This is a genomic window from Brevibacterium sp. FME17, from assembly GCF_014897515.1.
Lineage (GTDB): Bacteria > Actinomycetota > Actinomycetes > Actinomycetales > Brevibacteriaceae > Brevibacterium.
Window position 1 is genome coordinate 1 of record NZ_JABUYD010000013.1, and the last position, 56156, is coordinate 56156.

A 56156-nucleotide genomic window follows, 5' to 3' on the forward strand; every position below is an offset into this window, starting at 1 on the left:
ATACCGGTGGTCCCCTGAGGCAATATCGAGTGGCCTTCAAACCTCAAAATACTCAGTTACCTAATGGGAACTGGAAGGAGCTGGTAAGGCCTTCCGATTACCCGGACCTGGAGTCCTCAGTAAAAGACCGGTCTATGGCTCCCTCCGCGCTTGGTGTCAAGATCCGGGTTTCGTAGTGGCTGTTTTTGGTATTCTGTGCGGCCACTGTCTCGGTGTCACCCTGCCTGATCCATACAGATCGAACCTCTATCAACCGACGATAATTAAAAGCTGAACCCAGCAGTTCCTAGATGTACCAAGCCACTCACTTCGAGTTCTCAGTCATCACTTCAATCAGCTCCGACCACCCCTTCCGAGAGATCAGCTGAGCCTTATAAACCGAATTCAGAGCATATGCTGATGTTGGCTTATGCCGAACTCCCGGGCGCTGTCTCCTGTCACAGCGTCACGGATAATTCAAAGGTCGGCATAACCAAAGACTGACATGCTTTTTCCCGATCTTAGGAGAAAGGCTCTAGCCATGAACCGACAAGCAGACACAGGTCCCACCGACGACTGGTAGACGAGGCTGCGGTTACGTCCTCGCCGCGGTGGTGGCCCATTGAACCCACTGCTGAGAAAACTCATCGACTTGCTTTCCAAATAGGGGTACGCACTTACGACGTCGCATAACATTGTGCGCGCCGCACTCCGCCTCGGCGAGTGGATAAGTCGCGACGACATCGCGATCGCGGACCTTCAATTACAAATAATCACAGCATTGATCCAGGCCGACAAAGCTGCCCATCAAAGCCACAGGGTCGCGAACGAATCAACCGCGGCTATCGAACGGTTCCTTCGCACCACGCAGCCCCTCTCACCAGTCCCCGCGGACGACGGCATCGCCAAACTTGTGGATAAGGTTGTGGCTTGATGTCTGTCGTTCCCGAGCTGTATCCAAACGAGCCAGTTTAGATGTCACCAAACCCTGTATCAGTCCCGACCGATTCGGCCCCGATTTGGACCAGTTTCAGACGCGTTGGATGTTCATAGATCACAACGGTTCAGAAAGAAATGTGGGCAAGTGACCATTTCAACGGTTAAACTTTGACTCAGTAAGACTCTGACCAGGCAACTTATCGAATGTTAAACTGTGGGCCCAGAGGGACTTGAACCCCCGACCCTCTCGGTGTAAGCGAGATGCTCTAGCCAACTGAGCTATAGGCCCCACAGCAGGTCAGGAGCAATAGCTCCCGAACGTGCTTGACCAGTATGCCATAAGGCCATGCGGGCAGACGAATTCCGTGTTCAGTCGCTCTCTGTCTTCAGCAGGCGCGCCACGATATTGGCGAAATTCTCACCTGCATCCGCATCTTCAATACCGAAGAGTCTGCGATTCTGTTCGATCGCCACGGCACCGAGGGCATGTGCCATCACTCCATGGGAGACGGTCGTGCCTAAGGCTTCAGCACTCAATGCGCTTGGAGTCACTGCGGCGGGGGCGATCGAGAATCCGAGGAGCATAATCTCAGCACCGTCACGATAGGTCAGGAGGATGTCCCGCAGCGCCATCGCAGTCACAAGCGGGTCAGAAGTCGATGGGCATCGCGCATCGACCTCAGCATTCATCCGTGTGGCGATGAGGACGAAGAGCTCCTGCTTGTCTTTGACGTGCCAATACAGTGCGGAAGGCTGGACCTCGAGCTCACGAGCGAGCCTGCGCATCGACAGATCACCCAGTCCGTAGCGCGAAAGGATGTCGAGGGCGGTTGTCGTGATGCTCCCGGCAGTCAGTGCCAACGAGGTGTTCCTTCCATTTGCGGATGGTCGACCGTGCCGATTTTTCAGAACGGGTCACCATCGCTATAGTAGTTCCTGGTCACGGGATATAGCGCAGCTTGGTAGCGCGCCTCGTTCGGGACGAGGAGGTCGTGGGTTCGAATCCCGCTATCCCGACCATGTAATGTGTCGCGACATCGTTCACTCGATGTCGCGGCACATTTTTCTTGTCTCCCGTGCCGCCAGGCTGGGTCACCCCAGGTCAGGCCCAGAGCAAAACATCACTGCTGGACGCCTGAGCGCTCAGCTCACATCGGTTCGAATGGTCAGCAGGAAGGCGGAATCCTCGTGCGCCTGCACGGAGTGCCTCTCCGGAGGTATCGTCATGAGATCACCGGCGCTGAGCTCCCACGACTCCTCGGCTGAGGACAATGCCACACGTCCCTGCAGCACCTGCAGCGTCGCCTCCGGCGGAGAATCGTGTTCGGCCATCTTGGTCCCTGCCGTCAAGGTCAGCAGCGCTTGTTTGAGATAACGCCCGCTGTAGACACCGTGGGCAGCCCGCCCGCTGTTTGTACCACGCGCCTTTTCCAGAAGTTCGCTCGTCAGCTCACCAAGGTTTTGAGTCTGGGAATTGTCCGTCATCGTATCTCCTGTCCTAATGTCGAGTTCACGAGGGCGTGAAACCATATTTCATTCCCGCCGTCACCCTGATGCTAACTTGAAGTTGATCAGTTTCAGACCAACAGTGGAGGTTCCCATGACAGATGAGACCGCGCCCGAAATCATCGACGTGCGCACGGTACCAAAACCTGAACGGCACCCGTTCGTCATGGCCGCCTATCAGAAACTCGATGTCGGTTCCGGACTGATCCTCATCAACGATCATGAACCCAAGAACCTCAAAATCGAGATGGAGGCCGAGTACGCTGAGGCGCTGGCCTGGGAACCGCAGGCATCGGATGACCAGGAATTTCGGGTTCTCATCAGCAAGCGAGCAGGAACACCACTCCCCCGCGTCCTCGCTGATGTAGGTGAACTCGGCGGGGCGGCTGAGACCTCCGGGTCAGTGTGGCAGCTTCAGCCTCAGCAACGTGATCTCGATGCAAACATCATCGCCCTGTCTCCAGGCGGTGAGATCAAGGAACACGTCGGGCCGGGACTCGACGTCCTCATCCATATCCTCGACGGCGCCGGAACCTTGGAGACGGAACTGACCACAATTCCGCTGACCCCCGGCCAGATCGTCTGGCTGCCACGCCGTTCTCGTCGCCGATTCCTCGCCGACGACGCTCTGGGCCTGCGTTACTTCTCAGTCCACCAGCGCAAACAGGGACTGACGATCACCAGTCGACACTGATCCCATCGGAGAAGAGGCCAGACGGTTCGGTCAGATCTGCAATGAAGACTGCAGTCAGGCTACGGGTTCGGGATCGTCTGGGCGGTCAAACGCAATGGTGATGAGCCTGCGCAGGACCGCCTCGTCAATGTCTTCTAACTTACGGACATACACACACCCGGCGCCCTCTGTGTATGTGCCGAGGCCCGGCAGCAAGGCAGCCTCAGCCGACGTGTCCTTGAGCCCGTACAACGACAGCTGAGCCTTACGTGGTGAGAACCCGGTCTTGGGCCACACACCACGATTGCGCGGATTCGACGGTGAGACGTATTGGTACTGTCCATAACCCACGATCGATGGACCCCACATCACCGGCTGGGTGCCGGTGACCTCACTGAAGAGCTCTTCGAGCCTGATCCCGTCCTCACGTCTCTTGTTCGGAACTGCGGCCTGCAGGAATTCCCCGACGTCGGCATCGGTGGGCTGTGTCTTCTGTGTCGTCATGGCTTAAGTATGGACTCTCAGCAGTGTTCCGGCACCGCAGCGATGTTCAGGCACCGTCTGGGATCCATGCAGTGCCGTCTTGAACCTTGTAGATGAGGTTGGTTCGGGTATGGGCGACGGCCGGGTAGCGGGTGAGATAGTCGAGGACGAAGGATTGGACCGCCTCGGTGTCTGTGGCGACGATGTGGAGCAGATAATCATCGGCTCCTGCCATGTGATACATCCTTACAACCCCCGGGAACTGAGGTGCTGCGGCTGTGAAGGCGTCGATCTCCGCACGGTCATGCTTGGCCAGACGGATTGAGATCAAAGCTTGGAGTGGAACACCTATGGCTGCGGCATCAATGTCGACGCGAAAGCCTCGGATCACGCCCAAGGTCTTGAGGCGCTTGAGGCGAAGGGACACCGTCGACTCCGAGATGCCCACAGCCGCAGCCAAAGCGGTGCCGGATGCTCTGGCATCATCACTGAGAGCTTTGAGCAGCTGGCGGTCAACATCATCGAGTTCCACTTTCTGCGACATGACTCACATTCTGGCATAGCAGATTCAAGAAACTTTCATTGTGTAACCAAAAATCACAGATCCTGGACCGAGGATTGCAGTTCATAGCAGAAGTGACTTGAATGCTGTCATGACCTCACTGCACCCAGAAACGCTCATGGTCCACGGCGGAATGGACGGCCTCACCGAGGCAGGAGTCCACGTTCCGGCCATCGACCTCTCGACCACCAACCCCGTCAACGATGTCGCCACCGGCGGTGACTCCTACGAATGGTTGGCCACCGGTCATCGGCTCAAGGACGGCGACTCGGCCGTCTACCAGCGCCTGTGGCAGCCCGGCGTCGCACGCTTCGAGACCGCCCTGGCCGAACTCGAACGCGCCGACGAAGCGGTCGCATTCGCCACCGGCATGGCCGCAATGACCGCGGCCCTCCTGGCAGCAGTCAGCGCAGGAACACCCCACATCGTTGCAGTGCGTCCCCTTTACGGCGGAAGTGACCATCTCCTCGAATCGGGACTGCTGGGCACGACCGTCACGTGGGCAAAGGAAGCCGACATCGCCTCGGCGATCCAAGACGACACAGGACTCGTCATCGTCGAGACCCCAGCCAACCCCAGCCTCGATCTCGTTGATCTTGATGGTGTCGTCGCAGCCGCCGGTAACGTCCCGGTGCTGGTGGACAACACCTTCTGCACTCCCGTGCTCCAGCAGCCCATCTCCCACGGTGCGGTCCTGGTTCTGCACAGTGCCACCAAATACCTGGGCGGTCATGGCGATGCCATGGGCGGAATCATCGCCACCAACTCCGACTGGGCGATGCGCCTGCGACAGGTCCGCGCGATCACTGGGGCACTCCTCCACCCCATGGGTGCCTACCTTCTCCACAGGGGACTGCGCACCCTGGCCGTGCGCATGCGAGCGGCACAGACGACCGCCGGTGACCTCGCGCAGCGTCTGGCCGGCCACCCTGCCATCGCGGCAGTCCACTACCCGGGCCTGGAAGGCCAGGATCCGCGTGGGCTGCTTGGACGTCAGATGTCCGGTGGTGGAGCCATGATCGCAATGGAACTCGCCGGCGGCTTCGATGCCGCACGCAGCTTCGTCGAACACTGCAGCCTCGTCGTCCACGCGGTGTCACTGGGCGGTGCCGACACACTCATCCAGCATCCGGCGTCGCTGACCCACCGGCCGGTCGCGGCCACGGCCAAGCCCGGCGACGGTCTGATCCGGCTCTCTGTCGGACTCGAACACGTCGATGACCTGGCAGATGATCTCCTCGCCGCCCTCGACGCGAGCTGAGCCGCAGCCTGATTCCACTGCTGCGTTGACATTGACGCGACGTCAACTTCTAAGCTGATCGTCATGGACTGGTCCATACAGGAAACAGCACGGATGACGGGGACAACGAGCCGAACGCTGCGTCACTATGACGCAATCGGCTTACTGCCACCGACGTACACTGCCCACAACGGATATCGCTACTACGACGAGACAGGGTTGGTGCGCCTGCAGCGCATCCTCCTGCTCAAGGAGCTGGGGATGCCATTGAATCGGATCGCGGAGGCGCTCGAAGCCACCGCCGACCCGATAGCGGCATTGGGCGACCATGTGCACAGCCTCGGACGCGAGCGTGCACGGATCGAGAGGCAGATCGCCGCCGTCACCGCGACCATCGCACGATTGGAAGCAGGTGAACCTCTCATGGCAGAGGAAATGTTTGACGGATTCGACCATCGCAGACACAAAGAAGAAGTGACGCAGCGCTGGGGCAGAGAGGCGTATGAGACATCAGCGCTATGGTGGGAATCCCTTCCCAGCATGGATAAGCAGTCGTGGAAAGCCATGGTCGAGGAACTCAACCAAGACTGGACCAACGCCGCCGAGGCAGGGGCCGACCCGGGAACAGATCGTTGCCAGGACCTGGCTCGACGTCATGTCGAGTGGCTCAGAGCCGTACCCGGGACTCCTGCCGAAGATCCGTCGGGGAACCTCGACGGATATGTCCGCGGCCTGGCCGATATGTATGTCAGCGATCCTCGTTTCGCAGCCAACTACGGCGGGGTCGAAGGCGCCGAGTTGGTCCGAGACTCACTCGAGAACTACCTCAACATGAACGCAGGTCAACCGCAGTGATCAGCTGCGGATATCGAAACCGCTGATATCGAAGCGACTGATCAGGACTGCCGCTCCAGGGCTCGCCGAATCTTCTCGGCGGGCCCTGCCAGCTGCTCAGGGGTCTGCATAGGCGCACGATCGGAGATATCGAAATCGTCCATGGAGTTCGTCGGCAGGACGTGGATGTGCAGATGTGGGACCTCATATCCGACGACGAGCAGGCCGATGCGCTCACAGTCGAGGGCCTCCTTCTGGGCACGTCCGATCTGCCTCGCCACCGCCATCAGGTGATCGAGCAGGTCCTGGTCTGCGTCGATCCAGTGTGAGATCTCTTCCCGGGGGACGACCATGGTGTGGCCCTCGGTCATCGGTGCGACGTCGAGGAAAGCCACGCACACATCGTCTTGGTAGACGAAAGTGCCCGGAATCTCCCCGTTGATGATCTTGGTGAAGATGGTGGCCATAGTTCATTCCTCCTTGATGATCCGATGATCGCATCGACTCAACGGCTGAGTGCTCGTGCTTGAGCAACGTCAGCTGTGAAGTCACGCGTTTCGGTTCGTGCAACCTGACGACTGCTCACGATCGTACCCGTTTGGGAGATGACGAAGACGCCGCGTTCGGCGACACCATGATCAGCGTCGAAGACTCCATAGGACCGAGCCACCTCGCCGTGGGGCCAGAAGTCCGAACCGAGATCAATGCCGATCTCACGAGCCTGTGACCACGCGGCGAGCGTGTACTTGGAGTCGACGGACATGGCGATGATCTCGACCGGTGCAGACTCGGTCGCCAGCGACTGCCTCACGTCTTCAAGGGCTCTGACCTCATCACCGCAGACGGGTGAGAAAGCGAACGGAAAGAAGACGAGGATGACAGCCGACTGACGGAGCGCCTCGGCGAGGTGGAGCGTGGACCCGAACTGATCGGGTACGCAGAAATCAGGGGCCCGAGCTCCGGGCCGAAGGATCATGAGAAGTTCTTTTTGCCTACCAAACGGAAGCCTGCCCAGTATTCGGCAGCGCTGACTGTGGAGGTCACGTGCATGCCAGCTGTGGGAGCTGCCTCAGAGATGTCGGCCGGGCTGATGTGGCCGGGGCGACTTGCCTTGGGTGACAGTAGCCAGACGGCTCCGCCTTCCTTCAATGTGGCCTGCGCGTCGACGAGGCCATCAATGAGGTCGTCGTCGTCGGAGCGCCACCACATCAGAATGACGTCGAAGACACCGTCTTCGTCGCCGTCTGCGATCTTGTCACCGATGATGTTTTCGATCGCCTGGCACAGGTCCAAGTCGACGTCATCGTCGTAGCCGATTTCTTGCACATAGTCTCCCGCAGCCAAACCAAGGTTCTGGCCCAGCTCGTTCGGGAGGGTCGACGTGGAAGATGTCCTTTCAGAAGAGGAGTTACTCATGCCCTCATTGTTCCGTCAACTGGGCTCAAGGCGCAAATGGCGGCGCGCCAAGGCGACGCAATCCACGTCAAAGCGCATCGAAGACCATGAACTCGTCACCGAGATCACAACATTTCTCTCCAGCGAAGTTCGCGCCGGAGGACTAGGCTGATGGGAGTATCTGGTGGACCCTGGGCTCAATCATGATTTGATTCTCCATTCCACTCGATCACCCAGATCTCGACACCAACGAAGATCGTGGAGCGGAAGAGAGGACCACACCGTGGACAATCGGAAACAGGGCGGACCGATACTCAACGGGCTGCCCAGCCAGGTGCCCGACATCGATCCCGAAGAGACTGAGGAGTGGCTGGCATCGCTGGACGGCCTCATCGACGAGGGCGGACGATCACGTGCACGTTACGTCATGCTGCGGATGCTCCAGCGTTCGCGAGAGAAGCAGATCGGCGTGCCCAGCCTGACAGCCACCGACTATGTGAATACCATCGGACCCGAGAACGAACCGTGGTTCCCCGGCGACGAAGAAGTTGAGCGCCGCTACAGGCGCTGGAACCGTTGGAACGCAGCGATGCTCGTCCACCGCGCTCAGCGGCCCGGAGTAGAGGTCGGCGGACACATCTCGACCTACGCGTCGTCGGCCACACTCTACGAAGTCGGACTCAACCACTTCTTCCGCGGCAAGGACCATCCCGGCGGCGGCGACCACATCTTCTACCAGGGACATGCCTCGCCCGGAATGTACGCTCGTGCCTACCTCGAAGGTCGGATGAGCGAACAGGATCTCGACGGGTTCCGTCAGCAGCAGTCCCACCAGGTCGACGGCAAGCCCAGCGGGCTGCCTTCCTACCCGCACCCTCACCAGCTGCCTGACTTCTGGGAGCACCCGACGGTGTCGATGGGTCTGGGACCGATGAACGCGATCGCCCAGGCGCAGTTCGACAAGTACATGCACAACCGCGGTATCAAGGACACCTCGCAGCAGCAGACCTGGGCGTTCCTCGGTGACGGTGAGCTCGATGAGCCGGAGAGCCGTGGGATGCTTCATGTCGCCGCCTTCGAAGAGCTCGATAACCTCAACTTCGTCATCAACTGCAACCTGCAGCGTCTCGACGGACCGGTCCGCGGCAACGGCAAGATCATCCAGGAGCTCGAAGCCTACTTCCGCGGTGCCGGATGGAACGTCATCAAGGTCGTCTGGGGCCGCGAATGGGACACCCTCCTGGGTAAGGACCGTGACGGTGCGCTGGTCAACCTCATGAACGCCACCCCTGATGGTGACTACCAGACGTACAAGGGCGAGTCCGGCGGTTTCGTCCGCGACAACTTCTTCGGGCGTGATCCTCGCACCAAGGCCATGGTCGAGGACTACAGCGATGAGCGGATCTGGAACCTCAAGCGCGGCGGCCATGACTACCGCAAGGTCTTCGCCGCATACAAGGCCGCAGCCGAACACACCGGTCAGCCGACCGTCATCCTCGTCAAGACCGTCAAGGGCTACTCGCTGGGACCTCATTTCGAAGCTCGCAACGCCACACACCAGATGAAGAAGCTCACGGTCGACGATCTCAAGCTCGCTCGCGATCACTTCCAGATCCCGATTTCGGACAAGGATCTCGAGGAGAACCCGAAGCTGCCTCCGTACTACCACCCCGGGCAGGACGCTCCGGAGCTCAAGTACATGCAGGAGCGTCGTGCGGCCCTGGGTGGCTACTCCCCCGAACGGCGCAGCACCCATATCGATCTCAAACTGCCTTCCGACAAGGCCTTCGATGCCGGCAAGCGCGGTTCGGGCAAGCAGACGATCGCGACCACAATGGGCTTCGTCCGTGTACTCAAGGACCTTATGCGGGAGAAGGAGTTCGGCAAGCGCATTGTCCCGATCATCCCCGATGAGGCCCGTACCTTCGGTATGGACTCGTTCTTCCCGACGGCGAAGATCTACAACCCGCACGGACAGAACTACATCTCGGTCGACCGTGACCTGTTCCTTGCGTATAAGGAAGCCACCGACGGCCAGCTGCTCCATGTGGGCATCAACGAGGCTGGCGCGACTGCCGCACTCACTGCGGCCGGCACCGCGTATGCCACGCACGGCGAGCCGATGATTCCGTTCTACATCTTCTATTCGATGTTCGGATTCCAGCGCACCGGAGACTTCTTCTGGGCCGCTGGGGACCAGATGGCGCGTGGTTTCGTTCTCGGCGCCACGGCAGGTCGGACCACGCTGGTGGCCGAGGGGCTGCAGCACGGTGACGGTCATTCGCACCTTCTGGCCTCGACCTACCCGTCGATAGTGTCCTACGATCCCGCCTACTCCTACGAGATCGCCCGGATCGTGCGTGATGGCATCCATCGCATGTACGACCCTGAAGATGAGCGTGACCCCAACGTTCTGTACTACCTGACGTTGTACAACGAGCCGATGGTCCAGCCTCCTGAACCCGAGGATCTCGACGTCGATGGAGTGCTCAAGGGCATGTACCTGCTGTCGAAGGGTCCCGATAACGGTGGCCCGAAGGTCCAGCTCATGGGCTCAGGCGTCAGCGTCCCCTGGGTCCTCGAGGCCCAGGAGCTGTTGGCTGAGGACTGGGGCGTTTCGGCAGACGTATGGTCAGTGACGTCGTGGACAGAGCTGCGTCGCGATGGTCTCAACGCCGAAGACGACCGACTGCTCAACCCCGACGTCGAGGCACGTGTGCCGTATGTGACACAGAAGATGGCTGAGACCGAGGGCCCTGTTGTGGCGACTTCGGACTACATGCGCGCGGTTCCGGATCAGATCCGTCAATACGTGCCCGGCCACTTCACGTCCCTGGGTACCGACGGCTACGCGATCTCGGACACCCGTCCAGCGGCGCGCCGTTACTACCACGTCGACGGGCCTTCGGTCGTGACACAGGCCCTGATCTCTTTGGCCGACACCGGCGCGATCTCGATCGACAAGGCCGCCGAGGCGGCGCAGAAGTACCAGCTCGACGACGTCTCCGCTGGCACCTCGGGTTCAACCGAGGGAGCCGGCGCCTGATCTCATCGAGCCAGGTGCAGGTGGTGCATTGACACCGCACTGAGTATGGCCGGAGTCGCCAAGACTCCGGCCATACTTGTCTCAACCGACAAACGCTTGTGTGTCGCACACAAGCGTATTGTGACAAAGCGTTTAAAGTGGTGCCTATGACAACTGACGCCGAGACGCTCCGGCGCCGTGCAGAGACGGCCCGTCGTCTGCGCGCAGGAGTGGGAGTCCTCTCCACAGTGACCCTGCAGCGACTCGAAGCTCGGCTCCCTTGGTATCGCAGCATGTCCCCATCGGATCGCTCCTGGGTCGGACTGTTGGCCCAGTCGGGCATCACGTCGTTCATCGACTGGTATCGCAAGCCCGACACCGATCTGCGCGTCGTCAGCGAGATCTTCAAGTCCGCTCCGCGCGACCTCATCCGCGCAATCAGCCTCCAGCAGACCCTCCAGCTGCTCAAGATCGTTGTCGAAGTCGTTGAGGAGAGGGTGCCCGACATTGCCCGCCCGGTCGAACAGCCGGCGCTGAGGGAAGCCGTTCTCGTCTACTCCCGTGAGATCGCCTTCGCCGCCGCCGATGTCTATGCCCGCGCGGCCGAGGCCAGAGGCAGCTGGGATGCTCGCTTAGAGGCGATGGTCGTCGACGCCTTGGTCCGCGGTGACTCCGTGGATGAGTTGGCCAGCCGCACCGCTGCCTTCGGCTGGCAGTCCGAGGGCCCCGTCAGCGTCCTCGTGGGACGAGCCCCGCAGAGGTCGGCCAAGCGCGGCCTCGACGTCATTCGCCGCAAGGCTCGCAAATGGGCCGATGACGCACTCGTCGGCATTCACGACAACCGTCTGCTCATCGTCCTCGGCGGTGCCACGGACCTCGATACCGCCGTGGAAGATCTCTCCGAGTGCTTCGGACCTTCCGAGGTCATCGTCGGACCCAGCGTTCCGTCCCTGGCGGAGGCCGCCACCTCGGCGAAGGCTGCGATCATGGCGCTCAAGGCCGCGACGGCTCGTCCCGACTCACCCCGCCCGGTTCGGGCAGAAGAGCTCCTGCCCGAACGGGCCCTGGCCGGAGACAGCGTCGCGCTGGGCGAACTCATCAGCAGGTACTACGAACCACTGACCTCCGGCACGGGACAGCTGCTCAAAACCGTCAGCGCCTACGTCGAATTCGGATCATCCCTAGAGGCCACAGCCAAGGCGCTGTCCGTCCATCCGAATACCGTGAGATACCGGCTCCGAAAGATCACCTCGGCAATCGCACTGGACCCCACGGTCTCCCGCGACGCCTTCGTCATCCACATCGCATTGGTCTACGGGCGACTGTCAGATGCCGGGCTATTGTCGAACAGCGACAAAACACACTGATCCAAAAGATCCATCCACTAGATTGAACAGCGAAGTCGAGCGAAAAGAGAACTGAGTGCTAGCTATCACGTGCCCGGGCCAAGGTGCCCAGAAGTCGGGCTTTCTGAGTTCCTTCCTGGAACTTGAGACCTTCGCCGCACAGATCGATGAACTGTCCGCCGCATCCGGGATCAACCTGCGCCTGCACGGAACAGAATCCGGTGACGAGACCATCAAAGACACCGCACTGGCACAGCCGCTGCTGGTCGCCTCGGCGATCGCGTGCGCCTCGGAACTCGGCGCCACAGCCGAATATGTCGCCGGTCACTCGGTCGGCGAAATCGCCGCCGCACAGATCGCCGGGATCTTCACAGCGTCTGACGCCATGCGATTCGTCGCCGTCCGCGGTGCCGGGATGGCATCTGCCGCCGCCCACACACCAACGGGAATGTCAGCCGTTGTCGGCGGCGACCCCGAGGACGTTTTGGCTGCGATCGAAGCTGCCGGGGCCAGCCCGGCCAATGTCAACGGCGGTGGGCAGACCGTGGCAGCAGGGTCGAAGGAGAACCTCGACAAGCTGGCCGAGAACCCTCCGGAGAAGGCCCGCGTCATCGCCTTGCCTGTTGCCGGTGCCTTCCACACCGAGTTCATGGCTCCCGCGACCGCTGAACTGGCCTCCACCGCCTCGGCGCTGGAGATCGCGGATCCTTCCACTTCCATCCTCAGCAACTCTGACGGCACCGTCGTCGAGGACGGACAGGACTACGTCGGCCGTCTCGTCAAGCAGGTCACGAACCCGGTCCGCTGGGACCTGTGCCAGGAGACCCTGCTGAACGCCGGAGTCACCGGGATGATCGAACTCGTCCCCGGCGGCACCCTCACCGGCATCGCTCGACGCGCCATGAAGGGCGTGGAGACGTTCGCCATCAAGTCCGCTGCAGACCTCGACGGCGCACGCGAGTTCGCCGCGGCCCACGCCTGATCACCAAAGGAAGACCATCATGCCAACATTGAAGACCGCAGAACCCGGAACCTTCTCCAAGATCACAGGCATCGGCGCCTACCGTGCCGAGAACCTCGTCAGCAACGACGACATCGCCGGCCCCATCAACTCCTCCGATGAGTGGATCCGCCAGCGCACCGGCATCATCACCCGCCGTCGCGCCAGCAAGGACGTCGGCGTCCTTGACATGTGCGAGGAGGCCGCGCTTGAGGCGATCGCGTCCTCCGGCCTCAAACCCGAGGACATCGGCGGCATCATCATCGCCACGGTCACCTTCGAATACTTCACTCCCTCGGCGGCCGCGGCACTGACCGACCGTCTGGGCACCGGTCACATCCCAGCCTGGGACATCAGCGCAGCCTGTGCTGGCTACTGCTACGGTATCGGACAGGCCGACGCACTGGTGCGTTCAGGAGCGATGGACAACATTCTGGTCATCGGTGCTGAGAAGCTCTCCGAGGTCATCGACCCCGAAGACCGTTCGATCTCCTTCATCCTCGGTGACGGAGCCGGCGCTGTCGTCGTCTCCGCCTCCGACGAACCGGGCATCTCGAAGACCGTCTGGGGTTCGAAGGGCGAGAACTGGTCGACGATCCGCATGACCGAGTCCCTTTACGACGTCCGCGACGACCGCGACACCCCGTTCCCCACCCTGCGACAGGATGGCCCGACCGTCTTCCGCTGGGCTGTCTGGGACGGCGCCGAGGTGGCCAAGGAGGCACTTGCCGAGTCTGGCATCGAAGCCTCCGACCTGGCTGCGTTCATCCCCCACCAGGCGAACATGCGCATCATCGACGAACTCGCCAAACAGCTCAAGCTTCCTGAGCACGTCGTGATCGCTCGCGATATCGCCGACAACGGCAACACTTCGTCGGCGTCCATCCCCTTGGCTACCGAACGTCTGCTGCGTGAACAGCCCGAACTCAGTGGTGGATTGGCTCTGCAGATCGGCTTCGGAGCCGGTTTGGTCTTCGGCGCACAAGTGATCCGCCTCCCTTAAACAGGTTCATTCACGGAAAACTCTCCGTGAATGTCCTAAGATATTCGGCGGGACACTCGTCGAAAAGTTCCTCAACCGGTCGAACAACCCTCGACTGATACTAGAAAGTAGGAAAGTAATGGCATTCACCGAAGCTGAAGTCCTCGCAGGACTGGCAGAGATCGTCAACGAAGAGACCGGTTTGGCTGTGGAAGCAGTCGAGGCCAACAAGTCCTTCACCGATGACCTCGACATCGACTCCATCTCGATGATGACCATCGTCGTCAACGCGGAGAAGAAGTTCGGCGTGAAGATTCCGGATGACGACGTCAAGGACCTCGTCACCGTCCAGGACGCTGTTGACTACATCAACAAGGCTCAAGAGGCCTGAGAAACTCAGCCGAACACGGCCCGTCCACCGACGGGCCGTGTCCACTCTATCGACGAGGTTTGTACCATGACACCTAAAGTTGTCGTCACCGGGATTGGTGCGGTAACCCCATTGGGCGCGACGGCCGATGCCACGTGGCAAGCCATACTGGCCGGTAAGTCCGGCGTCCACACAATGGACAATGATTGGTCTGAGAAGTACGGCCTCGCCGTGGACTTCGCAGCACAGGTCGACCCACAGGTCGTGCCCGAGAATCTCAAACGAGTCCAGGCCAAGCGCCTCGACCCCTCCTCCCAGTTCGCTCTGATCTCAGCCCGTGAGGCCATGGCCGATGCCGGACTCGAGGAAACCGATCCTGATCGCACCGCAGTCTCCTGGGCCACCGGAATCGGCGGCGTGTGGACTCTGCTCGATGCATGGGACACTCTCCAGGAAGAGGGTCCGCGCCGGGTCATGCCCCTCACGGTACCGATGCTCATGCCCAACGGGCCTGCAGCTGCCATTGGCATGGAGTTCAAGGCCCGTGCAGGTGTTCAGACCATGGTCTCGGCTTGTGCGTCGTCAACCGAGAGCCTGGGCCACGCCTATGACGTTGTGGCCTCCGGTCACGCCGATGTCGTCATCGCCGGCGGCTCAGAAGCTGCGATCCACCCCATCACGATCGCTTCGTTCAACTCGATGCAGGCTCTCTCACGCCGCACCGACTCCCCAGAGACCGCATCACGTCCCTACGACGTCGGTCGTGACGGGTTCGTCATGGGCGAGGGTGCTGGCACGCTCATCCTCGAGACTGAGGAACATGCCAAAGCCCGGGGTGCGACGATCTACGCCGAGGTGAGCAGCTGGGGCATCTCCAACGATGCCTACCACATCACCGGTGGAGAGCCCGGCGGACAGTACGCCCTGCGTGCGATGCAGAGCGCGCTGGACAATGCGGAGCTCAGCCCCGCAGATATCAAGCACGTCAATGCACATGCGACCTCGACACCGGTCGGCGACATCCCGGAATCCCTGGCAATCAGCCAGCTGCTGGGATCTCATGTCGGAGATGCTCTGGTCAGTGCCACCAAGTCGATGACCGGCCACCTGCTGGGTGGAACCGGTGCTGTTGAGTCGATCCTCACCGTCAAGGCGTTGGAGACCCGCACGGCTCCCCCGACGATCAATATCGAAGAAGTCGACCCAGAGGTCGTGGGCATCAACATTGTCCGCGATACACCAGCCGAGCTTCCTGCTGGAGACATCGCAGCGATCTCGAACTCGTTCGGCTTCGGCGGCCACAATGCGGTCGTCGCCTTCAAATCGGTGTGATGAACTAGTTTCTCACGCAGTACTGGTACAGCTGCACCGTCCCAGCCTCACTCAGTACGAGGACCAGATCGGGCCCCAGCATTGGATTGCTGGGGCCCGATCTGTGTTGGGCCGCATCTGCGCCGAGGCTGCCTATGTTGCTATCGAGTTGATGCGTTTGGTCACGACTATGGGCACACCCGAGGTAGGAAGGTGTGCCCTTAGTCGTGTGTCCACGACTTCGGTGACGTCCTTGGACCGACGCCACAGGTAGTCCGTGTGAGCTTCAGCCGACCTTGGTCAGCCAGCGCACTGGAGCGCCCTCGCCTGCATGGCGGAAAGCGTCGAGTTCCTCGTCCCAGGCTTCGCCCAGGGCCAGAGCCATCTCAGTGGAGAGTTTGATCGGATCACCCGAGACGCGTTCCATGACGGAGCGGATGCGGTCTTCGGGTACCAGGATGTTTCCTGCAGAGTCTGTGACTGCATGATAGATGCCGAGATCTGGAGTGTGACTCCAACGGCCACCGTCGACTCCGACGGATGGCTCCTCGGTCACTTCATAGCGCAGTGAGTCCCATCCGCGAAGTGCGGATGCGATGCGAGCCCCGGACCCTGCTGGCGCACGCCAGCAGACTTCGGCACGCACAAGCCCTGGTGCTGCCGGCTGGGGTGTCCAGTCGAAGCGTGCCTGTGCACCGATTGCCCCGCCCGCTGCCCATTCAATATGCGGGCATAGCGCGCGAGGTGCTGAGTGGACGAATAGTACGCCCTGTGTCATATCCATTTGTGCCTCCTACCTCGGATACGTCTTCCCCTACGATCCGAAAGGAGGTGCTAGAGCCAATGATAGACGAGATTTACCTGCGCGCCAAGCATTGAAATACCTGGTGGCGTCGCGTGTAGCGAAGTTCTGCACGAGGACGCGAAGGGCGCGGGTCCGCCGACTGCCCGCTTCCCGCACACAGAGCGTCGGTGGGGACCAGTCACCTTGTGCTCTACGATGGCGCTATGACAGATAAGAACTGCAAAACGACCACAGTGCGAATATTCCCGGACTATGGAGACACTGTCCTGTGGCTCGTCTTCCCCGTCGACTATGAAGACAGCGGTCTGTCCGCGGAGCTGATTTCTCAGATGGACGCGTGGGAACGGTCGTACTACCAAGCGTTGGATGCCGACTTCAACTGGAAGTCAGCGGAGCATGCTCGAGTGTTCACGCACACAGGCATCGAACTGGCCGGACAGGTGGCGAACGAACTCGGCGAGGAATACATTGTCGAATTCGCCTCCTACGAACACGCCGCACCGATGTATACCGTTCAGAGCCGCAGACCAGCAGACAACGAGAGTGCCGCTGCCGCATTTTCCACCCTCGTTGCAGAGCTGGAAGCTGAGGATGAGGGGGCGTCGCAGTTGGTGACTGAAGCCGGCCCCAATGGCGAGTGGACGGCATTCGCGCCGCTGTCCGGCGATGTCTTCACCCCGAACAATCTAGGCCCTCAAGCAGAAGAGCGTGACTGAGGCCCAGTTGCGCGGTTCCTATTGGGATGTTCGGATCATGCGGATCTCGGTCACACCATCATCCGCGTCTGTGCTGGTGGAGCCGTCGGCGATGAAACCCATTTTGCGATAGAACGCCTGGGCTCGCGGGTTCGGGTCAGCGACCCATAGAGATACTGGCTCTTCCGGAACGAGGACTGCCTCCAGGAGTTTTGCGCCTGCGCCTCTGCCCTGAATCGACTCATAGGTATAGAGAACGAAGAGCTCCGCCTTGCCTCGGCGATCTTCGTCGTTTGAGGGCCCGGCCATCGCGATCCCGACGATCTGTCCATCCAACTCAGCTACTGCGACTCTGAATTTATCCTGATTGCCGTCAACGAACAGGGAGTTCCACAACTGTTCCCGGCGTTGGAGAAAATCAGGGGCATAGAGAATCTCGTCTGGCATGGTGCCCTGGTACGTTTCCTGCCATGATTCGACATGAACCTTGGCCATCGCCTTGACGTCTTCGATGGCTGGGGAGCGAACGACAATAGTCATAAACAGAGACTACAACAGAGGTGCCCCCGGTCGGACTTGAACCGACGACCAAGGAATTATGAGTTCCCTGCTCTGACCAGCTGAGCTACGGGGGCGAGCAGAAATAAGATTAACACCAACTGACTGCCTGGACCCATTCGGCCCATGCCACGCTCAAGGAAAAGCAAGCACTCACATCTCTCGTCATGGACAGTCCCCACCGCCCCTATCCCCCGGCAAGGACAGCCGTGAGTCAGGGGCAGACGGCATCAGCCTGCCGAGGCGACCGGTGAGATGCGTGTCAGTGCGCTGCGTGCGGCGTCGACGCAGGTGTAGCGTTCGGTTGTGATGTAGACGTCGAAGACGGTCTGGCCATCACTGCCGGGATCGTTTCGCTTGGAAGCGGCAACGAGACCAGACCAGTCTGGACCGACCACGACGACGCCGTGTTCATTGCGCATGGGGTCTGAGGCATCGACGACCCCTGTGCGCACGCCCTGGATCGGAGGTGCTGTGAACCCGCCGGAGAACATCGCAGTCAGTCCCACTGTGTCGCGGATGCGTTCATAGCGATCGCGGGTGGCCTGGGAGAAGGTTTCGTCTTCACCGAAGACTCCGAGTGTGATGGTGGCGGCACCGGAGGCCAGGGCGCGTTCCTCGAGGGCAGCGATCTGGGCGATCAGCAGCTCACGATTCATCACCAACGGTTCACGTCGCAGGCCCTGAGCAATCGAATAGGGCGTGCCCAGAGCCGGCAGGTTCCGGGAATAATGATCGACAAGCCCGTCTTCAATCGGCTCGGAGAAGGGTTCGGGCTGCTTGGTTGCGGGACCGAAGAAGGGCCCTGTCATGAAGCGCGCACCCAGAGCCCGGACTCGGTCGAGATCGTCTTCGGTCGTGACCCCCTCGGCGAGGATGACGGCGCCGGTGCGTTCGAGGTGAGCGTGGAGCAGTCGGTTTAGTTCGGCCAGGTGAGATTCGCAGTCGATGCGCAGCACATCGGGGTGGAGACCGACGACTGAGGGGTTGACCAGGGGCACAAAGGAGGTACTGCGCAGATCAGCGCCGACCGAAGACATTCCCACGCCCCAACCCATGGACCTGGCCTGTCGCACGGCGCGAAGGACCGATGCTGGCGAGGATGATACTCGAGAGGCGTCGAGCTGGAGGATGACCGAACGGTCGGGTTCCTCAGTGCGATCTTCGAGGGTGGCGAAGGATTCACCTTCGGCGTGAAGGAAGAGGCGGTTCGATTTGGGCAGTCCAGCTGCCTCGGCGGTCCGCAGTGCTGTGGCCCGAAGCGAGGCATCGATATCGCCGATCATCGCCGAGGCGTGCATCTCCCGGCGAAGGTTTTCGGACTCGGCGTGGCCGAGTGCAGGATCATCGGTAGGAGCTTGGAGGATCTGGTAGCCGACCTTGTCGAATGTATATGCGTCGACGACGGGGGCGAAGTAGGTTTCGATCCCGCCGGAGCGCACCAGCTCTTCGAGAGCCTGGTCCAGATCGTGTATCGCCTCAACCACCATATGTCCTTCCATGGGCAAACGTGCGTTGACAGTCTTCCACATGAGGACAGCAGTAATTGTCTAAATTCCGTAACATTATTGCGCTCAGAGCTGATGGCGTCGGCCTCGCCTGACCTCGATCAGGCCGACGAGTCCAGCGATGACCACGATGACCGCGATCGCTGCGAACGAGCTGATCATCCCTATGTTCCAGTCGCTGATATCGGTCACAGCGAAGGCCAGCGCAGTCATGATGGCCAATCCCATCGATGTCCCGATGCGCTGTCCGGTCTGCAGAACTCCCCCAGCCGAGCCTGCATATTTCAGCGGGACTTCCTGCAGTGTCAGTGTTTGATTTGGGCTGATGACCATGCCCTGTGCGGCGCCGATGAAGCACAGGGTCAGCAGCATCCACCATTCACTGCCGATGCCCTGTGTGAGAAGGAAGACGACGCCGATGGTTGAGACCAGGCCGACCAGGCAGACGATGATCCCCCAGACGACGAGTCGGCGCCCGATCTGGAACACGAAACGTCCGGATACATCTGCCGAAACGGCGGAGAGCAGAGCGGCAGGAAGGCCGATCATGCCCGCCGCCAACGCGGTGTGGCCCAGGCCCTGCTGCATGTACATGGCGATGAGCACCCAGACGCTTGTCACGCCCATGAAGTACAGAGTGATGATGATCGAACCGTTGCTGAAGCTTTTGATGCTGAACAGGTTCAGATCGACCATGGGGGCGTGACCGCGGGCGAAGTATCTGCGCTCCCACCGGGTCCAGAGCCAGATCGTGAAGAGTCCCAGCAGCAGACTGAGCCAGATGAACCATCCGACCGAGGACTCGACGAAGGGCAGCAGGACAAGAAGGACACCGACGCCGAGCAAGAGCACACCGACAGGGTCGAGATCGCGGTCCCTCTTCCGGACGGGGACATTGCTCGCCGAGGTGGCTGTTGGGTTGCCATCGGAGCCATCGTTGGCGGCTATCGGGTGCCAGGCTGATCTCGGCAGCCAGCTTTTGGCGAGGATGAGTGAGATGAGCGCAAATGGCACATTGACCAGGAACGCAGCACGCCAGCCCAGTTCTGGACCGAAGAAGGCGATGAAGACACCGCCTAGCACGGGGCCGGTCGCAACGGAGAGGCCGACGGTGGTTCCCATCAGTCCGAAGGCTCGCCCGCGCTGGGGTCCTTGGAAGTACTGCTGCAGCAGACCGACGACTTGGGGGTTGAGCAGTCCTGATCCGAGTCCCATGAACACGCGGGCGATATTGAGAGTCAGTGCCCCGGGTGCGATACCGGCCACGAGTGAGGCCAGGCCGAAGAGGCCCACTCCGATCATGAATAGCTGACCGCGTCCGAAGACGTCACCGGCGCGTCCTGCCGCCACGAGGACGACACCGAAGGAAAGCGCGTAGCCGGTCAGTACCCACTGCAGAGCCGAGGATGATGCCTGAAGATCGGTCTCAATGGCGGGGAGAACAACGTTGATGATCGAAACCGAGAGCAGAGACATGAAGAGCGGGACGAGACCAATGAGTACGATTCGTCGTTGAATCTGGTCCATGCGCTGGCCGTCTCTCACCTGATCACCTCTGCTGGGACCGGAATCCGGACAGAGGTCACTGCACGGAATCTGGTCGATTCGACTGCCCCGGACTGGGGTCTACCTCATCATACGTGTGTGCTCATGTCCCGGGCGGAATCACACATGGCCACCGCTGACCGGCCTAGCAGTATTAGGCTTCCAGCCCAAGGCCGGTGCGACGTGGCTGGCGAATGATTCCAAGATGTGGAGGTTGTAGTCCACGCCCAGCTGGCTCGGGATCGTCAGTAGGACTGTGTCCGCTGCTTCGACCGCAGGGTCGGCCTTCAGCGCTTCAATGAGGTGGTCAGGCTCGCCCGCATAGGTCTTTCCGAAGGTCGAACGGGCACCGTCGATGATTCCGATCTGATCGTCTTCTCCCCTGGAGCGGCGACCGAAGTAGAGGTCGTCGAGATTCGTGATGATCGGGAAGATGCTGCGGCTGACGGACACACGCGGGGCCCAGTCATGACCGGCGGCCTTCCACGCCGCCCGATAGCGATCGATCTGATCACGCTGCAGCTCACCGAAGGACGCACCTGTGGCCTCGGTCAGCAGAGTTGAGCTCATCAGATTCACGCCCTGAGCGGCCGCCCATTCGGCGGTCGCCGCCGTACCGGCACCCCACCAGATCCTGTGATCAAGACCGGGTGAATGAGGTTCGACGCGCAGTCTCTTACCTGATCCGAACTGTTCGGGATCCGCGGGCGCCAGTTCCTCACCCCTGATCGCCGACAGAAAGCGGGCGAACTTCGCACGGGCCATGTGTGCGGCCTTGGCACCATCGTTGTCGCTGTAGCCGAAGGCCTCCCAGCCACGATCGGCTGGTTCCGGTGATCCCCGGCTGATACCCAAAGCCACACGCTGGTCCGAGAGCAGATCAAGGGCCGCGGCTTCTTCAGCCAGATAGAGAGGGTTCTCATAGCGCATGTCGAGGTTGCAACCTTCGATGGGTGGCGCAGTCGTTCTCCACAGCTGCTCCGGGTGCCACCCGGGCGCGCTTGACCCAGTGGACGTTGATGGTGACAGGTGCTCGGTCACGATAGTGACCACCAGGTGGCGAGTTGCCGAAATGGAAACCGTGCATTAGTGTTTCCAGCATGGAAACGGACGGACAGATGACGCCTAATCAAGACGAAGCGCGCAGGATGCTGGACGCCGCAGGGAACGCCGAAGACAGGACGCGGAACCCGACCCTCCCATGGGCGTTCTTCATTGCGCAGGCGGTGCTGCTCGCTGGCATCTGCGCTGCGCAACTCCTCCCAGCCAGCCCATCGAGGCTAGTGACGATCTTCGGTCTGATTGCTGTCGTAGCAATCGGCATGCGTAACGTGTTCGCTAGGCCTGGATACGGAGTTGTGTGGCCCGATGGGAAGGGAATCTTCCCGTACATGGTGGCGCTGTTCGTCCTCGTGGGCATCCCGGCGGTATTCGCAGTCGGGTTCGGCTTGTCATGGCTCTGGCTTGGTGCTGGATTCTTCGCCGGAGCGGCGACTCTCGAAATGGGGCGTCGGTACCGGAGCGTAGTCGGTCGTGCCTGAACTGGGATTCGACCCGCTCATCCATGCGCCCCATCGGCTGCGCATCTGCGCGATCGCCCATGCCGCGACACACGTGGAATTCGGCGAACTGCAGGGGCGATTAGGGCTGTCCAAGTCCGCGCTCAGCAAGCACATCTCCCTGCTAATCGAACGCGGCTATCTACAGGACGAACACGTGACCAGAGGTGGAAGGGCGCGCCTCCGACTTTCGCTCACCGAGCATGGCCGCCAAGCTTATCGTGGGCACACGGCGGCGCTACGCGAGATCATCGAGAGTGCAGGATGATCAGTTTAGGATGCGAAGCCTAAAGGAGTGCGCTAGCGCATGTCGAGGTTGTAGCACTCGAAGGCTGGCGCTACCGCGGATGACTCGACCTTGCCATCGTGGCAGCTGGTCCGGTGAAGCCTCAGACCGAGGGCGCTTGACCTTGCCCCTGGGGGAAGGCGTCAAGTGGTTGCAGGTGGTCACAACGCCACCGCCAATACGGAAAGAGGACGTGATCTGAAATGGCACTCAACATCGCAGCCGAAGAGCGGCAGACTGTTCACTACATCGGCATTCCCCTCAGCGCCCGATTCTCGGAGTTCGGCGCGCCCGGCGGGCCCAACGAGGCGATCCCGCGGATCTATCAGTGGCTGGGCGAGCACCAGGTTGCGCCGCTTGGCGGGCCTCTCTATGTCTACCGTCACTTCGGAAACAGTGATGACACGGTTGACCTCACCGTCGCGGTGCCGATCGCCGGACCGGTCAAGCCGACAGACGGTCTCGTTCTCGGTGCCCTCCCGGCAGGTACCTACGTCGTCGGCCGTCATGTCGGCGCGCCCGACGCCATCCCGGCGGCACACAGAGAGATTAAGACATGGGCCGAGGCCCACGGGCATCGCCTCGACGTCCTCGAAGACGACAACGGTGGACTATGGACCGGCCACGCCGAGCACTTTCTCACCGATCCCACGGAAGAAGCCGACCCCTCCAAGTGGGTCACCGATCTGCTGTTCAAGACCGTCTGAGCGCGCAGAGCTTTCGATAGACTGGACTCCTGAGGAGGGGCATGGCCGATCTGATGACGATTGGAGAGTTCGCGGCGGCCACATGGCTGTCGCCGAAGGCGCTCCGGCTCTACGACCGGAACGGCCTACTCTCGCCCGATGCGGTCGATCCGTTCAACGGCTATCGGAAGTACAGCCACTCTCAGATCGAAGTCGCCCGTCTCGTCACCATGCTCCGGCGCATCGACATGCCTCTTGACCAGATCAGGGAGCTGCTGAGACTGCCTGAAGCCGAAAGATCAGCCTTCGTAACGCGTTATCGGGAAGCCGAAGCGGAACGGCACGCGCGTCGCCAATCCCTGGCTCGCTTCATCGAGCACGCGGTCGCAGAGGGCTCGTTGGACGGAGACGGCCAGCCTGGATCCTCCCGGTTTGAGGTGTCGGTGCGAACCGTTCCAGACAGCGCGGTTCTGACATCGGCCCGGCACACGTCCGCCCGCGAGCTGCCTGACGTCATTCGCTCCAGTGCAGCGAAACTCCTGCAGCTCGCGGACGGACGCGGCGGTGCAAGCGGTGGGCTCGTCGTGATCTACCACGGCCAAGTCGGTTGGGAGTCCGACGGGCCCATCGAGGTCTGCGTGCCGCTCCGCGACGCGGAGCGTGCCCATCGAGTGGAACGCGAGCATTTGCAGCTGTTCACGCGCGTCGTTTCCGAGGATGTGCAGTTCCCCAGGATTCTCGCGGCGTTCGAAGCGGTCCAGAGGCGTGCTCGTCAACTCGGTTTCGCCCATGCGGGACCGCCACGAGAAATCTACACACCAGATAACCAAGACTCGGTGCCGCGATGTGAGGTCGCATTGCCGGTCACCACAAATGAAGGATGGTTGAGAGTATGAAAATCATTCTTCCCACTGACTGCGGAAATGCGCCGAGAATCGTCAGAGTCGGAGAGTTCGTCACTAACTGGGCGAGGCGCGACGCTGAGTCTATGACAGCATCGTTGACCGATGATGCGACCTGGACAGTCGCCGGGCGACAGACCGCCAATGACATTATCCCGGCCGACTTCGCGGGCCCGGGCGGCACGCCCGACTACCTCGAAGTCAATACGATCATCACGCACGGCCGACTCGCTTCCTGTAATGGCTTCGTAGATTCTGAGTCAGTCCGAATGCACTTTAGTCACGTATTCAAGTTCGCGAGCACGTCGAAGGCTGCCAAGATCAGGGAGGCTCGAACGTACCTCAACGAGTGCCCCTAGCGCATATCTGGGTTGTTACTCTGGTTTCAGAGCTGCCGCGGGCGCGAGCGCCGTTGCCACCGGATGGGGAGTGTAACGCGCGAGTGCTGTTCACGCTGGCTCGTCGCACCAGTCTCGATATAGTTGGTGCATATGGTTGACATGCATCGAGAGTTTCCAAAGCTTGTGATATACGACCTTGATGGTGTCATCACACTAAAGGACACGTTCACCGCACTCGTTATTCGGCGACTTGTGCGCTCACCGCTGCGCCTGCTTCGAGCACTGCCCAAAGCAGTGACAATGGTCTGCGGTCGTAAAGAAGAGGCGTCTCGGAAGATTGCCGAAATCGCCCTCGCCGGAATGACCGACGCCAGCTACTGCGCCCTCGCCGATCAGCTTGGTCGGGAAATCGCTGCTGACACGAGGTGGATACGCCCCTGCGCCGTGCAACTCATCCGACGCCAGCACGCCTCCGGGTCGCGGATCGTTGTCGCCACAGCCACCGAGCGGCGACTCGCTGAGTCGCTACTCGCAGCTGCCGAGGTTCCTTACGACTTGCTCTGTGCGTCGTTGCTCGACTCGACTCCTTCGGGTCTTACCGTTAGTGACCATCGTGTAGGTGCGCGAAAAAAGGAGGCCCTGCTCGAACTCAACGTGCCGATCCCAAGTGCCGAGTTCGTCACTGACTCCATGACGGACCTACCCACCGCAAAAGCCGCATCCAGCGTTGTGCTCATCGGGGCTTCAAAACGCACCCAACGCAGATTCCGTGAGACGAATGTGGCACTCATCGATCCGAGCTGATCGGAGCGCTACCTCCTAGCGCATGTCGATGACACCAGTCCCGACCTCGATTCGAGAGGTCTTGGCGGCAATCGCAGCCAGCAGGGGCATCGGCGAAGCCGCCTGCTCAGCGAAGTGGTGGACCCGGAAGTAGGCGCCGTTGACACCGATCTCGTCTGCTCCGACACCGATGTCGACTGCTTGCTGCAACGCCTCTTTCGCTCCGTACTCCCCTGGAGCACTTCCCGACCCATAATGACCGAAACTCAAGAACCCGAATGCTTTCATACCTCGATAACTGGCATTCTCGTTCACCTATTCCCCGTGATTGAGGGATGGGTCGACCGGGCACGACAAAGGCCCCGTCCAAATGGACGGGGCCTAGGCTGCTCCTCCGGCTGGGCTCGAACCAGCGACCCTTCGATTAACAGTCGAATGCTCTGCCAACTGAGCTACGGAGGAATGCCGCAGTTACCTGCGTACGTAATGTCAGCTTAGCAAAGACCCGAGGCTCACGACAAAGCGAGCAACAGTGCTTTAGCTCACAACTCGGGTTTACCCCACCAGCGAACACCGTGCAATCCGTACAGTCAGGACAAACCCAGTCAACAACCACCTCGGCGAGGTGGCTGCACTGTAAAATCAAAGGGATTCCTCACCCCATCCATGCAGCGGAAGAAGTGCACGTGACCATAGTGGCAATCGCCCTCGCCGTCCTTGCGGCAGTGGCACTGGCCTATGGAGCTCTGTACCAACATGACGCGGTCGCAGGTCAGGACAACTCCCACAACGGACTGAGTTGGGTTCACTTCAAGGAGCTGCTGAGCAACAGGAAATGGCTGATCGGACTGATCGTCACCGGCCTGGGCACCGTGGGCAACATCGTCGCTCTGGCCCTCGCCCCGGTTATGGTCGTCCAGCCAGTCGGCGCCTTCTCCCTCATCGTCTCCGTCCTACTGGGTGTGCGGCACCGGGGACTGAAGGTCAACCGACGACTCGTGCAGGCAGTCGTCTGGTGCACGGTGGCAGTGACGATCTTCGTCGCCCTCTCCGCCACCACGGCACGCACTGAGGTGCATCTGGGCACTGACGCGTTGCCGCTTGTGGTGATCACTGCGGTCATCCTCGCTCTGGGTCTGGCCATCATGCTGTTCTTCCGTGGCGCACCCCAGCTGGTGCTCATCACGGCCGCGGGCCTGCTCTTCGCTTGTGTGGCCACGAATACCCACCTGGTCAGCGTTCAGCTGCTCCGGGCAGGTCTTGACCAGGTCACATGGCTCAACGTCGTCGGTCTCATCGCTGCAACTGCGGTCGGATCCTGGTTCGTCCAGAACGCCTACGCTGCCGGCCCTCCAGAGATGGTCATCGCCGGCCTGACCGTCGTTGATCCGATCGGCGCGGTGATCCTCGGATCGGTCGTCCTCGGTGAGGCAGCATCTGCACCTGTCTGGCTCGTCGTCGTGATCGCAGCCACCGGATTGGTCGCCTGTCTGGGCGTCGTTGTATTGTCGCGGTATCACCCCGATGTCAAAGATCGAGAACACGAGCGTCGAGTTGCCCGTCGCACAGACCAGTTGCCCGACACCGAGGAGAGTTGAATCCTGTCCGCGCATAGCCACACCCCAGCCCGTCGCATTCTCATTCCGACGGAAACCTACGCACCCGAGGTCAATGGCGCCGCCAAGTTCGCAGAGCGTCTGGCCGCTGGGCTCGCCGCCCGCGGCAATGATGTTCACGTCGCCTGCCCCTCTGCAACCGGGAAGGCGTCGGTGAGCACTGAGAACGGTGTCACGGTCCACCGGCTGACCTCTCATCGGTGGCCGCTGCACCCGACCTGGACCATCTGCATGCCGTGGGAGACGAAACCTGAGCTGTCTCGCCTCCTCGATTCTCTGCAGCCCGACGTAGTACATACTCAGGCTCACTTCGTCATCGGTCGCTACGCCTTCTCAGAAGCCAGCAAACGCCGGATCCCGGTCGTGGCCACGAACCACTTCATGCCCGATAACGTACGCCCTTATGTGCGCGCGCCGAAACCCCTCCTCGACGGGGGCACCTCCATTGCCTGGTGGGATCTGCGCCGTAAGTTCCAGTCCGCAGACTTCATCACGGTTCCGACGCAGCTCGCTGCGGACCTACTCACACAGAACGGCTTCTCCTCCCCCATTCGGGCAGTCTCCTGCGGCATCGACCTGGAACGATTCGCGCACCTACGAGACGATCAGGCCACAGCGTCTGAGACGGAGTCCGCGGGATCCCCGACAACTCCTGCGGGATCACCGACGGCGGCTGGGCCTAGCGCGACAGCGCCTGACACCGGGGAGACACCGCCACGTGTTCTCTTCGTGGGCCGACTCTCCTCAGAGAAGCACGCCGCCGACATCGTCGAAGCGGTCGCGAAGACGGATCCCGCGCTCGGCCTCGAAGCTGACATCGTCGGCGGCGGGGATCAGGAGGAGCCGCTCAAGGACCTTGCTGCAGACCTCGGAATTGCAGACCGCATCCATGTCCTCGGCAAGATCAGCGACAAAGAACTCATGGACGCTTACCAACGCTGCACGTTCTTCTGCATGCCCTCGACCGCTGAGTTGCAGTCGATCGCGACGCTCGAGGCCCTGGCCTCACGGAAACCGGTCGTCCTCGCAGACGCGGTGGCCCTGCCACATCTGGTCAGGGACGGCGTCAACGGTTTCCTGTTCCCACCACGCGATATCGAGGAGTTGGCCTCCAGGTTCACGCGGATCTGCGAGCTTCCCGACGAACAGCTTGACGCCATGTCCAGGGCCTCACTCGATGTGGTGGCCAAACATGACATCGAGTACACGCTCGATACGTTCGAATCCATCTACGGCAAGGTCATCGCTGAGGGCCTCGATACCGCTGCCTGAAGTTACTCAGGAGCTGTTGCTCAGGCGGTGAAGTCTGTCAGCCGTCTGCGCCTGCAGGTGGAACGAACACGGTCTCCTTGGAGACCAGACGATCGAAGTCCACGCCTGCCACCATGTCATCGATGCATGACCACGATCCCTCTGAGCCTGCCAGCCCGAGGGAGTCCCCCATCCAGGCGTAGACGTCCTGACGTGTCCAACCCAGGTTGCGCAGCTGCTGATAGGTGACCGCACCATCGCGTTTGGCCAAGCGCTTGCCGGCCGTGTTCACCACCAATGGGACGTGCAGCCAGGAGGGCTGCGGCAGACCCAGCAGGTGGGCCAGATGAGCTTGACGAGGCGCCGAGGTGACCAGATCGTCACCGCGCACCACCTCGTCGACACCGCTGGCCCCGTCATCGACTATGACGATGAGATTGTAGGCGAAGACTCCATCGCCGCGTTTGAGGACCAGATCATCGACCGGGGCCGTAATGTCTCCCAGCAGACGATCGTGGACTGTGATCTCAGCGTTGTCGGTCCTCAGCCGCAGTGCCGGGCTGCGCCCCTGTTCTTCAAGCCGTTGCCGATGCCGTTCACGGGCGGATTCGGGCAGATCACGACAGGTTCCGGGATACGCACCGGGCGGAGAGTGGGGTGCCGACGGAGCCTGTTGAATGTCCTTACGTGAGCAGTAGCACTCGTAGACCAGTCCCTGCCCATCGAGGCGGTTCAGCGCCTCGTTGTAGACGCCGAGGCGCTCGGATTGGACGAGTGGCGGCTCATCGGGGGTGACGCCCAGGTCGGCGAAGACCTCGAGCTGTGATTGCCCCGCACCGGTCTTAGCCCGGTCGAGGTCTTCGATGCGCCAGAGGAACTGCCTCCCGGTCTGACGCGCACGTACATAGGCCAGCAGCCCAGAGCGGATATTGCCGATGTGCAGGTCGCCGCTGGGACTGGGCGCGAATCGACCCGCACCAGTCTGCGAAGTCATGAGCCTCGCAGCCTGTGGATTCGACTCTGGGCGTGCTTCGCTCAAGCCTTCGTCACGAGATCGGCGTACTGCGGGAATCGTTGCAGATAGTCCTGGACGTAGCTGCACGTCGGGACGATGAGACCGCCCTCGTCCCGGATCTGATCGAGAACGCTGGTCACCAGTGTGCGCGCGAAGCCGCGGCGTGAGAAGCCTTCGGAGATGATTGTGTGTTGGAGTTCGACCTTCTGCTCGTCGATGACGCGATAGGCGAGGAAGCCTGCGAACTGGACGGGATCCTCAGCAGTGAAGATCTCATAGCGTTCGCGACCAGGATTCTTGACCACCGTGACGGGGGTGGAACTGAGTTCAGGCTGCATATGGGACTCCTTGTCAGCGGCATGGTCCTTGATAGGAACATTACAGGGTGGCGCCGGTATCTTCACTCTCCGACGCCACCCTGTTTCAGTCCGTTCAGGCGGTGGTCTTCGCTGACAGCCCTTCCGCCCCGACGGGAGCGGTGGTCTTGCGCTGCAGTCGCTTCTCCAGCCACCGGGCGATGCCGGCGACGATCATGTTGATGATGATGAACAGCACCGCACCGACGAGGAACGTCGGGAGCAGGTTGTTGTACTCACGGCCGATGAGGTTCACCTGGTACAGCAGGTCCTGGTAGGTGACGATGAATCCCAGGGCCGAGTCCTTGAGCAGCACGACGATCTGAGCGATGATCGTGGGCATCATCGCGCGCAGAGCCTGCGGCATCAGCACCAGACTCATCACCTGCCCCGGACGCATACCGATGGCCATGCCGGCTTCCCGTTGTCCCTTCGGAACGGCGAGGATGCCGGCACGGATGATCTCTGCCAGAACCATACCGTTGTAGAGCGTGAGGCCGATGACGACTGACCAGAATGCTCCGATGGTGTTGCCGAAGATGAGGAACATCGCAAAGATCAGCAGCAGGACTGGCACACCGCGGAAGAACTCGAGGATGATGGTCCCCGGCACCGAGATGATCTTCTTGCTTGAGAGTCGCAGCAGCGCGAACACGACGCCGACGACAAGGGCCAGCAGAGAGGCGACGACCGCGACCTTCAGCGTTGCCCCCATTCCTTGAAGCAGCACGAGCTGAATCTGGGAGAACGTGAATGGGTACCATTTCGCAGGGTCCAGCTGCCCGGCGTCTGCGAACTTCCAGATCACGAAGGCGATGAGCGCGGCCAGCACAAGCACGGAGACGAACGAGAGGATGATGTTGTTGCGACGGGCCTTGGGGCCGGGTTCGTCGAACAGGACCTGAGTCGGTGCGCTCATCGCAGGATCACCAGCTTCTTCTCGAGGTAGTCGAAGACGCGACCGAGGATCAGCGCCAGGATCAGGTAGGCAAGAGCGGTCCCGAACAGCAGTGGGACCACCAGGTCGCCTCGAACTTCGATGGCATTGCGCATGGCTGAGATGAGTTCACGGTTGTTGAACGCCGAGGCGATCGAGGTGTTCTTCAACAGCGCGATGATGACGCTGCCCAGAGGCGGGATGACGGTGCGGAATGCCTGGGGCAGAACGACCTGGTTCAGGGTCTGTCCGAACGTGAGTCCGATGGCCCGTGCTGCTTCGGCTTGGCCCACTGGAACCGTCGAGATCCCTGACTTGAGGGTCTCGGCGACGAAACAGGCCGTATAGGCCGTCAGCGCCAGCGTTGCATAGACGAAGGAATTGAAGGAGCTCGTCGCGCCGAAGCGGATGTCGAGGAACGGCAGCCCGAAGGCGCAGAAGAACATCACCAGCGTCAGCGGCGTGTTCCTGACGACGTTGATGTACGTCGAGGCTGCGGTCCGCAGGACCGGCGTCGGTGAGACCCGCATGCCGGCCAGGATCGTACCCAGTATGAGGGCGCCGATCAGGGCGACGGCGAAGAGTTTGATGGTGCCCCAGATGCCGGAGAGGAACATCTCGAGAAGTTGCAGAAAATCCATTCCAGATTCCTTAATCGATGTGAGGGCACCGTTGGGTGCCCTCACATCATGTCAATCTGAAGGCTGGTCAGTAACGGTCGATCTTGGGCATGTCGACATCATCGGTGGAACCGAGGGTGTATTCGAATGCCTTCTTCCAGTCACCGTCGTCCATGCCCTTCTGCAGGGCATCGTTGACGGCGTCACGCATGGCGTCGTCTCCCTTGGGCAGGCCGACACCGTATGGTTCTTCGGTGAACGGTTTGCCGACGACCTTGAACTCGCCTTCGTACTGCTTGGCGTAGCCACGCAGGATCGCGTCATCGGTGGTCACCGCGTCAACGGAACCCGACTGCAGGTCAGTGACACACTTCGAGTAGGTGTCATAGGCCACGAGCTCTGCCTTGGTGTACTTCTCTTCGATGTTCTGTGCCGGAGTCGACCCGTCCACGGAGCAGACCTTCTTGCCGTCGAGATCGTCGGGACCGGCGATGTCGGAGTCCTTCGCCACGAGCAGATCCTGACCGGCGATGTAGTACGGTCCGGCAAAGTCAACGACCTTCTTGCGTTCGTCATTGATCGTGTACGTGGCCACGATCATGTCGACGTTGCCCTGCTGCAGGAAGGGCTCACGGTTGGCAGAGACGGTCTCTGTGTACTTGATCTGGTCCGGGCTGAAGCCCAACTGTGCGGCCACCATCTTCGCGATCTCGATATCGAAGCCCGCAGGCTCCTTCGTGCCGGCCTTGACGTTGCCGAGTCCCGGCTGGTCGTACTTGACGCCGATCTTCAGCTTGCCGGCATCCTTGGCGGCTTTCCAGGTCTTGGAGTCTTTGAAATCGGCGCTGTCGTTGACTGTGTACTCAGGTGCCTTGGCCTGGTCACCGTCGCCCTCGGCCGGTGCATCAGGGCTTCCGCCTTGACCGCAGCCGCTGAGTGCGAGCAGTCCGATGGCAACAGATGCGATTGAGAGTCTGAGCTTCTTCATCGTTTCTCCTTGTGAGTGTGGTGCATGTGACGGGGTGGTGTGGTACAAAACTGAAAATGGTGCATTGCTGAACGCCGAACAGCTTCGTTCGGCGCGCTCAGCGAGTGAGGATCTTGGACAGGAAGTCCTTGGCGCGTGGAGTCTTCGGGTTGGTGAAGAACTCCTCAGGCTCGGCGACCTCGACGATCTCACCGTCGGCCATGAAGACGACCCGGTGCGCGGCTTTCCTGGCGAAGCCCATCTCGTGGGTCACGACCACCATGGTCATGCCTTCTTCGGCGAGTCCGACCATGACGTCGAGGACCTCGTTGATCATCTCGGGGTCCAGCGCCGAGGTGGGCTCGTCGAAGAGCATCACCTTCGGCTTCATCGCCAACGAACGGGCGATGGCGACTCGCTGCTGCTGTCCACCGGAGAGCTGTGCAGGGTATTTATCTGCTTGGTGGGCGACTCCGACGCGTTCGAGCAGAGCCATTGCCTGGTTTTCGGCTTCGGCTTTGGACAGTTTGCGGACCTTGATCGGCCCGAGGGTGACGTTCTCCAAAATCGTCTTATGGGCGAAGAGGTTGAAGGCCTGGAAGACCATGCCCACGTCGGAGCGCAGCTGTGCCAGGGCGGCACCTTCGGCAGGCAGTTGTTTGCCGTCGATCGTAATCGAGCCTGAGGTGATGGTCTCCAGGCGGTTGATCGTCCGGCACAGAGTGGATTTGCCGGAACCGGACGGGCCGATGACGACGACGACTTCGCGTTCTTTGATATTGAGGTTGATGTGCTTCAGCGCGTGAAAATCACCGTAGTGCTTCTCGACATCTGTGACGGACACCAACGGTGGTGATTCAGCTCTCATGGCTATTGATCTTAGTGAATAACGCTCGCACATGAAAAACGTGGGGTCTTGCCAGAAAAACTGCAACCGACTTGTGACCTGGGTCATTCGTCGGTTGCAGTCTTAGAACCTTCACATGGCAGCGGTGTTCTGGATGATCTTCTCGCCTTCTTCGCGGAGCTCGATCTTGCGGATCTTGCCCGATACCGTCATCGGAAATGATTCCCGGACCTCGACGTAGCGCGGAATTTTGAAGTGAGCCAACCTGCCGGAGCAGAAGTCCTTGACCTCGGTCGCGCTCAGAGCGTCGAAGCCGTCCTTGAGGATAACCCAGGCCATGAGCTCCTCACCGTATTTCTCATCCGGGATCCCGACCACCTGGACATCCTTGATCGATGGGTGGTGGTAGAGGAACTCCTCCACCTCACGGGGGTAGACGTTCTCTCCACCGCGGATGACCATGTCCTTGATCCGTCCGGAGATGTCGACGTAGCCGTCATCATCCATGATTCCAAGGTCTCCGGTGTGGATCCAACGAGACTCATCGATCGCCTCGGCGGTCTTCTCCGGATTTTCCCAATACCCGAGCATGACCGCATAGCCGCGGGTGCACAATTCGCCCTTCTGCCCGCGTGGGACGGCTTGGCCTGTGACCGGGTCGGCGATCTTGATTTCAAGATGCGGCATGACACGACCGACGGTTTGAGTGCGAGCCTCAAGGGAATCATCGACGCGGGTCATCATCGACACCGGCGAGGTCTCAGTCATTCCGTAGCAGATGGCGACCTCCTCCATATTCATGTCGTTGATGACGCGTTTCATGATTTCGACCGGGCAGGGCGAGCCAGCCATGACTCCTGTGCGCAGCGAACCGAGGTCGTAGCTTGCGAAGTCTGGATGCTCGAGTTCTCCGATGAACATCGTCGGTACGCCGTAGAGTGAGGTCGCCTTCTCCTCTGACACTGCCTTCAGTGTCGCCGCAGGATCGAAACCGGGTGCGGGCAGGATGATGGCGGCACCGTGGCTCAGAGCCGCAAGGTTTCCGATGACCATGCCGAAGCAGTGGTAGTACGGCACCGGAAGGACCACGGAGTCCTCCGCGGAGTATGACAGCAGCTCTCCGATGAAGAAGCCGTTGTTGAGGATGTTGTGGTGGCTCAGCGTCACCCCCTTGGGGAAGCCGGTTGTGCCCGAGGTGTATTGGATGTTGATCGGGTCGTCCATCGCCAGCTCGCCGATGAGCTTGTCCAGGCGTACCGAATATTTGGCCGCGTCATCATCGAGCAGGTCTCGACCGCTGCCGATCAGGTGCGCGAAGGACTCGCGTTCGCCGATGACCGCGTCCCCAAGCAGGTCGGAGGGAACGGTGTCGATGAAGACCAGCTCGAGGCCCGGAACCTTCGCCGCGACCTCGGTCGCGATCGCGTGGAAGTCCGAGTGTGGGGGCGCAGTGATCTGGGAGACGAGCATTGTCATCCCGGACTGCTTGGCGACGTATTCGAGCTCATGGCTGCGGTAGGAGGGATTGACGTTGACGAGGATCGCGCCGATCTTGGCGGTAGCGTACTGGATCAGCGCCCATTCGGCGACGTTCTGCGCCCAGATTCCGACCCTGTCACCCTTCTTCACTCCGCGTTCGAGCAGGCCGATCGCCAAGGCGTCGGTATCGCGGTCGAACTCAGCATAGGTCCAACGGCGATCGGAATAGCGATCGACAAGAGCTGGCTCCTGGGCATATGTGGTCGCTGTGGCCTTGAGGTGTGCGGGAATGGTCTGACCCAACAGCGGTGTCTCGGAAGGACCTGAGGAATAGGAAAGTTCTGCCACGTCGTTGTGCTCCTTATTGCAATTTCAATGTGACTGCTGTGACCTAATGCACAGTATTCCCTCTGCGTCGGTGGCGCAAAAGCTGGTCAGGAAATCGTGCCCCAGCATGCCCGATCCCACGTCGGCGATTCGCTGACCCACCTGCCCCACCGGTGACACGGTGGCCACCTGACCGGAGTCGATGTGCACCAGGGTCGCTGCCAAGGTGGTGACATCCTCGGCGTCATGGGTGATGATGATCGCGCTGCGACCGGTGAGAGCCTTGGCCAGCACTCGCCTGGTCTCGACCTTGACGTCGACGTCGAGGGCAGCCAAAGGTTCGTCGAGCAGCAGCAGCTTCGGGTCGACCACGAGAGCCCTGGCCAACGCGATCCTGGCCGCCTGTCCCCCGGACACAGCCTCCGGCGCCCGATCAGAGCAATGGCCGACACCGAGGCTGTTGAGCATGTCCTGCGCAGCCGCACGTGCTTCGCCGGCGGCCTGTCCTTGAGCATTGAGCCCGAAGGCCACATTGTCGATGACGTTCAGATGCGGGAACAGAAGCGGTGTCTGTGCGAGGTGGACGATTCCACGGGCGTGGATAGGAGGCCACTTATCGCATTCGAGGTCGAAGATGGTGTCCTCGCCGATGCGCAGGGAACCTGATTCGGCGGATATGGCACCGGTCATGAGTTGGAACAGGCTGGACTTGCCTGCCCCATTGCGTCCGATCAGAGCCGTCGTCGCCCCAGAAGGAATCGAGAGGCCGATGTCCAGACCACGCTCGGGTACAGACGCGCAGAGATGGATCGCGGAGGCGCTCGCCGTCCTCGGTTCGATGCCTCTCGCCTGTGACCCGCCCGCCTGAGCCACTCCCATCGATGGTGTCGTCGGCTCGGATACCCGGAGGGTCTGTGCTCGGAGTCTGGGTGTGCGGAGTCGGGGTGCGTGAGGGGAACGATAGGCGAGGACGATGATGATCAGGGCGACGGCGATGAGGAGCAGAGACAACGCAATTGCTGATTGCGGGTCGGTTTCCCGGACCAGATAGATCTGCAGCGGCATCGTGCGGGTGACGCCGGAGAGGGAGCCGGCGAAGGTCAGGGTCGCACCGAACTCCCCCAACGCCCGTGCGAAGCAGAGAACGGCACCGGTCATGATCCCCTGGCGCAGGAGCGGAAGCGTGACGTGGAAGAACACGCGGTTGGGTGTGGCGCCGAGTTCAGCGGCGGCGAGTTCGAAGTCCTGGCCGCGGGCGGCCACAGCCGTCTCGACGGACATGACCATGAATGGCAGTGACACGAAGATCTGTGCGAAGACCACTGCTGCCGACGTGTAGGCCAACCCGAGTCCCATGTCGGCGAGCAGGGATCCGAGAGCCGCGGTTCGTCCCCAGGTGTAGAGAAGGGCCAGACCGCTGACGACCGGTGGCAGGACGAGCGGAAGCAATATGAGCGTACGGATGACGCGTTGTCCGCGGAAGTTCCGGGTTGCCAGCAGGTACCCCAGAGGAAATCCGATGACCACGCAGGTCAAGGCCGCAATAATGGAAGTCAGCAGCGACAGACCCATCGCCAAGCGTGATTCAGGTGCCAGGATGACCTCGCCGAGGTGGCCCGGATCGATTCGTGCGACCAGACCGATGATCGGGACCAAGAGGAAGGCGATGCCGAGCGCAGCGGGAATCCACAGCCACCTCGGCAGCGCCGAGTGATGGTGGCGTGTACGCGTCTTCGTCATCATGGGGAGGAGAATCCAGCGTCTGTCAGCGAACGTGACGCTTCCTTCGACGCTAGGAACTTCACGAAGGCATCGGCGGCGTCCTTATTGTCGCTGGCGTCAACGGTGGCTGCGGGGTATTTGTTGATGACCTTGTCGGCGCCGTCGAGTTCGACCTCTTCGACATCTCCTCCTGCGCGGGCGACATCGGTGACGTATACGATGCCGGCATCGGCCTGACCTGCGCTGATTTTGCCCAGCACATCGGTGACGGAATTCTCCTCGCTGACCGGATCGAGCGTGACAGAGTTCTTTTTCGCCCACGTCTGGGTCGCCGCACCGCAGGGCACCTGCGGTGCACAGACGACGAGGTCCTTGCCGGCGAAGTCCTTCGAGGTTTTGATCTTGCCCGGGTTTCCCTCGGGGACAGCCAGAGTCAGGGTGTTCGAGGCGAAGATCGAGGGCTGTCCGGCCAGCAGGTCCTCTCCGGCGAGAGTGTCCATGGTCTTCTCATCGGCGGTGGCGATGACGTCTGCCGGCGCCCCTTCGGAGATCTGTGCGACAAGGTCCGAGGATCCGGCGAAGGAGAATTTCACATCTACATCAGGCTCAGACTTGGAGAACTCTTCGGCGACCTCGCCTAACACCTCAGTCAAGGAGGCCGCGGCGAAGACGGTCAGAGCCGTCTTCTCCCCGGATGGAGAGTCCGAATCTGTGCCGGTGGAGCAGGCGGTCAGTGAGAGCAGTGCGACGATGCAGGCTGCGGACAGAAACTTCATCTCTCCATTAAACCCGCATTTGCACTCAGAACGTTAATCCATCTCCGCAATTGCGGACAATAGATGGTTGAATGAGCGAATTCACTGCCTCAGCGAACACCTGCCGTGTCGATGGAGACCATTGTCGCCTTCACCGAGGCCGTGGCAAGGCTGCCGGGTCCGAGTTCAAGTTGCCTGCATGCTTCTGCTGACATCAGGGATACGACCCGGAACGGACCGCACTGGAGGCTGACCTGGGCCATCACGCCGTCGATGACAACGTCGGTGACCAGTCCAGCGAATCGGTTGCGCGCGGAGCTGACGACTCCTGTCGGATCTTCGAGGGCGGCCGAACTCGACTGAGCCAGGGCCACGAGTTCGCGCCCCTCGACCACAGCACGATTGGAGGTGTCCTTACGCTGGGTCAGTTTGCCTTCGCTGACCCACCGGCGGATGGTGTCATCACTGACTCCGAGGAAACGGGCCGCGTCGCTGATGCGCAGTTCGGTCATTCGAGGGCACCGACCCATTCGTCGTCACCGTCGGCGAAGAACTGGTGCTTCCAGATCGCCACCCGGGCCTTGACCTCATCGATGAGCTCAGAGCAGGCGGCGAAGGAATCGTGACGATGTGGTGAGGCGACGACCGCGGCCAAGGCCACATCGCCGATCTCGAGGGCACCAACGCGGTGGACGACGGACAGACGCACGGCCGGATGCTTTGCCGCAATCTCAGCGGCCACCTCGGCGATCTGATCACCGGCCACTGGATGGGACTCATACGCCAGCCGGGTGACTCCTCGCCCCCCGTCATGGTCGCGGATGACACCGGAGAAGCTGACCACAGCGCCACAGGTGTCGTCGAGGACATCGGGTTCAAGAGCAGCAGTGCTGATCGGGGTCTCGACGATGCCGGTGTGGATGACGCTCATGCTTCCCGATTCCAATCGCCGCTGCGTCCACCCGACTTCTCGATGACCTTGATGTCACCGATGATCGCCTGGTTGTCGACGGCTTTGATCATGTCGAAGATAGTCAGCGCGGCGATGGACACAGCCGTCAGCGCCTCCATCTCGACCCCGGTCTTCGACACGGTCTTCACCGCACCGGTGATGCGGACGCCTTCATCGAGGAGTTCGAAGTCGACATCGATGCCGGTCAGCGGCAGAGGGTGGCACAGCGGGATGAGCTCGCTGGTGCGTTTGGCGCCCATGACTGCGGCGATACGGGCCACGGGCAGGGCATCGCCCTTGGGCAGACCCGCCTCGGCGATGATATCGATCACCTCGCTTCGGGTGGTGATGAGTGCGGTGGCGACGGCGCGACGTTTGGTGACGTCCTTATCGCCGACGTCGACCATATGGGCGGCACCGGAGTCGTCGATGTGCGTGAGTGTCATGTGATCTTCCACGTCTTCAGCCTATCGTCTGCGCCGTGCTCGGACTCATTCGCCTGCGCCCCGGAAGCTGCTGACCGCGCTCCGGAATCTGTCGGTGGGATGAAGACCAGATGTGTGCTCAGGGCGTAGTTGTGGAGCAGATGCGAACGTGCGCCCCCGACAAGCTTGAGGCCTTCGGCATCCATCACGGCCCGCCGCACCTGCAGCTTTCCACTGGGCGGAGCCTCATCGAGGCCCCCGAGGAGCCGGTGGTATTCGGTCTCGCGAGGTTCCTCATCCACGGCCAGACCCAGCAGTGCAGGCCGAATGAACATCTCGAAGCTGATCAAGGCGCTGACGGGGTTACCGGGCAGAGCCACCCAGGCGGTGTTCGCCAGATGCCCGCATCCCTGCGGCCCGCCGGGCTGCATCGCGATGGGCTCGAAGACCATGCTCGACTCTCCATCGAGGTCAGCAGCGAGTTTGACGACCTCATGGGCGCCCTTCGAGATCCCACCGGTGGAGATGACGAGATCGCAGTCGGCACCGCGAACGGCATCGAGCAGCGCCTGGGGATCGTCGGGGACGGTGATGATGGATGTGTCGACACCGAGGCGACGCAGGCTGGCACCCAGGGTGATCGAATTCGCGTCGTGGATGCCGGCAGCGGCTTCGGCCGTGATCTCATCCCCGGTGCTCACGATGAGCACACGCGGCAGACTTTGAACCTCGAGCGCGGTGATTCCGCAGGAGGCCGCGACGCCGAGGTGAGCCGGCGTGAGCATCAGACCAGCATCGAGCACCGTTGTCCCGGCGGTGACGTCGCTGCCACGAGTGCGCACGAAGGTGCCGGGCCGAGGGCCTGTGTCCGTGCTCGGCAGTGCGATAGTGATCTCCGGCGCACCGAATTCCGCCGGGGCTGTGGCCTCGATGGCGATGACGGTGTCCGTGCCCTCCGGCAGCGGCGCCCCTGTCATGATCTCGATGACGGCACCGGGTGCCACTTTCTCACCGATGGCGCCGGCAGCGACCCTTCCGCGAACGGGCAAGGGGCCGTAGACTGTATGGGCATTTCCCTGCGCATCGTGATCAGGTCGTTGTGCTGCGGCATTCAGAGTAGAAGCCGCCACGGCGTATCCGTCCATGCTCGAATTGTCGAAGCCGGGAACGTCGATGGGCGAGGCGACGCTGGTCGCGAGCCTGCGCGGTGCATCGAGGAGGTCACTGATCGACACGGTCTGTGTGTCTAGGAGTGCAGAGATCGTCTCTTGGACACGGTGACGATGCATCATGGCGGTAGTCATGGGACGATGATATCCATAATGTTGATCAAGGAGGATGGCAGAATGCGGAAGATCAGCCTGCCCACACCTGTACTGAGGACTCCAACCGTGGACCCGGGTGAGACGTTCACAGCGCATCAGGAGGATTCGCTCCTGGACACCTTCGGCAGACGAGCCCGAGACCTGCGCATCTCGCTGACCGATTTCTGCAACCTGCGATGCAGCTACTGCATGCCCGAAGAAGGTGTGGAGTTCATGTCTCGCGATGCGGCGATGACGGCCGAGGAGATCATCCGCTTCGTGCGCATCGGGGTGGAGAAGTTCGGCGTCGACCAGGTCAGATTCACCGGCGGGGAACCGTTGACTCGCAAGGACGTCACCGACATCGTCGCCGGAGTCGCCGCGCTGGAACCCCGGCCCAATATCGCTCTGACGACGAATGCCATCGGTCTCGATAAGCGCGCGGCGAAGCTGCGGGACGCGGGACTCGACCGCATCAATGTCTCTCTCGACACCGTCGACCCTGAAACCTTCGCCACGATCACTCGCCGCCCGTTCCTCAACCGGGTGCTCGAAGGAATCGAGGGTGCCCAAGCCGCAGGTATGGACCCTGTGAAGATCAATGCTGTTCTGCTGCCCGGTGTCAACGACGGCCAGGCTCCAGAACTGTTGGCATGGTGCCTCGAGCGCGGACTCAAACTGCGCTTCATCGAGCAGATGCCCCTCGACGCCGGACACTCCTGGGAACGCGGCACCATGATCACGGCCGCTGACATCTTCGCTCTGCTTGAGCCCGATTTCGTCCTCACCCCGGATTCGGCCCCTCGGAACGGTGCTCCGGCAGAGAAGTTCCTCGTTGCCAGTAGGGATGACCCGGAGACCATCATCGGCGACGTAGGCATCATCGCCTCGGTGACCCGTCCGTTCTGCGCCGACTGCACCCGCACCCGCCTGACCGCAGAGGGACGGGTGCGCACCTGCCTGTTCTCACACACCGAGGTCGACCTGCTCACCGCCATGCGCGGTGGTGCCGACGATGAAGCCATCGCTAATCTGTGGAAGGGCGCGCACTGGAAGAAGCTGGCGGGTCACGGCATGGATTCCGAGTCCTTCGAACAGCCCCAACGTCCCATGAGCGCCATCGGAGGATAAGTGCCCCAGATCAGAGTCCGGTTCTTCGCAGCCGCACGAGAAGCCTTCGGAACAAAGGAATGCACCGCGACTGCGGCGACCATTGACGAACTGATCGCGACGCTGACGAAGGATGCCGGTGCGGAGGCGACAACAGTCATCTCCCGTTCAAGCTTCCTGGTCAACGCGATCGCGGCCACAGATCCTCGCGCGGCTCTGAGCGAGGGCGACATCGTCGACGTGCTCCCACCTTTCGCCGGCGGCTGAGAGTGTCAGTGCGACTGGGATTCTAAGTACGGCACGGAGTCTCAGCGAGGCAGTGACAGATACGCGAGATAGCCCCCGGAGACCGAGGTGACATCCGCACCCTGTGCACGCAGCTGAGCGCAGGCCCGCGAGGAGCGCACGCCCGAACGGCAGTAGAGTGCGACTGGCTCCTGATCGGCGATCTGTCCGGGATCGGCGAGGAGAGCGTCGATGGGGATGTGCTGTGCTCCGGGGACCATTCCTCCCGAGACTTCTTCATCGTCTCTGATGTCGACGAGGTGCGTGCCGGGTGCGATGTTCGCCCACGTCACGCTCGGATCCGTGCCCGCTGAGGTCCCAGACGACAACCCGTTTTCGTGTACACCGTGTTCGCCGTGCTCGGCACCATAGTCGCCGAGGTGGCTCTCCAGGTCCCTGACCGGATCCCGGTGCGGTATCCGACCTACCGGAACGCTCTCCCAGCTGGCGTCGAGGCTGCTGTGGATGGAGACCGCGTTGTAGAGCGGGGAGCCGATGCCGGTGAGAATTTTGATCGTCTCCATCGCCATGGCTGCACCGATGCTTCCACACAGCGCCCCGAGGACTCCGGCAGTCGCACAGTCCGGGACCGACCCGGGTGCGGGGACGACCGGGTAGAGGTCGCGCAGGGTTGACCCCTGGGTGGTGTCGAAGACAGCGACCTGGCCGTCGAATCCGAGGATCGTGCCCCAGACGAGGGGCTTCTCAAGGATCTCGCAGGCGTCGTTGGCTAGGTATCTCGTCGCGAAGTTATCGCTTCCGTCGATGACGATATCGACGTCACCGATGAGGTCGAGGGCGTTGTCCGGTGTCAGCAGCACCGGGTGGGTGATGATGTCGAGGGTCGAGTTCAGCTCGCCCATCCGCTGTTTGGCAGATTCGACCTTCCGATGGCCCACGCGTGCCTCAGAGTGGATGAATTGGCGGTGCAGGTTGCTCAGTTCCACCGTGTCGGGGTCGACGATGCTGATGCGTCCGACACCGGCGGCCGCCAGATACGTCAGGACCGGTGCCCCGAGCCCACCGGCGCCGATGACGAGTACATGGGAGTTGAGGAGCGCGGATTGGGCCTGCGGGCCGAAACCGCTGAGGCGGATCTGGCGTGCATAGCGTGCCGTGTCCGCAGAACTGAGCGCATGTCCTGACATGTGCCTCAGTCTAGTCGGCATCGACACTCAGACACCTCGCCATCGCCGCTCGGGCAGCTTGGCATTCGAACTCATGCTTGGAATCAGCAGTCAAGGACCTTAATGGTGTCCCCGTCGCGAATGGCCCCTGGGCCTTGCGGGACTCGGATGATGACATCGGCGCCGGAGAAGTCTCGCAGTCGTGAACGTTCGAAAGCTGCGATCTCTCCCCCAATGTTGAAGCAGCCAGGCACCAGGCTGAGGGCCTTGCCGTGGCCACTGATTTCGGGGCCAGCGTAGACAGCCTTCTTCCACCGCGCCGCGAGAGGACTGGCCTCGATGACCGATCGTGCGAAGAGGTGGAAGGACAGGAGTGCCCCTGTCGGAGTGCCGGGGAAATGCAGCAGAGGGACATCGTCGCAGCGTCCGTAACCCTGGGGCCCTCCGGGGCGCATCGTCAGGCGCAGGAACGTCGAATGGTCATCGCTCAGGGTCTGTCTGACGACTTCGAAGGCACCGGCACTGATCCCGCCGGTCGTGATGATCAGGTCAACGCAGTCGCGGAGCTCGTCGATGATCTGTCGGAAAACTGTCGGGTCATCCCCGCAGCTGCGTTCGACTGGAATGGCTCCGGCCGCAGTGATCGCGGAGCTGAGCATGGGCAGATTCGAGTTGTGGATGAACGGCTGCGCCGACTCGCCAGGATCGGCGTGCAGCTCTGCCTGCAGCTCGTCCCGGGTGTGCAGTTCATCTCCGGTGACGATGAGGCCGATGGTCAGTGGCCGGTGGACGCTGATGGTCTCGCATCCCATCATGGCCAGTGTGCCCACACCCGCAGAATTGATCACCTCACCGGCGCGGATGACGACGTCCCCACTCAGGGTGTCCTCCCCCACCGTCCTGATGTTCCAGCCAGTTCGCAGCCCCATGGGCAGCGAAGAGACGCGGATCCGGTCGGGAGCCGACCCCGTGCGCTTGGCATCGGTGAGCTCGACGGGGACGACCACCTCGGCGGTGGCGGGCACCTGAGCTCCGGTCATCACTCGCACGGCGGTGCCGGGTTTGATGTCGACCGGCTTGGTGCCGGCGGGGATGTCGCCGCGCACAACCACCTCGGCGCCGGCCCGGGCACTGGCCAACGCCTTCTTATCCAATGCGAATCCGTCCATCGCCGAGGTGGCGAAGCCGGGGATGGGAGCATCGGCGATCACCTCTTCGGCAGCGATTCTGCCGAGCGCTGACTCCGCGGGAATCGACTCCACGGTACGGTCGGGGGCCGATGAGATGATGAGTCGGCAGTATTCCTCTGGTTCCACTGATGTCCTTTCGCCTAAGTGAGATCCTACGAGGACTTCCCGATTCGAGCACTCATGTTCGGACTGTGGTGATTTAGAGTGTCAAGCGTGGACACACAAACGCGATTCGAACCTGATTCCAAACGATTCGACCTCGTTTCCTGGCCAGGACTGGCCGCAGCCCTGTTGGCACTGTCCGCTTTCATCCTGTTCGGGCTCGGAACCACATTTCCCGAGTTGAGAGCCTTCGGGTATCTGCCGATGGTGGCCTCCCTCATCGTCGCATGGATGGCCGATCGAGAATTTGCCCGCGACCTCAGCGTCATCGCCGGCAGCCTGGGGCTGATCTCCTCGATCTCGGTGGCCGCCGACATCTCGTGGACCAACATCGCCCGCATGGGGGTCGTGCTCTCTGCGGTGGTGATCATCCCCTGGCTGATCACTCGTTATGGGTTCAAGGACCGGACAATCGTCTTCCCTCTGCGTCGGGGGCAGAAATGGTCGCGGTTGGAATGGGCCTGGCTGCTGTTCGTCATCGTCGTCGCCTGGCTCATCCTCCCCCAGTACTTCATGCGCACCGGGGTCTACCTCAATTGGCCACCGATGACCCAGTGGGATGAGATAGTGCGTCTCTTCTTCGGCGTCAATGCGGTCGGGATCTGGGACGAGCTGTTCTTCATCTGCACCGTCTTCGCCCTGTTGCGCAAACACTTCGCCTTCTGGACCGCGAACGTCTTCACCACCATCATCTTCGTCTCCTTCCTGTGGGAGCTGGGCTACCGATCGATCGGGCCGGTGCTGACGATCCCGTTCGCACTCGTCCAGGCCTTTATCTTCACTCGGACGAAGTCTCTGCCCTACACCGTGACCGTTCATCTCCTCTTCGACGCGCTCGTCTTTCTCACGATCGTCCATGCCCATCATCCCGATGCGCTGCCCATCTTCATCGGGGTGTGACGAAACGCCCCAGCTCACACGGCGTGAGCAGGGGCGTTTCAGACACTTTTGAGATCGTAAGGGAACCGCCGAGGTGTCAGCGGATTCCGCGCAGTGCCTTCAGCATCGGCTTCGTCAGGGTCAGAGCCAGCAGACCGAGGATGATCGAGGCCGCACCGATCGACGTCCAATACGGCGTCTGGTTATCGGCGGAGTAGTACCCGCCCAGCACACCGGAGAGTGCGGTTCCCACGCCTGAGGCGAGGAAGAACACTGCGATCATCTGTGATTGGAACACCTTCGGTGCCACCTTCGAGGAGAAGGACAGCCCGATCGGCGAGATCATCAGTTCGGCGAAGACGAACAGCAGCAGGATGAATGCCACCCACAGCAGAGGCGTCTCATGCTCTCCGGCATTGGCGTACGGCAGGAACAGCAGGAACGCGATACCGATGATGATGAGTGAGAATCCGGCCTTGACCGGGGTCGAAATCTGTCGTGTGCCCAGCTTGAACCAGATCGCTGAGAATACTGGCGCGAAGGCGATGACGAAGATCGGCGGGATCAGCTGCAGCCAGTTGATCGGCATCTCCCATCCGAAGATCACACGGTTCATCTGCGAATCGGAATAGGCGGTCAGCGTCCCGAAAATCTGCTGATACAGCGACCAGAAGACCACACAAGTGATGAAGAACGGAATGAACGCCAGCACACGTGAGCGCTCGTCGGCGTTGGTCTGCGGGCTGCGGAACATGACGATGAAGTAGCACGCCGCTGCACCGGCCGAGATTCCCGCGATCCACCAGTCCACGTTCTCCGGATTGACGATATGCGACATCCACAGCACGACGATGAGCACGACGACGAGGGCAATGGCTGAGAGGAACAGGTAGAGCTTCGAACTCGGCAGCGGATTGACCGCTCCCCGTGACTCATCGGGCAGGTTCTTTCGACCTGTGGCATAGATGATCAGGCCCAGAGCCATACCGACGGCGGCGGCACCGAAACCGAAGTGGAAGCCGATCTGCTTCTGCAGAAGGCCGGTGATGAGCGGTCCCAGGAAAGCGCCCAGGTTGACGCCCATGTAGAAGAGGGTGAAGCCGGCATCTCTGCGCGGATCCTTCTCTGAGTAGAGTTCACCGACGAGGGCAGAGGCATTGGCCTTGAGGCCACCTGAGCCCAGCGCGACAAGAATGAGTCCGGCGGCGACTCCGCCGAAGCCGGGGATGAGCGCCAGGCAGATGTGGCCGACCATGATGATGATGGCCGAGTAGAAGAGGATCTTCTCCGCACCGAGGATTCTGTCCGCCACCCATGCGCCGAGGATCGTGGCAAGGAAGACTGCGCCGCCGTAGGCACCGACGATTCCGATGGCCGTGGGCTGAGGCATACCCAACCCGCCGTCGGTGACCTTGAAGTACAGGTAGATGGCGAGGATGCCGTTCATCCCGTAGTAGGAGAAACGCTCCCACAGTTCGAGGCTGAAGAGCTGCATGAGCGGAAGTGGGTGCCCGAAGAAACGGGTGTCGTTCCGCACGTCCTCAGTCGTTGAGGTGCTTGATGACATATCGTGCTTTCCGTTGTGGCGTGCAAACGCGCACTGTGGTGCGCGATTCACTGTGAACAACCGGCAATGCTACTCCCCGATATTGCTCAGGTCACACGATCTCAATCCTGGGACGCCGCGTCCCAGAAGGCGGAAACTACGAGTGAACCAGGTCTCTTTTTCGCGCTTTTCTGCCGACGAAGACGTTGAGCAGACCGGCGACGAGGACGAGTGCGGAAGCCGCCATCGGAACAGCCATTGCGGCCGAAGTTCCGGCCTCCTCGGCGAGGATTCCGTTGACTGCCGACGCCACCGACTGGCCGACGATGATCGCGGAACCGGCCATGGACATGATTGTCGCCGAACGACCGATGGGACTGCGCTCAGCGGCAAGGCTGAACAGGGTCACCAGCGTCGGTCCGACCGCGCAGCCCATGAGCAGGAGGGCGATGACCACGGTGGCCATTGAGGTCGATGACGCCATGATCACTGCGCCGATGAGCATCAGCGGTGCGAATGACAGCAGCCTGGCCCACAGTGCGTAGCGCGGGGAGAACACCGCGACGGTGATCGCGAGAATGGCGGATCCGATGCCCATGATGCCGTAGATGAGACCCGCTTCCTCGGGGCGTCCGAGGTCGTTCGTCAGTGAGGTCAGCGCCGTCAGCGTCGACCCGAAGACGAGCCCGATGCCGAAGACGCCGAGGATGATGACGAAGACGCCGAAGGTGAACAGCTCCTTGGCCGGGGCCTGGACTCGTGGCTGTGCCGAGGTGCTGACGACGGCCCTGCCCGTGGGGTGGAGGGCGAATGAGGTCACGAATACCAGGGTCATGATCACGGCACCGATGATCGGCGCCACCGGGTGCAGGGTTGTGGCGAGGAGACCGACGATGAAGGGGCCGAAGACGAACACGAACTCATCGGCGGCCGACTCATAGGCCATGGTGCCGTTGAGGGTCTTCTGCTGTCTGGGGCCTGAGAGTTTGGACATGATGATCTCGACGAGGCGAGAGCGTGACATCGGGGCGACCTGCGGGGCAGTGGCACCGATGGCGAAGGCGGCTAGGAGCACCACGGAATCAGGCAGGGGGCTGAAGACGACCCAGGCCATGAAGACCAAAGCGATGCTGTTGAGCAGGCCGATGGTCAGCAGCACGCGTCGTTGACCCCAGCGGTCCGCGGCAGCACCGATGAAGGAGCCGAAGATCGCCGTCCCCAGGCCGACCATGGCTGAGTTGATGCCGCCCAGACTCAGCGACTCACGACCGGCGACGACGAGGGTGAGGACTCCGATGACCACCATCGCATAGGGCAGGCGGGCCACGAAGGCGATCGGGAAATAGCTGCGGCCCACGATGGTCAGCAGCTTCGGTGCTGCGATCGCGTCGGGACGGGTGCGGGTTTCGTTGCCGGGCATATCAATCCAGTTTCTCCCCCATCTCTGCGATGGGGATCGGTGCCGCCGTGGTGACCTGGATCGAATCACTCGGTAGATGCACTCTGTTCACTCTGTCGGCGCAGTTCGGCGCTTCTTCCAGGCTACCGGGATCGGCACGCGCACACGAGGGTGCTTGCGAACTTCAGCGCTTGAGCTTGCTCACCATCGTCGCCGGGCACAGACCCCACTCTCACCCGCGACTCAGTAAGAATGCAGACGAGAATGGGAAGATGGCGACATGAACTTCCTCTCTCGAGTTGTCGTCAACGCATGTGCGATCTGGGTCGCTGCTTGGATCCTGCCTGGCGTCGTCATCGAAGGAAACCCAGTCGTCGAGGACCAGACCGGAGCGATCGCTGCCACGATCATCTCCTACCTCGTGATCGGGCTGATCTTCGGATTGGCGAACGCGTTCATCAAACCGATCCTCAGTTTCGTGTCCGCACCCATCACGTGTCTGACCCTGGGCCTGTTCTCGATCGTCATCAACGCGATCATGCTGGCCCTGACCAGCTGGCTCAGCGGCTTCACCCCATTCGAGTTCACTCTCGACAGCTTCTTCCCCTCGGCCATCCTCGCTGCGATCATCGTCTCGATCGTGTCTGCGCTTCTGGGCTGGCTGGTGCCAGAGAAGAGCTCCGCACGCGACTGATCGATTACCGCCGCAACTCGGGCGATCCTCGGACCCGGAATCTTCTCTACTGCGTGTAGACTTACTGGCAGTGTGTCAGTCTGCACCCCAATGACCGTCGGAGGAGAACATGTCCAACATCGCCACTACGAAGAGAACTCGTAACTCAGCATCGTTCGCTGACGTCATCGTCTTCATCGTCTCGTTTGCCCTCTTCGTGTTCGGTCTCTACCTCTTCGGTGTCGGATTCTACGGTGCCGCTGGTACCGAGTTCTGGCTCTTCTGGGCGGGCCTGCTCGCCTCGTGCTTCGCCTTCCTCATCCCCATGGTCTATCACTGGGCCGTCGACCGTAAGGCCTGACACCCGATAGTCGCCAACAGAAGGGCCGATGCGTTGATTCGCATCGGCCCTTCTACTTGCCGCAGAGGCGCAGCCATCGTTGCCGACGACGTCCTCGCGCTGGGTTCAATCTCGACCGCGGCAGAAATCCATGATCGCCGAGGCGGCTTCGTCGGGACGCTCATAGTGGACCAAGTGCCCCACACCGGAGAGTTCGACGAAGGTGGCATCGCTGAGTCCGGCGACGAACTTCCGTGTCGCTTTGATCGGAGCGATGGCGTCCTTGTCCCCTGCGATGACGAGAGTCGGCATGCTCAGCCGGTCGCTCACCTCGGTGACGGTATGAGCGACAGAGACGTCGAAGGCCGCTGCCAGTGAAGTCCGATCGCTGAAAGTGGAGAAGTGCCGTGCATGCTGGTCGTGGATATAGCGCCGCAGTCCGCGATCTTTTGTCGTGGCCATGACCTCACTCATCGCCCGGACGATGACGGGGTTGGCCAGCAGCTGATGTCCGATCTCCTCCGGCAGCTGGGCGCCGAGGGTGTAGTAGAGGCGAGTCAGCGCTGTCAGCACCTTCGCCGAGCCTTCGAGTGCCGGGCTCGTGATCGGGTTGATAAGGACGAGCTCAGGAGCCGTCGTCGGCTGCCGGGCTGCCATATGAGCAACCAGAATGGATCCGAAGGAGTGGCCGAGAACGATCGGTGCGAGCTGCCAACGCGCGCTCACCTCGGCGATGAGCCCGACCAGATGAGCGTAGTAGCTGTCGAGACTCAGACCTCCTGGAAGAGGAGCGTTCAGCCCGAATCCGGGCAGGTCGGCGACGATGACATCACGGTCGCGGATTGTTCCTGCGATGAGGTCCATCCCGTGGTGGTCACCGCGGAATCCGTGGACCATGAGGACGGGGCGAGTGACCGTCGAGTCTGAGGAATGCACCCACGCTGCCGTCGGGTGGCCATCGACGATGAAATCGGTGCGAGACGCAGGCGAACGACTCACTGCGCAGGTGCGGTATCCGCTGCCCGACGAGGCACGACGACGACGGGCACCGGCAGCACGCGCAGCAGTCTCCTGGCACGAGCACCGATGAAGACTCGACCGCCTCGGCCGAGCCTGCTGGAACCGATGAACGCGATTTCGCCTGGCTGGAAGTCCACGTTGGCCGCAGCATCCTCGATGTCGGCCCCGGCCTGTGACTTCACGACGGCGCGGCCCGATTCAAACATCGTGGCTGCGCGTCCGGCCAGGACCGCTCCTCCGTACTCCTCGGCGAATTCTCGGATCTCGACAGTGTCGTCGTCGGCGAGTCCGTCGCTCTCGATCAAGGACAGCAGGCGCAGGTCGACGTCGAGGGCTGAAGCGGACTTTATTGCCGCGCCGATGAGGGCTGCCGCTCCGGGCCGTGCTCCGAAGAGTGTGGTGATTCGGGAAACGGGGCCGATGTCCGAATTGCCTGAGGGAGCCAGAACCACGGGGACCTCTGAGGAGTGCAGCAATGAGGTTGCGACCGTCCCGATGCGGAACGAGCGCATCAGCGTCGTGGCACGAGCACCGATGACGATGCCGAGTGCGCCCTCGTCTCTCGCCACCTCCATCAGGCCCTTGGACTCATTGGACGAGGTGTGAATGACGCCGCGAGCAGAGACATCGTCGGGCACAAGGGCCAGAGCCTCATCGAGCCAGTCTTCAAGCTGCTGCGAGACGATCCCGGAACCGTCCTGCGGTATCGAATTGCCTGCAGTGAAGGTCGATGACTCCGGACGCACAATCGTCACGATGAGTTCGATCCCGGCGGAGCGCGCCAGTGAAATGGCCAGAGCGATGGCGTCGCGTCCACGGTCGGTGGCGATGTATCCGACGATCAGTCGTCGAGTGGGGGCAGCTGGCTGTGACATTATCTTCTCCCAAAGAGTCGCGAGTCTGAGAAGATTCTACGTCGCCATGTCACCATTCTTCGACCTCACGTTCCGGTGACTGTGGAAAGGTGATTCTGATGGAGATTGTGATTCTGAAACTTGAGTTGATCGGTGACAGGTCATCGGACTCGAACAGACCCGATTAGACGATGATTCCCATTAGCCGAAATAAAGTTCAGAAATAATGAACAGAACTCACACAGAGTTCTTCACCTGTGATAAATTCGTCAGTGCAATCACGGATTCGCATAAACTGTAGAATTGCATTTGAACACAATGAGCGCTGACGCCGCTCACACGAGATCCAAGACCAAGAAAGGAGCGCAGGAGCATGTTGAAACTCATCGCATTTCCCCATCCCCAGCACCGCTGGATCGGAATCACTGCCTGCTTGATTGGCGGACAAGGGCTCGTCGGCTGAATTCCAGCCGCCTCTTGCGTCTTTCTCCATCGGTCAGCTGAACACCGGTACGTTTCCTCCCGCAGGGTCATCGTGCTTTCATGCCGCACTCGCGCCACTGTCGGCGCTTGCTCGCAGCATCGATGCATGTCCTGAACTCGCGTAGGACACCGTCGTTCACCAGGTGCGTTCGTTCCCGGACATCACCGACCCTGCGTGTTGTGAAGCCACTCATCCGACTGCATCTGCCCCTGGGCAGGCACCGCTGTGTCGTCTGATCCTCACCGAGTCTCAGACTGTTATGCGGTCATCGATCAGTGCATTCATCTCACAGAAGTCGCTTTCATTCGGCACACTGAGCCTTTCATTCGGCTCATTGAGTTCGAACATTTTCACTAACCCTCATTTGGGCGTTTCCCCTGCCCGAAAACATTAAGGACTCATTTTGTCTACGGCATTTCCATTCACCTATCCACGGCGCATAGCGCTGAGCACCGGGCTCAAGCTGATCCAATGGGCTCGCCGCCCGACAACCACCACCGAGGATCGCCTCCAGGCCGCACGCGAACGTCGCAACGCGCAGATTCGCCAACTTGCTCGAGAGGAGCGGGTGAAGGAGCAGCGCGAACGCGACGTAGCGAAGTACCTCTACTATGTGCGGCCGATGATCTGATGCAGGTGGCCGGGACCGGGGTTCGCCCGGTCCCGGCCGCCGTCGCTGCCCCCACTCTCGTCACAGGTTATGCTCCCTCCACTGATTCAGCTCCAGTCGCCGCTTGCAGGCCCGAGTGTGGTCAGCGTCACTGTCGCCCGATTTGTCGTCCCGCGTGCACCTGAGTAATATTGAACCAGCAAGCGGGGGTATGGCGCAGTTGGTAGCGCGTCTCCATGGCATGGAGAAGGTCAGGGGTTCGAATCCCCTTACCTCCACCGTACGAAGGACCCGGTCTCATCACGATGAGACCGGGTCCTTCTTCACTTCCACGCCGCTGCTGGTGGCCCTCAAAAGCCGCGGCTCTAGGTCAACAGCCGTCTGTGGCTCTCTCAGTCAGCGACCGGCCTCGAGATTGAGCAGGGTCCGTTTCTTCCCTACTCCCCAGGCGTAACCTGTCAACGCCCCGTTCGCGCCGATCACACGGTGGCAGGGAACGATGATGCTGATCGGGTTCCGACCATTGGCCGCTCCGACTGCCCGGGCCGCCGTGGGCCTGTTGATCCACACAGCGAGTTCCCCGTATCCGGCAGTCGTGCCATAGGGAATCGTCGTCAGCGCCTGCCAGACCTCCCGTTGGAATTCTGTGCCCTGTGGTGCCAAGGGGAGGTCAAATGTCTTGAGGGTGCCGGCGAAGTACTCGGCGAGCTGCTCCCCTGCCTCGACGAACACGTTCATCTTCTCGTCGATGACCGGCTCGACACCACCAGTCGTTTCCAGTCGCTGCAGAATTTGGTCGAAGTCGTCCAGGTAGAGCCCGGTGAGGTGCTCACCATCCGAGGTGAGAAGGATCTTTCCCACTGTGGACCCTATGACCGTGTAGCTCACTGTGTTCGCCGTGGGGTGGGTCAGTGTCATCGTCATTGTCTTCTTCGCTTCCGATTCGCGGTGCTGTGGGTGGCTGTGTCTGTGGGTGTGTCTGTGGGTGATTCTGCGTCTGTCCCGGTTGGTCGGTGTGATTGCGTTGCGGGCGGTACTGCCGGGGATGCCTGGGGCCGCGCGTGATGGGCCCACATCAAGTGCGTGACGTAGGACCGCCAGGGTCGTAAGCGTTCCAGCTGCTGGGCCCAGTCGGTCATGTCCGTGCCAGGACCATTGAGCTCGTCGATCGCCTTCTTGACCCCGAGATCGGAGCTGAGCAGGACATCGGGGTCCCCCAGCGCTCGCATCCGAATATAGCCAAGACTCCAGGGCCCGATTCCGGGGATCGCAAGCAGGCTGTCGTTGACTTCTGTGCGGTCGCACCCTGGCCCCAAATCGATCGAACCGTCTGCCAGGTGTGCGCTAAGCACCCGAAGCGTGTCGATCCTGCGCCGCGGCAGTGACCAATGTTCTTCCGGAATCTCAGCGATTTCGGCGGCCGTGGGAAACACTCGGTCGACGGTGCCGACCCTCAACTCCTCGGGCAGTGACTGCCCGTGGGCGCTTACCAGACGCTTCAGATGGGTCTGTGCGGCGATGACCGAGATCTGCTGTCCCAGGATCGTTCGGATGGCGAGTTCGACTGGATCGCCGGTGCCCGGAGAACGGATGCCCGGGTAGCGGTCGATGAGTTCGGAGAGTCCTGCCTCTTCCAGGGTCGCGCGCACAGCGAGGGGGTCCGCGTCGAGGTCGAGGATTCGTCTGGCTCTGGCGACCGCACTTCCGAGATCCCGGCTATCGGCCAGGCGGAGGTGGCATTCGATATAGTCCCCAGCGCCCGGGGCCAGTGTCAGGACAGCCGGTCCATGCGCCAGGCGCAGTGAACGGGTGTAATGATCACCGGTGACGTCTTCGACCCCAGGGATCGCGCGCACCGCCAGATACCTGAAGAGGTGTGTATGGTCGAGAGGCGCGCGGTACGCCAGGCGAACCGTGATGCTCTGAGTGCCGTGCCGGGCTCCTGCATTGTTGCGCAAATCCCGTGGAGTGGACGAATAGACTGCGCGGAAGGTGTCGTTGAACTGACGGATGCTTGCGAAGCCGGCGGCAAAGGCGACTTCACTCATGGACAGCGTTGTCGATTCGACCAATGTGCGAGCGGTCCTGATACGTTCAGTGCGGGCGATGGCCAGCGGTCCGACCCCGAGTTCGGACTGCAGCACTCGCCCCAGCTGCCGTGGGCTGTATCCCAGCGCCGAGGCGAGCCCGGAGATCCCCGCTCGGTCGACGAGGCCATCTTGGATGAGCCTCATGGCTCGAGCCGTAACATCGGCTCGGGTGTCCCACTCCGGCGAATTCGGGCTGGCATCGGGTCGGCACCGTTTGCAGGCCCGAAAACCTGCCTCAGTCGCTGCCGCTGCGGTCTGGTAGAAGTCGACGTTTTTACGCAGAGGAGTTCTGGCCGGGCAGGACGGCCGACAGAAGATGCCGGTTGACCGAACCGCGGTGAAGAACATTCCGTCGAAGCGCCTGTCCCGCCCGGCCACCGCTTGATAGCACTGATCTGTGGTGAGCATGATGCCATTCTGCTCCCATTCCCAAGACTTTACTAGCGGTTTTCGGACACGACGGTTTCCGGGAGGATGAGCGGTACTGCGCGGACCAGGAGGAGCATGAAGACCAGTTCGATCATCGTCTGCGCAACGACCGCGGCCGGGCCGATGCCGTCTGCGGTGATGGCCCGCACGATCGGGAGCATGACCAGTGAATTGCGGGTCACGCCAGTGAATACGAGGGCTCTGCCCTGCCCCACAGACAGCGGCAGTGTCCGCGCCAGGACCCATCCGAAGCCGGTCATGATGGTTGCGAACACGACGAAGGCCGCGATGGCACCACCCAACTTCGACAGCTGTGGGGCGATCAGCGGGACCTGTGCCGCGGCGATCACGGCCAGAGTCGCCATCATCAGCAGAACCATCGATTCCGAGACGACCCGGACGGAGCGATCTACGATGCTCGATCGGCGAGAGAGCAGGCGCACCCCGATGGAGGCACCCAGCGGCACGATGATGAAGATGACGAGTGCGGCGATGAATGGCCCGGGAGTGATCGCAGCGGCTGCTGTGTCTCCCAGAGTCACCCACAGGTAAACCGGAAGCAGAATGATCTGGACGAGCATAAGCACTGGTGTCAGTGCGAGCAGACGTGTGTAGGCCCCGCCGGCCAGTTTGGTGAAGACGAGGACGTAGTCGATACAGGGGGTGAGGAGAACGATGAGGACGGGCACGACGACCGTCTCATGCAGAGGAATCACGGCATAGAGGCCGGCCACGAAGAGCGGGACGAGAACGAAATTGGTCAGGGCAACGGCGCCCAAGAACTTCATGTCGGAGAAGGAGTCTCGGACCGCATCGAACGGGATGTCGAGGAAGGTCACGAACAGGAGTGCGATGAGGCAAGGGGTGATCGCGGCTGTGGCGATCGTCGGCGCCGTTGGCAGGCAGAGGCCGATGAGGGCGCCCATGAGTATGGCGGTGAAGTACCAGAGAACCTGATGCCTAGCCAGTGACGCGAGCACGGCGGGTTGGTCAGCCGTTCTCGGGCCAGTAGTAGCTGTCAGGCAGTGCCCGCCTGCCGAAGATGGCTTGGCCCACTCGGACGCAGTTCGCTCCTTCTTCGATGGCCACCTCGTAGTCCCCGGACATGCCCATGGAGAGTTTTCCGCTGCCGATCAGCTCCGGGTCGGTCTCCTGCGCCTGATCTCGCAGGGTGCGCAGACGCTGGAAGCAGGTGCGGACACGGTCGATGTCGGAGGAGAACACCGCCAGAGTCATCAGCCCCTGGACCTTCAGGGTCGGGAACTGCGGCAGTTCGCGCAGGAAGCCCAGGAGTTCCTCCGGCGGCATTCCGAACTTCGACTCTTCAGCCGAGGTGTTGACCTGGACATAGACGTCGAGGCTGCGGCCCGCTGCCTCCAGACGCCGATCGAGAGCTGCTGCGACTTTCAGTCTGTCCAGTGCTTGGAATTCGGACGCGAACTTCGCCACGTCCCGGGCTTTGTTTGACTGCAGGTGACCGATGACAGCCCAGTCGATGTCAAGGTCAGCCATCTCATCTGACTTCCGGAAGGCCTCCTGCACCTTGTTTTCGCCAAGCTTGTGACACCCAGCGGCTACGGCCGCCCGGATCCTCTCCTGCGGGACCGTCTTGCTCACGGGCAGCAGTTCGATCTCACCGGGCTCACGGCCTACCCGCTCAGCTGCGGAGGCGATGCGCCGATTCACCTCGGCGATGTTGATCCGGAAGTCCTCAACGTTCTCAGCAGTCGAGTACTCTCCGTTGTGGTCCAGACCCTCGTCCACGCTCATATCCTCGTCCATATCCTCGTCCATATCCTCATGGTACCCAGAGTGTTTCAGGCAACGATCCGCGCTCGCCCGGCCGGAATCCGGTCGGTGTATTCCAGGGCATCATCCCAGGCAGCGGCGAGCCGGGGGCCGACCTCGCCCAATTGTGCCTCGGCGACCGTGTACGGCAAGCGGATCCACCTGTCCAGGCCCCCAGCAGGGGCGAAATTGGGTCCCGAGACCAAACCGAGTCCGTGTCGCCTGGCCGCGATGGCCAGCGCCCCCGAGCGGTCCTCGGGCAGTCGACACCACAGCGCCATACC

62 protein-coding genes and 5 tRNA genes (1 of these 67 running past the window's edge) are annotated in these 56156 nt (G+C 61.4%); 27 read left to right on the forward strand and 40 right to left on the reverse strand.

Going from position 1 to position 56156, the window contains the following annotated elements; translation table 11 throughout:
* Positions 1–676: 676 nt before the first annotated feature.
* The gene (locus INT40_RS12525) at positions 677–913 is read left to right on the forward strand and encodes a hypothetical protein (protein WP_193096188.1); all 237 of its coding nucleotides are present in this window, start codon (positions 677–679) and stop codon (positions 911–913) included.
* Positions 914–1133: 220 nt separating this feature from the next.
* On the opposite strand, the gene INT40_RS12530 is transcribed toward INT40_RS12525, so the two are convergent.
* Positions 1134–1207 (reverse strand) — tRNA-Val (locus INT40_RS12530).
* Between the two features lie 80 nt (positions 1208–1287).
* Complete coding sequence (locus INT40_RS12535) at positions 1288–1779, reverse strand: TetR family transcriptional regulator (protein WP_101575086.1); 492 nt, start codon at positions 1777–1779, stop codon at positions 1288–1290.
* Between the two features lie 82 nt (positions 1780–1861).
* Between INT40_RS12535 and INT40_RS12540 the strand changes: the two genes are divergently transcribed.
* A tRNA-Pro gene (locus tag INT40_RS12540) sits at positions 1862–1938 on the forward strand.
* Positions 1939–2061: 123 nt separating this feature from the next.
* Here INT40_RS12540 and INT40_RS12545 read toward each other — a convergent pair.
* Positions 2062–2403 (reverse strand): cupin domain-containing protein, encoded by a 342-nt coding sequence (locus INT40_RS12545; protein WP_101575107.1) that lies wholly within the window; start codon positions 2401–2403, stop codon positions 2062–2064.
* Between the two features lie 115 nt (positions 2404–2518).
* Here INT40_RS12545 and INT40_RS12550 point away from each other — a divergent pair, with 115 nt between their 5' ends.
* Positions 2519–3118, forward strand: a complete 600-nt coding sequence (locus INT40_RS12550) for a DUF2249 domain-containing protein (protein ID WP_193072127.1) — start codon at positions 2519–2521, stop codon at positions 3116–3118.
* 54 nt (positions 3119–3172) lie between these two features.
* On the opposite strand, the gene INT40_RS12555 is transcribed toward INT40_RS12550, so the two are convergent.
* Positions 3173–3601, reverse strand: coding sequence for a DUF1801 domain-containing protein (locus INT40_RS12555; RefSeq protein ID WP_193072125.1), 429 nt, complete (start codon positions 3599–3601; stop codon positions 3173–3175).
* Between the two features lie 46 nt (positions 3602–3647).
* Positions 3648–4124: an Lrp/AsnC family transcriptional regulator gene (locus INT40_RS12560; protein WP_101574646.1), complete on the reverse strand. Its 477-nt coding sequence runs from the start codon at positions 4122–4124 to the stop codon at positions 3648–3650.
* 109 nt (positions 4125–4233) lie between these two features.
* On the opposite strand from INT40_RS12560, the gene INT40_RS12565 reads away from it, so the two are divergent.
* Complete coding sequence (locus INT40_RS12565; RefSeq protein ID WP_193072123.1) at positions 4234–5403, forward strand: trans-sulfuration enzyme family protein; 1170 nt, start codon at positions 4234–4236, stop codon at positions 5401–5403.
* A gap of 63 nt (positions 5404–5466) precedes the next feature.
* Positions 5467–6237 carry a MerR family transcriptional regulator gene (locus tag INT40_RS12570; RefSeq protein ID WP_193096189.1) on the forward strand — a complete coding sequence of 257 codons (771 nt, stop codon included), beginning with the start codon at positions 5467–5469 and terminating at the stop codon, positions 6235–6237.
* A 41-nt stretch (positions 6238–6278) separates the two neighbouring features.
* On the opposite strand, the gene INT40_RS12575 is transcribed toward INT40_RS12570, so the two are convergent.
* From INT40_RS12575 to INT40_RS12585, 3 genes are read right to left on the reverse strand one after another with little or no spacing between them, the layout of a single operon-like run.
* A complete protein-coding gene (locus INT40_RS12575; protein ID WP_101574643.1) occupies positions 6279–6683 on the reverse strand; it encodes an HIT family protein in 405 nt (134 codons plus the stop codon).
* Positions 6684–6721: 38 nt separating this feature from the next.
* On the reverse strand, positions 6722–7192 hold the full coding sequence (locus INT40_RS12580; RefSeq protein ID WP_193072119.1) for a peroxiredoxin: 471 nt from the start codon (positions 7190–7192) through the stop codon (positions 6722–6724).
* Positions 7189–7632: a DUF3052 domain-containing protein gene (locus tag INT40_RS12585; protein WP_226831263.1), complete on the reverse strand. Its 444-nt coding sequence runs from the start codon at positions 7630–7632 to the stop codon at positions 7189–7191. Before INT40_RS12585 ends, INT40_RS12580 begins: the two co-directional genes overlap by 4 nt.
* On the opposite strand from INT40_RS12585, the gene INT40_RS12590 reads away from it, so the two are divergent.
* From INT40_RS12590 to INT40_RS12620, 7 genes are all read left to right on the forward strand, one after another.
* Positions 7631–7783: a hypothetical protein gene (locus tag INT40_RS12590; RefSeq protein ID WP_193072117.1), complete on the forward strand. Its 153-nt coding sequence runs from the start codon at positions 7631–7633 to the stop codon at positions 7781–7783. The genes INT40_RS12585 and INT40_RS12590 overlap by 2 nt on opposite strands.
* A gap of 111 nt (positions 7784–7894) precedes the next feature.
* Positions 7895–10657, forward strand: coding sequence for a pyruvate dehydrogenase (acetyl-transferring), homodimeric type (aceE, locus tag INT40_RS12595; protein WP_193072115.1), 2763 nt, complete (start codon positions 7895–7897; stop codon positions 10655–10657).
* 146 nt (positions 10658–10803) lie between these two features.
* A complete protein-coding gene (locus tag INT40_RS12600) occupies positions 10804–12003 on the forward strand; it encodes a PucR family transcriptional regulator (RefSeq protein ID WP_101574640.1) in 1200 nt (399 codons plus the stop codon).
* Between the two features lie 55 nt (positions 12004–12058).
* Positions 12059–12964 carry an ACP S-malonyltransferase gene (locus tag INT40_RS12605; RefSeq protein WP_193072113.1) on the forward strand — a complete coding sequence of 302 codons (906 nt, stop codon included), beginning with the start codon at positions 12059–12061 and terminating at the stop codon, positions 12962–12964.
* A gap of 19 nt (positions 12965–12983) precedes the next feature.
* Positions 12984–13985, forward strand: coding sequence for a beta-ketoacyl-ACP synthase III (locus INT40_RS12610; protein WP_101574638.1), 1002 nt, complete (start codon positions 12984–12986; stop codon positions 13983–13985).
* A gap of 118 nt (positions 13986–14103) precedes the next feature.
* Positions 14104–14355: an acyl carrier protein gene (locus tag INT40_RS12615; protein ID WP_009882400.1), complete on the forward strand. Its 252-nt coding sequence runs from the start codon at positions 14104–14106 to the stop codon at positions 14353–14355.
* A gap of 66 nt (positions 14356–14421) precedes the next feature.
* A complete protein-coding gene (locus INT40_RS12620; protein WP_101574637.1) occupies positions 14422–15666 on the forward strand; it encodes a beta-ketoacyl-[acyl-carrier-protein] synthase family protein in 1245 nt (414 codons plus the stop codon).
* 265 nt (positions 15667–15931) lie between these two features.
* Here the strand turns inward: INT40_RS12620 and INT40_RS12625 are convergent, their stop codons facing one another.
* Positions 15932–16423 carry a DUF3145 domain-containing protein gene (locus INT40_RS12625; protein ID WP_101574659.1) on the reverse strand — a complete coding sequence of 164 codons (492 nt, stop codon included), beginning with the start codon at positions 16421–16423 and terminating at the stop codon, positions 15932–15934.
* 230 nt (positions 16424–16653) lie between these two features.
* On the opposite strand from INT40_RS12625, the gene INT40_RS12630 reads away from it, so the two are divergent.
* Complete coding sequence (locus INT40_RS12630) at positions 16654–17166, forward strand: hypothetical protein (RefSeq protein ID WP_193072111.1); 513 nt, start codon at positions 16654–16656, stop codon at positions 17164–17166.
* 18 nt (positions 17167–17184) lie between these two features.
* Here the strand turns inward: INT40_RS12630 and INT40_RS12635 are convergent, their stop codons facing one another.
* From INT40_RS12635 to INT40_RS12655, 5 genes are all read right to left on the reverse strand, one after another.
* Positions 17185–17685, reverse strand: a complete 501-nt coding sequence (locus tag INT40_RS12635; protein WP_193072109.1) for a GNAT family N-acetyltransferase — start codon at positions 17683–17685, stop codon at positions 17185–17187.
* Positions 17686–17706: 21 nt separating this feature from the next.
* Positions 17707–17780, reverse strand: a tRNA-Ile gene (locus tag INT40_RS12640).
* 153 nt (positions 17781–17933) lie between these two features.
* Entirely contained in the window at positions 17934–19193 is a 1260-nt protein-coding gene (locus tag INT40_RS12645) for an EAL domain-containing protein (protein WP_193072107.1), read from the reverse strand.
* Between the two features lie 84 nt (positions 19194–19277).
* Complete coding sequence (locus INT40_RS12650; protein ID WP_193072149.1) at positions 19278–20738, reverse strand: MFS transporter; 1461 nt, start codon at positions 20736–20738, stop codon at positions 19278–19280.
* A 138-nt stretch (positions 20739–20876) separates the two neighbouring features.
* Positions 20877–21686 (reverse strand): LLM class flavin-dependent oxidoreductase, encoded by an 810-nt coding sequence (locus tag INT40_RS12655; RefSeq protein ID WP_193072105.1) that lies wholly within the window; start codon positions 21684–21686, stop codon positions 20877–20879.
* A 170-nt stretch (positions 21687–21856) separates the two neighbouring features.
* Between INT40_RS12655 and INT40_RS12660 the strand changes: the two genes are divergently transcribed.
* From INT40_RS12660 to INT40_RS12680, 5 genes are all read left to right on the forward strand, one after another.
* Entirely contained in the window at positions 21857–22297 is a 441-nt protein-coding gene (locus tag INT40_RS12660; protein WP_193072103.1) for a hypothetical protein, read from the forward strand.
* Complete coding sequence (locus INT40_RS12665) at positions 22290–22583, forward strand: transcriptional regulator (protein ID WP_193072102.1); 294 nt, start codon at positions 22290–22292, stop codon at positions 22581–22583. Before INT40_RS12660 ends, INT40_RS12665 begins: the two co-directional genes overlap by 8 nt.
* A 221-nt stretch (positions 22584–22804) precedes the next feature.
* Entirely contained in the window at positions 22805–23308 is a 504-nt protein-coding gene (locus INT40_RS12670) for a GyrI-like domain-containing protein (protein WP_193072100.1), read from the forward strand.
* A gap of 41 nt (positions 23309–23349) precedes the next feature.
* Positions 23350–24183: a MerR family transcriptional regulator gene (locus INT40_RS12675; RefSeq protein ID WP_193072098.1), complete on the forward strand. Its 834-nt coding sequence runs from the start codon at positions 23350–23352 to the stop codon at positions 24181–24183.
* A 497-nt stretch (positions 24184–24680) separates the two neighbouring features.
* The gene (locus INT40_RS12680) at positions 24681–25334 is read left to right on the forward strand and encodes a haloacid dehalogenase-like hydrolase (protein ID WP_226831266.1); all 654 of its coding nucleotides are present in this window, start codon (positions 24681–24683) and stop codon (positions 25332–25334) included.
* 15 nt (positions 25335–25349) lie between these two features.
* Here the strand turns inward: INT40_RS12680 and INT40_RS12685 are convergent, their stop codons facing one another.
* Together INT40_RS12685 and INT40_RS12690 are read right to left on the reverse strand one after the other, a co-directional pair.
* Positions 25350–25601, reverse strand: coding sequence for an LLM class flavin-dependent oxidoreductase (locus INT40_RS12685; protein ID WP_193072096.1), 252 nt, complete (start codon positions 25599–25601; stop codon positions 25350–25352).
* A 101-nt stretch (positions 25602–25702) separates the two neighbouring features.
* Positions 25703–25775 (reverse strand) — tRNA-Asn (locus INT40_RS12690).
* 224 nt (positions 25776–25999) lie between these two features.
* Here INT40_RS12690 and INT40_RS12695 point away from each other — a divergent pair.
* Both INT40_RS12695 and INT40_RS12700 read left to right on the forward strand, forming a co-directional pair.
* Entirely contained in the window at positions 26000–26911 is a 912-nt protein-coding gene (locus tag INT40_RS12695; protein WP_319020916.1) for a DMT family transporter, read from the forward strand.
* A gap of 3 nt (positions 26912–26914) precedes the next feature.
* The gene (locus INT40_RS12700) at positions 26915–28201 is read left to right on the forward strand and encodes a glycosyltransferase (protein WP_226831292.1); all 1287 of its coding nucleotides are present in this window, start codon (positions 26915–26917) and stop codon (positions 28199–28201) included.
* A gap of 37 nt (positions 28202–28238) precedes the next feature.
* Here the strand turns inward: INT40_RS12700 and gluQRS are convergent, their stop codons facing one another.
* From gluQRS to INT40_RS12765, 13 genes are all read right to left on the reverse strand, one after another.
* Positions 28239–29174, reverse strand: coding sequence for a tRNA glutamyl-Q(34) synthetase GluQRS (gene gluQRS, locus INT40_RS12705; protein WP_193096190.1), 936 nt, complete (start codon positions 29172–29174; stop codon positions 28239–28241).
* Between the two features lie 41 nt (positions 29175–29215).
* Positions 29216–29533, reverse strand: coding sequence for a GNAT family N-acetyltransferase (locus INT40_RS12710; protein WP_101574630.1), 318 nt, complete (start codon positions 29531–29533; stop codon positions 29216–29218).
* A gap of 94 nt (positions 29534–29627) precedes the next feature.
* Positions 29628–30470: an amino acid ABC transporter permease gene (locus INT40_RS12715; protein ID WP_193072092.1), complete on the reverse strand. Its 843-nt coding sequence runs from the start codon at positions 30468–30470 to the stop codon at positions 29628–29630.
* On the reverse strand, positions 30467–31129 hold the full coding sequence (locus tag INT40_RS12720; protein WP_101574628.1) for an amino acid ABC transporter permease: 663 nt from the start codon (positions 31127–31129) through the stop codon (positions 30467–30469). The genes INT40_RS12715 and INT40_RS12720 overlap by 4 nt, the downstream gene beginning before the upstream one ends.
* A 67-nt stretch (positions 31130–31196) precedes the next feature.
* Positions 31197–32096 (reverse strand): glutamate ABC transporter substrate-binding protein, encoded by a 900-nt coding sequence (locus INT40_RS12725; RefSeq protein WP_193072090.1) that lies wholly within the window; start codon positions 32094–32096, stop codon positions 31197–31199.
* Positions 32097–32193: 97 nt separating this feature from the next.
* Complete coding sequence (locus tag INT40_RS12730; protein WP_413463166.1) at positions 32194–32943, reverse strand: amino acid ABC transporter ATP-binding protein; 750 nt, start codon at positions 32941–32943, stop codon at positions 32194–32196.
* A gap of 111 nt (positions 32944–33054) precedes the next feature.
* Positions 33055–34749, reverse strand: coding sequence for an AMP-binding protein (locus INT40_RS12735; RefSeq protein ID WP_101574625.1), 1695 nt, complete (start codon positions 34747–34749; stop codon positions 33055–33057).
* 24 nt (positions 34750–34773) lie between these two features.
* Positions 34774–36471, reverse strand: a complete 1698-nt coding sequence (locus INT40_RS12740) for an ABC transporter permease (protein WP_226831268.1) — start codon at positions 36469–36471, stop codon at positions 34774–34776.
* Positions 36468–37226 carry a molybdate ABC transporter substrate-binding protein gene (gene modA, locus INT40_RS12745; RefSeq protein ID WP_193096191.1) on the reverse strand — a complete coding sequence of 253 codons (759 nt, stop codon included), beginning with the start codon at positions 37224–37226 and terminating at the stop codon, positions 36468–36470. The genes INT40_RS12740 and modA overlap by 4 nt, the downstream gene beginning before the upstream one ends.
* Before the next feature lie 89 nt (positions 37227–37315).
* Positions 37316–37717, reverse strand: a complete 402-nt coding sequence (locus tag INT40_RS12750; RefSeq protein ID WP_101574624.1) for a TOBE domain-containing protein — start codon at positions 37715–37717, stop codon at positions 37316–37318.
* Complete coding sequence (locus tag INT40_RS12755; protein WP_193072088.1) at positions 37714–38136, reverse strand: molybdenum cofactor biosynthesis protein MoaE; 423 nt, start codon at positions 38134–38136, stop codon at positions 37714–37716. Before INT40_RS12755 ends, INT40_RS12750 begins: the two co-directional genes overlap by 4 nt.
* Positions 38133–38603: a cyclic pyranopterin monophosphate synthase MoaC gene (gene moaC / locus INT40_RS12760; protein WP_101574622.1), complete on the reverse strand. Its 471-nt coding sequence runs from the start codon at positions 38601–38603 to the stop codon at positions 38133–38135. The genes INT40_RS12755 and moaC overlap by 4 nt, the downstream gene beginning before the upstream one ends.
* Positions 38600–39886, reverse strand: coding sequence for a molybdopterin molybdotransferase MoeA (locus INT40_RS12765; protein WP_226831271.1), 1287 nt, complete (start codon positions 39884–39886; stop codon positions 38600–38602). Before INT40_RS12765 ends, moaC begins: the two co-directional genes overlap by 4 nt.
* A gap of 42 nt (positions 39887–39928) precedes the next feature.
* On the opposite strand from INT40_RS12765, the gene moaA reads away from it, so the two are divergent.
* Positions 39929–41017 (forward strand): GTP 3',8-cyclase MoaA, encoded by a 1089-nt coding sequence (moaA, locus tag INT40_RS12770; RefSeq protein WP_193072087.1) that lies wholly within the window; start codon positions 39929–39931, stop codon positions 41015–41017.
* Positions 41018–41263: a MoaD/ThiS family protein gene (locus INT40_RS12775; protein ID WP_193072085.1), complete on the forward strand. Its 246-nt coding sequence runs from the start codon at positions 41018–41020 to the stop codon at positions 41261–41263.
* A 41-nt stretch (positions 41264–41304) separates the two neighbouring features.
* On the opposite strand, the gene INT40_RS12780 is transcribed toward INT40_RS12775, so the two are convergent.
* On the reverse strand, positions 41305–42429 hold the full coding sequence (locus INT40_RS12780) for a ThiF family adenylyltransferase (RefSeq protein WP_101574620.1): 1125 nt from the start codon (positions 42427–42429) through the stop codon (positions 41305–41307).
* Positions 42430–42512: 83 nt separating this feature from the next.
* Entirely contained in the window at positions 42513–43724 is a 1212-nt protein-coding gene (locus INT40_RS21220; protein WP_101574619.1) for a molybdopterin molybdotransferase MoeA, read from the reverse strand.
* A gap of 87 nt (positions 43725–43811) precedes the next feature.
* Between INT40_RS21220 and INT40_RS12790 the strand changes: the two genes are divergently transcribed.
* Positions 43812–44660, forward strand: a complete 849-nt coding sequence (locus tag INT40_RS12790) for a CPBP family intramembrane glutamic endopeptidase (protein ID WP_257930269.1) — start codon at positions 43812–43814, stop codon at positions 44658–44660.
* 76 nt (positions 44661–44736) lie between these two features.
* On the opposite strand, the gene INT40_RS12795 is transcribed toward INT40_RS12790, so the two are convergent.
* Positions 44737–46206: a peptide MFS transporter gene (locus INT40_RS12795; protein WP_101574617.1), complete on the reverse strand. Its 1470-nt coding sequence runs from the start codon at positions 46204–46206 to the stop codon at positions 44737–44739.
* Between the two features lie 136 nt (positions 46207–46342).
* Positions 46343–47605 carry an MFS transporter gene (locus INT40_RS12800; protein WP_193072083.1) on the reverse strand — a complete coding sequence of 421 codons (1263 nt, stop codon included), beginning with the start codon at positions 47603–47605 and terminating at the stop codon, positions 46343–46345.
* Between the two features lie 259 nt (positions 47606–47864).
* Here INT40_RS12800 and INT40_RS12805 point away from each other — a divergent pair, with 259 nt between their 5' ends.
* A complete protein-coding gene (locus INT40_RS12805) occupies positions 47865–48278 on the forward strand; it encodes a phage holin family protein (protein WP_101574615.1) in 414 nt (137 codons plus the stop codon).
* Positions 48279–48387: 109 nt separating this feature from the next.
* Positions 48388–48618: a hypothetical protein gene (locus INT40_RS12810; protein WP_101574614.1), complete on the forward strand. Its 231-nt coding sequence runs from the start codon at positions 48388–48390 to the stop codon at positions 48616–48618.
* 105 nt (positions 48619–48723) lie between these two features.
* On the opposite strand, the gene INT40_RS12815 is transcribed toward INT40_RS12810, so the two are convergent.
* Both INT40_RS12815 and INT40_RS12820 read right to left on the reverse strand, forming a co-directional pair.
* Positions 48724–49596 (reverse strand): alpha/beta fold hydrolase, encoded by an 873-nt coding sequence (locus tag INT40_RS12815; RefSeq protein WP_193096192.1) that lies wholly within the window; start codon positions 49594–49596, stop codon positions 48724–48726.
* Positions 49593–50492, reverse strand: a complete 900-nt coding sequence (locus INT40_RS12820; RefSeq protein WP_101574612.1) for a universal stress protein — start codon at positions 50490–50492, stop codon at positions 49593–49595. Before INT40_RS12820 ends, INT40_RS12815 begins: the two co-directional genes overlap by 4 nt.
* Before the next feature lie 866 nt (positions 50493–51358).
* Between INT40_RS12820 and INT40_RS12825 the strand changes: the two genes are divergently transcribed.
* Complete coding sequence (locus tag INT40_RS12825; protein WP_193072081.1) at positions 51359–51586, forward strand: hypothetical protein; 228 nt, start codon at positions 51359–51361, stop codon at positions 51584–51586.
* A gap of 184 nt (positions 51587–51770) precedes the next feature.
* Positions 51771–51843 (forward strand) — tRNA-Ala (locus INT40_RS12830).
* Positions 51844–51961: 118 nt separating this feature from the next.
* On the opposite strand, the gene INT40_RS12835 is transcribed toward INT40_RS12830, so the two are convergent.
* The 5 genes in view from INT40_RS12835 to INT40_RS12855 are tightly spaced (at most 32 nt apart) and all read right to left on the reverse strand, a layout consistent with a single transcriptional unit that may run on beyond the window.
* Complete coding sequence (locus INT40_RS12835; protein WP_319020915.1) at positions 51962–52489, reverse strand: methylated-DNA--[protein]-cysteine S-methyltransferase; 528 nt, start codon at positions 52487–52489, stop codon at positions 51962–51964.
* The gene (locus tag INT40_RS12840) at positions 52486–54063 is read right to left on the reverse strand and encodes a DNA-3-methyladenine glycosylase 2 family protein (RefSeq protein WP_193096193.1); all 1578 of its coding nucleotides are present in this window, start codon (positions 54061–54063) and stop codon (positions 52486–52488) included. Before INT40_RS12840 ends, INT40_RS12835 begins: the two co-directional genes overlap by 4 nt.
* A 32-nt stretch (positions 54064–54095) precedes the next feature.
* A complete protein-coding gene (locus tag INT40_RS12845) occupies positions 54096–55064 on the reverse strand; it encodes an arsenic resistance protein (protein ID WP_193072078.1) in 969 nt (322 codons plus the stop codon).
* Between the two features lie 10 nt (positions 55065–55074).
* Positions 55075–55878: a YggS family pyridoxal phosphate-dependent enzyme gene (locus INT40_RS12850; protein ID WP_226831274.1), complete on the reverse strand. Its 804-nt coding sequence runs from the start codon at positions 55876–55878 to the stop codon at positions 55075–55077.
* Between the two features lie 23 nt (positions 55879–55901).
* Positions 55902–56156 carry the final stretch of a PLP-dependent aminotransferase family protein gene (locus INT40_RS12855; RefSeq protein ID WP_226831276.1) on the reverse strand. Its footprint extends 1197 nt past the window's final position, so 255 of the gene's 1452 nt are visible here — the last part of the coding sequence; its start codon lies beyond the right edge, outside the window; it ends in the stop codon at positions 55902–55904.

Bases quoted from the DNA above. Each gene is read 5' to 3' on its own strand.
- INT40_RS12545 (WP_101575107.1), bottom strand. From the start codon at position 2,403: ATGACGGACAATTCCCAGACTCAAAACCTTGGTGAGCTGACGAGCGAA.
- INT40_RS12550 (WP_193072127.1), top strand. From the start codon at position 2,519: ATGACAGATGAGACCGCGCCCGAAATCATCGACGTGCGCACGGTACCA.
- INT40_RS12555 (WP_193072125.1), bottom strand. From the start codon at position 3,601: ATGACGACACAGAAGACACAGCCCACCGATGCCGACGTCGGGGAATTC.
- INT40_RS12560 (WP_101574646.1), bottom strand. From the start codon at position 4,124: ATGTCGCAGAAAGTGGAACTCGATGATGTTGACCGCCAGCTGCTCAAA.
- INT40_RS12565 (WP_193072123.1), top strand. From the start codon at position 4,234: ATGACCTCACTGCACCCAGAAACGCTCATGGTCCACGGCGGAATGGAC.
- INT40_RS12570 (WP_193096189.1), top strand. From the start codon at position 5,467: ATGGACTGGTCCATACAGGAAACAGCACGGATGACGGGGACAACGAGC.
- INT40_RS12575 (WP_101574643.1), bottom strand. From the start codon at position 6,683: ATGGCCACCATCTTCACCAAGATCATCAACGGGGAGATTCCGGGCACT.
- INT40_RS12580 (WP_193072119.1), bottom strand. From the start codon at position 7,192: ATGATCCTTCGGCCCGGAGCTCGGGCCCCTGATTTCTGCGTACCCGAT.
- INT40_RS12590 (WP_193072117.1), top strand. From the start codon at position 7,631: ATGCCCTCATTGTTCCGTCAACTGGGCTCAAGGCGCAAATGGCGGCGC.
- INT40_RS12585 (WP_226831263.1), bottom strand. From the start codon at position 7,632: ATGAGTAACTCCTCTTCTGAAAGGACATCTTCCACGTCGACCCTCCCG.
- INT40_RS12600 (WP_101574640.1), top strand. From the start codon at position 10,804: ATGACAACTGACGCCGAGACGCTCCGGCGCCGTGCAGAGACGGCCCGT.
- INT40_RS12610 (WP_101574638.1), top strand. From the start codon at position 12,984: ATGCCAACATTGAAGACCGCAGAACCCGGAACCTTCTCCAAGATCACA.
- INT40_RS12615 (WP_009882400.1), top strand. From the start codon at position 14,104: ATGGCATTCACCGAAGCTGAAGTCCTCGCAGGACTGGCAGAGATCGTC.
- INT40_RS12620 (WP_101574637.1), top strand. From the start codon at position 14,422: ATGACACCTAAAGTTGTCGTCACCGGGATTGGTGCGGTAACCCCATTG.
- INT40_RS12625 (WP_101574659.1), bottom strand. From the start codon at position 16,423: ATGACACAGGGCGTACTATTCGTCCACTCAGCACCTCGCGCGCTATGC.
- INT40_RS12630 (WP_193072111.1), top strand. From the start codon at position 16,654: ATGACAGATAAGAACTGCAAAACGACCACAGTGCGAATATTCCCGGAC.
- INT40_RS12635 (WP_193072109.1), bottom strand. From the start codon at position 17,685: ATGACTATTGTCGTTCGCTCCCCAGCCATCGAAGACGTCAAGGCGATG.
- INT40_RS12645 (WP_193072107.1), bottom strand. From the start codon at position 19,193: ATGGTGGTTGAGGCGATACACGATCTGGACCAGGCTCTCGAAGAGCTG.
- INT40_RS12650 (WP_193072149.1), bottom strand. From the start codon at position 20,738: ATGGACCAGATTCAACGACGAATCGTACTCATTGGTCTCGTCCCGCTC.
- INT40_RS12655 (WP_193072105.1), bottom strand. From the start codon at position 21,686: ATGCGCTATGAGAACCCTCTCTATCTGGCTGAAGAAGCCGCGGCCCTT.
- INT40_RS12660 (WP_193072103.1), top strand. From the start codon at position 21,857: ATGGAAACGGACGGACAGATGACGCCTAATCAAGACGAAGCGCGCAGG.
- INT40_RS12670 (WP_193072100.1), top strand. From the start codon at position 22,805: ATGGCACTCAACATCGCAGCCGAAGAGCGGCAGACTGTTCACTACATC.
- INT40_RS12675 (WP_193072098.1), top strand. From the start codon at position 23,350: ATGGCCGATCTGATGACGATTGGAGAGTTCGCGGCGGCCACATGGCTG.
- INT40_RS12680 (WP_226831266.1), top strand. From the start codon at position 24,681: ATGGTTGACATGCATCGAGAGTTTCCAAAGCTTGTGATATACGACCTT.
- INT40_RS12685 (WP_193072096.1), bottom strand. From the start codon at position 25,601: ATGAAAGCATTCGGGTTCTTGAGTTTCGGTCATTATGGGTCGGGAAGT.
- gluQRS (WP_193096190.1), bottom strand. From the start codon at position 29,174: ATGACTTCGCAGACTGGTGCGGGTCGATTCGCGCCCAGTCCCAGCGGC.
- INT40_RS12710 (WP_101574630.1), bottom strand. From the start codon at position 29,533: ATGCAGCCTGAACTCAGTTCCACCCCCGTCACGGTGGTCAAGAATCCT.
- INT40_RS12715 (WP_193072092.1), bottom strand. From the start codon at position 30,470: ATGAGCGCACCGACTCAGGTCCTGTTCGACGAACCCGGCCCCAAGGCC.
- INT40_RS12720 (WP_101574628.1), bottom strand. From the start codon at position 31,129: ATGGATTTTCTGCAACTTCTCGAGATGTTCCTCTCCGGCATCTGGGGC.
- INT40_RS12725 (WP_193072090.1), bottom strand. From the start codon at position 32,096: ATGAAGAAGCTCAGACTCTCAATCGCATCTGTTGCCATCGGACTGCTC.
- INT40_RS12730 (WP_413463166.1), bottom strand. From the start codon at position 32,943: ATGAGAGCTGAATCACCACCGTTGGTGTCCGTCACAGATGTCGAGAAG.
- INT40_RS12740 (WP_226831268.1), bottom strand. From the start codon at position 36,471: ATGATGACGAAGACGCGTACACGCCACCATCACTCGGCGCTGCCGAGG.
- modA (WP_193096191.1), bottom strand. From the start codon at position 37,226: ATGAAGTTTCTGTCCGCAGCCTGCATCGTCGCACTGCTCTCACTGACC.
- INT40_RS12750 (WP_101574624.1), bottom strand. From the start codon at position 37,717: ATGACCGAACTGCGCATCAGCGACGCGGCCCGTTTCCTCGGAGTCAGT.
- INT40_RS12755 (WP_193072088.1), bottom strand. From the start codon at position 38,136: ATGAGCGTCATCCACACCGGCATCGTCGAGACCCCGATCAGCACTGCT.
- moaC (WP_101574622.1), bottom strand. From the start codon at position 38,603: ATGACACTCACGCACATCGACGACTCCGGTGCCGCCCATATGGTCGAC.
- INT40_RS12765 (WP_226831271.1), bottom strand. From the start codon at position 39,886: ATGACTACCGCCATGATGCATCGTCACCGTGTCCAAGAGACGATCTCT.
- moaA (WP_193072087.1), top strand. From the start codon at position 39,929: ATGCGGAAGATCAGCCTGCCCACACCTGTACTGAGGACTCCAACCGTG.
- INT40_RS12780 (WP_101574620.1), bottom strand. From the start codon at position 42,429: ATGTCAGGACATGCGCTCAGTTCTGCGGACACGGCACGCTATGCACGC.
- INT40_RS12795 (WP_101574617.1), bottom strand. From the start codon at position 46,206: ATGTCATCAAGCACCTCAACGACTGAGGACGTGCGGAACGACACCCGT.
- INT40_RS12800 (WP_193072083.1), bottom strand. From the start codon at position 47,605: ATGCCCGGCAACGAAACCCGCACCCGTCCCGACGCGATCGCAGCACCG.
- INT40_RS12805 (WP_101574615.1), top strand. From the start codon at position 47,865: ATGAACTTCCTCTCTCGAGTTGTCGTCAACGCATGTGCGATCTGGGTC.
- INT40_RS12810 (WP_101574614.1), top strand. From the start codon at position 48,388: ATGTCCAACATCGCCACTACGAAGAGAACTCGTAACTCAGCATCGTTC.
- INT40_RS12820 (WP_101574612.1), bottom strand. From the start codon at position 50,492: ATGTCACAGCCAGCTGCCCCCACTCGACGACTGATCGTCGGATACATC.
- INT40_RS12835 (WP_319020915.1), bottom strand. From the start codon at position 52,489: ATGACGATGACACTGACCCACCCCACGGCGAACACAGTGAGCTACACG.
- INT40_RS12840 (WP_193096193.1), bottom strand. From the start codon at position 54,063: ATGCTCACCACAGATCAGTGCTATCAAGCGGTGGCCGGGCGGGACAGG.
- INT40_RS12850 (WP_226831274.1), bottom strand. From the start codon at position 55,878: ATGGACGAGGATATGGACGAGGATATGAGCGTGGACGAGGGTCTGGAC.